We start from the raw sequence: 57671 nt of genomic DNA on the forward strand, positions 1-57671 counted from the left end.
GCCGGCCCCGGCCGGCACCGCGGCGCGCGCCGCAGTCCGGCGGACCGCGCGGCCAGTCCGGCCCGCACCGCCAGGGCCGCAGTGCGCCGCAGCCGTGGCGCAGATGAGACAGTGAGATGATCGACCGCGATGCGCACGCGGTCGAAGAACGGAGCAACACGGTGAACCCGGTCTCAGTGGTGGTGGCCGGCGGCGGTACGGCGGGGCACATCGAGCCGGCACTCGCGGTGGCCGACGCGGTCCGGGCACAGGTACCCGACGCCCGCGTCACGGCCCTCGGTACGCCCAAGGGCCTGGAGGGCCGCCTGGTGCCCGAACGCGGCTACCCGCTCGCGATGATCCCCCCGGTGCCGCTGCCGCGGAAGCCCGGCGGCGACCTCGCACGCCTGCCGTTCCGGCTCGCCTCCGCCGTCCGCCGCACGCGGGCCGTGCTCAAGGACGCCGGGGCCGATGTCGTGGTCGGCTTCGGCGGCTACGTGGCGCTGCCGGCCTATCTCGCGGCCCGCAGCCTGCGGATCCCCGTCGTGATCCACGAGGCGAACGCGAGCGCAGGCATCGCCAACAAGGTGGGCGCCAGGCTGGCCACCACGGTGTTCGCCGCCGTGCCCGGCTCGGGTGTGCAGGCCGAGGTCGTCGGGATCCCCGTGCGCGGCAGCATCACCGGTCTCGACCGGGCGGCGCTGCGCGCCGAGGCGCGGGCCCACTTCGGGCTGCCGGCCGACGGCCCCGTCGTGTTGGTGTTCGGCGGCAGCCAGGGCGCCGTCCGCCTCAACGACGGTGTCGTGGGCGCGGCCCGGGAGTTCGCCGCGGCCGGCATCGGCGTGCTGCACGCCTACGGGCCCAAGAACGAGGTGACCGTCGACGTGCCCGGCTACGTCGCCGTGCCGTACCTGACCCGGATGGACCTGGCCTACGCGGCGGCCGATCTCGCGGTGTGCCGGTCCGGGGCGATGACGGTGGCCGAGGTCGCCGCCGTCGGGCTGCCCGCGGTGTACGTGCCGCTGCCGCACGGCAACGGCGAGCAGGCGCTCAACGCGCAGCCGGTGGTGGCGGCCGACGGCGGCCTGCTGGTGGACGATGCGGCGTTCACGCCGGAGTTCGTGCGCGAGACCGTGATCCCGCTGGCGGGGGACGCAGACCGGCTGCGCCGGATGGGCGCGGCCGCGGCCGGTACGGGGCACCGCGACGCGGCGGGTACCGTCGCGGCGGCGGCGCTGGCGTTGGCGGAGAAGGGACGGAACCGGTGAGCGAGCTTCCCGAGCGGCTCGAACGGGTGCACATGGTGGGCATCGGCGGTGCCGGCATGTCCGGCATCGCGCGGATCCTCCTGGCCCGCGGCGGCCAGGTGTCCGGATCCGACGCCAAGGAGTCGCGCGGCGTGATCGCGCTCCGGGCGCGCGGCGCGCAGGTCCAGGTGGGGCACAGCCCCGAGGCGCTCGACCTGCTGCCCGGCGGCCCGACGGTGGTGGTCACGACGCACGCCGCCATCCCCAAGGACAATCCCGAGCTGGTCGAGGCGCAGCGCCGCGGCATCCCGGTGATCCTGCGCCCCGAGGTGCTCGCCGATCTCATGGACGGCTACCGCACCCTGCTGGTGAGCGGCACCCACGGCAAGACCTCGACCACGTCGATGGCGGTGGTGGGCCTGCAGCACTGCGGCGCGAACCCGTCGTTCGCGGTGGGCGGCGAGCTGAACGAGTCCGGCACCAACGCCTTCCACGGCACCGGCGACGTGTTCGTCGCCGAGGCCGACGAGTCCGACGGCTCGCTGCTGCAGTACACGCCCGACGTGGTGGTGGTCACCAACGTGGAGGCCGACCACCTCGACTTCTTCGGCTCGGAGGAGAAGTACGTCGCGGTCTTCGACGCGTTCGCCGAGCGGATCCGGCCCGGCGGCGCCCTCGTGGTGTGCCTCGACGATCCCGGGTCCGCGGCGCTGGCGCAGCGCACCCACGCGGCGCTGCGGGCGCGCGACGTGCGCGTGTTCGGCTACGGCGAGGGGACGCACCGGCACCTGGCGCCGGACGTGACGCTCATCGCGGAGATGCTCGAGTACCGGGCCCGCGCCGAGGGCGGCCTGCTCAAGGTGCGTTTCTCCGACGAGAACCGCGAGATCACCGAGCGCTCGCTGCTGCTCTCGGTGCCCGGGAAACACATGGCGCTCAACGCGATCGCCGCGACGATCGCGGTCGTCGGGCTCGGGTACCCGACTCGCACGGTGATCGAGGGGATCGAGGCCTTCGGCGGCGTCTCCCGGCGGTTCCAGTACCGCGGCACCGAGGACGGCGTCCGGGTGTTCGACGATTACGCGCACCACCCGACCGAGGTCCGGGCGGTGCTCACCGCGGCGTCCGAGATGGTGGCCAAGCAGGTCATCCCCGGCCGGGTGATCGTGGCGTTCCAGCCGCACCTGTACTCGCGCACCGAGCAGTTCGCGGCGGAGTTCGCGGAGGCGCTGAGCCTCGCGGACCAGGTCGTGGTGTTGGACGTGTACGGCGCCCGCGAGGCGCCGCTGCCCGGCGTCACTGGGGAGCGGATCGCGGAGAAGGTGACGGCCCCGGTGCGGTACGTGCCCCGGCAGGCCGATCTGGCCGGCGTCGTGACCGAGCTGTCCCGCCCCGGCGACGTGGTGATCACCATGGGCGCGGGCGATGTGACCATGCAGGGATCGGCGATCCTGTCGGCGCTCGCGCAGCGCGGCAGCAGGGCGGGCGCGTGACTTCGACGGCGACGCGCAGGCGGGTGCCGGGGTTGCGGCGGCTGCTGCTCATCGTGCTGGCGGTGTCGGTCGTGGTGGCGCTGGGCGCGGTGGCGTACTTCTCGCCGCTGCTCGCGGCGCGCGACGTGTCCGTCTCGGGCGCGGCGAACGCGCCGGCGGACAAGGTCACCGAGGTGGTGGAGCCGCTCAAGGGCCGGCCCCTGCTGCAGATCACTCCCGGGGAGCGCGGTCGGTACGCGTCGGCGGTCACGGCGGTGAGCCCGTGGATCGACAGCGCGACCGTCACCGTCAAGTATCCGTCGACACTCGTCGTGTCCGTCACCGAGCGCGAGGCGGTGGCGTTCGCGGACCGCGACGGGGTCACGCTGATCGACGCGAAGGGCGTCCCCTTCATCAAGGTGAAGGAGCCTCCGATCCTCACCCCGAAGCTCACCACCGACGATCCGACGGCCGACGATCCGAACACCCGGGCGGCGATCGCGGTGCTGAAGTCGCTGCCGCAGGACGTCCGCGGACAGGTCGTGGAGATCGGTGCGGATTCACCCGCGAACGTGCGATTCGTGTTGCGGGACAAGCGAGTCGTGTACTGGGGCGACGATTCGAAGGCCGAGGCGAAGGCCGCCGCGCTGCGGATGGTGATGACCCGGCCGGGCCGGGAGTTCACCGTGATCAACCCGGACATCCCCACCACCCGGTGACGCGCGGCCGGCGGCGTGCGCGCCGTCGCGGCGGTGCCCGTGCGGGGGTCTGCACGGACGCCGGGACGCGGCGCGCGAGCGTGCTGTGACGGGCGCGACGGTGCGATCGCGAGCTTTTTCCCCGACACGCCCACGCGGTTGCGCGGCGCGGACCGCACGGCCCTCTACCTTGGTTTCCAGACCCACTACTTGACATAACTTTAAGCCTGTTGTTGAGGTTGAGGGTTTTCCGCAAGTAGTAACCGAGAGCATCCCAGGAAGGCGAAACATGACCGCCGCGCATAACTACCTCGCCGTAATCAAGGTCGTCGGCATCGGCGGTGGCGGCGTGAACGCCGTGAACCGGATGATCGAGCAGGGCCTCAAGGGCGTCGAATTCATCGCGATCAACACCGACGCCCAGGCGCTCATCATGAGCGACGCCGACGTCAAGCTCGACGTGGGCCGCGACTCCACCCGGGGCCTCGGCGCCGGCGCCGATCCCGAGGTGGGCCGCAAGGCCGCCGAGGACGCGAAGGACGAGATCGAGGAGCTCCTCAAGGGAGCCGACATGGTCTTCGTCACCGCGGGCGAGGGCGGCGGCACCGGTACCGGCGGCGCGCCCGTCGTCGCGAGCATCGCCCGCAAGCTGGGCGCGCTCACCGTCGGTGTGGTGACCCGGCCGTTCACGTTCGAGGGCGCCCGCCGCGGCAAGCAGGCCGAGCAGGGCATCACGTCGCTCCGCGAGTCCTGCGACACGCTGATCGTGATCCCGAACGACCGGCTGCTGCAGCTGGGCGATGTGAGCGTCTCCGCGCTCGACGCCTTCAAGAGCGCCGACGAGGTGCTCCTCAACGGTGTCCAGGGCATCACGGACCTCATCACCACCCCGGGCCTGATCAACGTCGACTTCGCCGACGTCAAGAGCGTCATGTCCGGTGCGGGCAGCGCCCTCATGGGCATCGGCAGCTCGCGCGGCGAGGGGCGCGCGCTCAAGGCCGCCGAGGCGGCGGTGAACTCGCCGCTGCTGGAGACCTCCATGGAGGGGGCGCACGGCGTGCTGATGTCGATCGCCGGCGGCAGCGACCTCGGCCTGTTCGAGATCAACGAGGCCGCCTCGCTGGTGCAGGGCGCCTCGCACGAGGACGCGAACATCATCTTCGGCACCGTGATCGACGACAACCTCGGCGACGAGGTCCGGATCACCGTGATCGCCGCGGGCTTCGACGGTGGTTCGCCCGCGCGTCGCCCCGTCGCTGCACGGACCATCGGGCAGCACGCGCAGGAGCCGGAGCAGCCGGCCGAGCCCGCGCAGCGCAGCAACGTGTTCGCGCAGCCGCCGCGCACCGACGATCCGTTCCCGGCCCGCCCGTCGGTCCGCGAGCAGCCGCGTGGCGACGACGATTTCGACCTCGACGTCCCGTCGTTCCTGCAGAACCGTCGCTGACGTCCGCGGCCGGCGCGCGCCGGTAGGCTCGACGGTATGAGCGCAACCGCGAACGCGGCGCGCGTCCGGCGGGTCACCACGACCCGGGCCGGCGGCGCGTCGAAGGCCCCCTACGACACCTTCAACCTGGGCGACCACGTCGGCGACGATCCCGCCGCCGTCGCGGCCAACCGGTTGCGCCTGGAGCGCGAGATCGGCGTGGCCCCAGGACATGTGGTGTGGATGGAGCAGATCCACAGCCGGAACGTCACCGTGGTCGACGGTCCGCGGGCCGAGCCCGTGGAGGCGACCGACGCGCTGGTGACGAACGTCCCGGGGCTCGCGCTCGCCGTGCTCACCGCGGACTGCGTGCCGATCCTGCTCTCCGACGACGAGGCGGGCGTCCTCGCCGCGGTGCACGCCGGCCGCGTGGGCGCCCGGATCGGCATCGTGCCGAAGACGATCGAGGCGATGATCGGCCTGGGCGCGAAGCCGGAGCGGATCGGCGCCTTCCTCGGCCCCGCCGCGAGCGGCGCCAAGTACGAGGTGCCGGCCGCCATGGCGGCCGACGTCGAGGAGCACCTGCCGGGCAGCCGGTGCCGCACCGAGAAGGGCACCGACGGTGTGGACCTGCGCGCCGGGATCCGGCGTCAGCTCCAGGATCTCGGCGTCGCCGCGGTCGCGGAGGACCCGCGGTGCACCATCAGCGATCCCACCCTGTTCTCGCACCGCCGGGGCGCGCCCACCGGGCGGCTGGCGTCGGTGATCTGGATCGACGAGGGCGAGGAGCCGAGCGCGTCATGACCCGCAGCGACGAGCTGGCGGCGGGCCTCGCATCCACCCGCGCGAAGCTCGCCGCCGCGTGCGAGGCCGCGGGCCGCGACCCCGGCGAGGTCTCCCTGCTGCCCGTGACCAAGTTCTTCCCCGCCTCCGACGTGGCGCTGTTGCAGGCGTTGGGCTGCACCGAGTTCGGCGAGAACCGCGAACAGGAGGCGGCCGCCAAGGCGGCGGAACTGGCGGACGCCCGCTTCCACATGCTGGGGCACATCCAGCGCAACAAGGCGAAGTCCGTGGCCCGCTGGGCGGCGATGGTGCACTCGGTCGACAGCCCGCGCCTGGCCGACGCCCTGGAGCGCGGCGCGGCGGCCGCCCTCGACGGGGGACTGCGCGACGGTCCGCTGCCGGTCCTGGTGCAGATCAGCCTCGACGGCGATCCGGCGCGCGGGGGAGTGCCGCGCGCCGACCTCGACGAGCTGTGCGAAACCGTCGCGGAGGCACCGTCGCTCGCGCTGCGCGGCGTGATGGGGGTGCCCCCGCTGGAGGCCGATCCCGAGGCGGCGTTCGCCGAGCTCGCGGAGATCCGCGCGGGGGTGCTGGAGAGGCATCCGGGGGCGGGTGTCTTTTCTGCCGGAATGTCCGGCGACCTGGAGGTCGCGGTGAAATTCGGATCCACGTGCGTGCGTGTCGGAACCGGGATTCTGGGGCGGCGCCCACTAACCTCACTTCCATAACGACAGTCACAACCGTCACACCAGCCCATGCAGGCGCCAAGGAAGGGCAACGATGAGCACTCTGCACAAGGTCAAGGCGTACTTCGGCATGGTTCCGCTGGACGCGTACGACGATCGCTACATCGACGAGCAGACTCCGGAGCCCCGTGGCCGCCGCAGCCTGGACGACGAATTCGACGACTACCGCGCCGATTACCGCGGCGAGCGCGGCTACGCGTACGACGGGCGCCTCGCAGACGAGTACGACTACGAGCCCGGTTTCGCGGACGCCGGCTACGGCCGCCCGTCGTACGACGACGGTTACGGCTACCGCGAGCCGGCCCGCGCCGAGGCCGCCCGGCTGCCCCGCCTCGAGCCGCTGCGCGACGCCCCCCGCGGCGCCGCCCCGTCCACCCGCGGTGCGCTCGCGATGGACACCCGTGCCGACGTGCTGAGCCAGGAGAACCCGATGTCGCGCATCACCACCCTGCGTCCCACCTCGTACGAGGAGGCACGCACGATCGGTGAGCGGTTCCGCGAGGGCATCCCGGTGATCATGGACCTGACCGCGATGGACAACGCCGACGCCAAGCGTCTCGTCGACTTCGCGGCGGGCCTGACCTTCGCGCTGCACGGTTCGTTCGACCGGATCACCACCAAGGTGTTCATGCTGGCGACCGCCGACGTGGACGTCACGGCCGAGGACCGGGCGCGGATCGCGGAGACCGGTTTCTACAACCGCTAGCGGATTCGGGCAGACTGGTTCCGTGCAACTGATCTGGCAGACCGTCTACATACTCCTCTCGATCTTCTGGTTCCTGCTCCTGGTGCGGATCGTCATCGAGATGGTGAAGTCCTTCGCCCGGGAGTGGTTCCCGAAGGGGATCGTCGCGATCCTGCTCGAGGCGGTGTTCACCGTCACGGATCCGCCCATCAAGTTGCTCCGGCGACTGATTCCGCCGGTGACGCTCGGCCCTGTCCGATTGGACCTTGCAGTACTGGTGTTGTTCCTGATCATCATCGTCGCGCAGCAGATCGTCGTCCGGCTCGCGATGTAGGCGGAACGCCGTGAACGTCGATATTGAAACGGTCAAATCATCCCGTGATTCTCGGGGGATGAGGAACAAACGGGTCTGGTGTGACAGGATGTGCACCAGTTACAGTGTTGGCCCGAGTGACTTGGGATCTGTCGAGCAGCCGAAGTGAGGGGAAACGACCTATGAAGCTGACACCCGCCGACGTGCGCAACGTGGCGTTCAGTAAGCCGCCTATCGGAAAGCGCGGCTACAACGAGGACGAGGTGGATCAGTTCCTCGATCTGGTCGAGACCGAGCTCGCTCGGCTCATCGACGAGAACAACGATCTGCAGCAGCGCAACGCCGAGTTGGAGCGCGAGCTGGGCGACGCCCGCTCGGGTGCGGGCTCGGACTCGGGCTCGCAGCAGCCGTCCGCCGGTAACACGGTCGCGTTCGCGTCGCCGACGCCGAACGCGCCCGCGGTGTCCGAGCAGCCCGCCGCGGCAACGGCCGCCGCCACGACCGAGGAGGCCAACATGCGCGCCGCCCGTGTCCTGGCGCTCGCGCAGGACACGGCCGACCGGCTCACCAACAACTCGCGCTCCGAGGCCGAGAAGCTGGTCTCGGACGCCCGCGCCAAGTCGGAGGCCATGGTCACCGAGGCGCGCCAGCAGTCCGAGTCGATGCTCGCCGACGCCCGCCAGCGCTCCGACGCGCTGCTGGCCGACGCGCAGACCCGCTCGGAGAACCAGCTGCGCCAGTCGCAGGAGCGTTCGGACGCCATGCAGGCCGACGCCGAGCAGAAGCACACCGAGATCATGACCACCATCAACCAGCAGCGCACGGTGCTGGAGGGGCGGATCGAGCAGCTCAAGACGTACGAGCGCGAGTACCGCACCCGCCTGAAGACCTACCTCGAGGGACAGCTCGAGGAGCTGCAGTCGCTGCGCAGCGCCGCCCCGGTCGATCACGGCCAGGGACGCGGTGGCGATTTCAACGACCCCGGCAATGCGACCGGCGGCGGCAACCAGCAGTACAAGTAGGCCGCCGGGTCACCGGTAGAGGCGGATAACAGATGTTGCTGTTGGCCGCACTGGGGGCGACGGTCATCGGGTTCGTCCTGCTGATCGTCGCCCTGATGACGGCGAACCTCTGGCTCGCCATCGCCTGTGTCGTGGTGTCGGTGATCGGCGTCGCCCTGCTGCTCGGCGACGTGCTCACCTACCGCCGCGGGGATCGCGATTCCAAGCTCGCCGGCCGCGAGGCCAAGCGCGCGGCGGAGAAGCCCTGGACGCCCGGCGGAGCCACGGCGGACGGCGGGGAGGCCCCCGAGGACCGGCCCGCCGGGAAAACGGCGGACGAGCCCGATGAGGGCGGCGGGAAGCCGTCGGGGAACGCCTCCGCCGGACTCGCGGGACTCACGGGCGGAGCCGCCCTCGCGGGCGGCGCTGCCGCGGCGGGGAGCCGGCGCGGCGACGAGGGCGACGCGGACGCCGCGCGGGAGGCCGGCACCGTCGGTCACGAGGAGTTCGGCCACCACGGCGACGCGGACCGGGACCCCGGGCAGGCGCCCGGACAGGACTGGTCGCACGAGTCGGCCGCCGACACCGATCAGCCCGCGGGCGACGACCGCTCGACCGGACTCATCTTCCCGGGCCGCTACGACCCGGACATGACGGATCAGATCCCGCAGATCGAGATCGAGCGGGCGTGGGGCTCCGAGTGGGAGCCTCCGGAAGATCCGGATAAGAAATAGCGTTATCCTTATGCGAGCGATGATCCGGCCATCACCGGGGAGCATCCGGAAGAACGGGCGTCAGCCTCACTAGAACCGGACGGGCGGGCCCGTCACAGCCCTGTCAAGAGGCGCGGTTCCGCACGGAACCGCGCAAGCGGGGTGGTACCGCGGTGACCGGCCGACGGCCGGGCGTCGTCCCCGTGCTGGTAGTACACGGCACGAGGAGACTGCAGACGTGAGCGAGAACCGCCCGTATCCCCAGGTCGACATGACACGCGACGAGGGCGCCCCCGCCCGCGGCGGCGCACCGTCGTTCCCGGACCTGGAGGAGCGCGTGCTCGCCTACTGGGCCGAGAACGACACCTTCCGGAAGTCGATCGCGAACCGCGAACACAGCGACGAGTACGTCTTCTACGACGGCCCGCCGTTCGCCAACGGGCTCCCGCACTACGGCCACCTCCTGACCGGATACGTCAAGGACCTGGTGCCGCGCTACCAGACGATGCGCGGCAAGAAGGTGGACCGCCGGTTCGGCTGGGACACCCACGGCCTGCCCGCCGAGCTCGAGGCCGAGCGCCAGCTGGGGATCACGGACAAGTCCGAGATCGAGACCATGGGCGTGGAGAAGTTCAACGACTACTGCCGCACCTCGGTGCTCCGCTACACCGAGGAGTGGCGCCAGTACGTCACCCGCCAGGCCCGCTGGGTGGACTTCGACAACGACTACAAGACGCTCGACCTGGACTTCATGGAGTCCGTCATGTGGGCGTTCAAGACGCTCCACGACAAGGGCCTGGTGTACCAGGGCTACCGCGTGCTGCCGTACTCCTGGTACGAGCAGACGCCGCTGTCGAACCAGGAGTCCAAGCTCGACGACGCCTACAAGATGCGCCAGGACCCGGCGGTCACCGTCGGGATGCCGTTGCGCACCGAGGGCACCGCCCTGGAGGCGCTCGACGGGGTCGAGGCGCTGATCTGGACCACCACGCCGTGGACGCTGCCGTCCAACCTCGCGATCGCCGTGCACCCGGACCTGGATTACGTGCACGTGACCGGCCTGGACGGGAAGGACTACCTGCTCGCCGAGGCGCGATTGGGCCAGTACGCGCGCGAGCTGGGCGAGTCGCCGGAGGTCAAGGGGCGCTACACGGGTCGCGAGCTGGAGTTCGCCGCCTACGAGCCGCCGTTCGACTTCTTCGCCGGCCACCCCAAGGCCCACGTCACGCTCCTCGCGGACTACGTGACCACCGAATCCGGCACCGGCGTGGTGCACCTCGCGCCGGCCTTCGGTGAGGAGGACATGGAGCTGGCGACGGGGAAGTACGGCATCGAGGTGGTGCAGCCACTGGACCCGGGCGGCAGGTTCACCGCCGCCGTGCCGCCGTACGAGGGCATGCAGGTGTTCGACGCGAACCCGGTGATCTCCAAGGACCTCAAGGCCAAGGGGCGCCTGCTGCGGCACGAGACCATCGAGCACAGCTACCCGCACTCGTGGCGCTCGGGCCAGCCGCTGATCTACATGGCGGTGCCCTCGTGGTTCGTCGAGGTCACCAGGATCGTGCCGCGGATGCTGGAGCTCAACCGGAACATCACCTGGAGCCCCGCGCACATCAAGGACGGCCAGTTCGGCAAGTGGCTCGAGGGCGCCAAGGACTGGAACATCAGTCGCAACCGGTACTGGGGCGCGCCGATCCCGGTGTGGGTCTCCGACGACCCGCAGTACCCGCGTGTGGACGTGTACGGCTCGCTGGACGAGCTGGAGCGCGACTTCGGCGTGCGCCCGACCAACCTGCACCGTCCGTACATCGACGAGCTGACCCGGCCGAATCCGGACGACCCGACCGGGAACTCGACGATGCGCCGCGTGCCGGAAGTGCTCGACTGCTGGTTCGAGTCCGGCTCGATGCCGTTCGCGCAGGTGCACTACCCGTTCGAGAACCGGGACTGGTTCGACACGCACTTCCCGGGCGATTTCATCGTCGAGTACAACGGGCAGACCCGCGGCTGGTTCTACAACCTGCACGTGCTGGCCACCGCCCTGTTCGATTCGAACGCCTTCCGCACGGTGGCGGCGCACGGCATCGTGCTGGGCCACGACGGGCTGAAGATGTCGAAGTCGAAGCGGAACTACCCGGACGTCAACGAGGTCTTCAACCGCGACGGCTCCGACGCGATGCGCTGGTTCCTCATGGCCTCGCCGATCCTGCGCGGCGGCAACCTCGTGGTCACCGAGCAGGGCATCCGCGACGGCGTGCGGCAGACGCTGCTGCCGCTGTGGAACGCGTACTCGTTCCTGCAGCTGTACGCGGAGCAGCCGGCCACCTGGCGCACGGACTCCGAGGACGTGCTGGACCGGTACATCCTCGCCAAGCTCGCGCAGACGCGCGAGAAGATGACGGAGGCGCTGGACACCTGCGACATCGCCGACGCCTGCGAGGAGCTGCGGCTGTTCGTCGACGCGCTGACCAACTGGTACGTGCGCCGGTCGCGGTCGCGGTTCTGGGAGGGACAGGACGCCGCCGGGAACGGGGCCGCGTTCGACACCCTGTACACGGTGCTGGAGACCACCTGCCGGCTGGCGGCGCCGCTGCTGCCGATGGCCACCGAGGCCATGTGGCGGGGGCTCACGGGGGGCGAGTCGGTGCACCTCACCGATTGGCCCACCGAGACCGAGCTGCCCGCCGATCCCGCGCTGGTGGCGGCGATGGACGAGGTGCGCGACGCGTGCTCGGTGGCGTCCTCGGTGCGTAAGGCGAACAAGCTGCGGGTGCGGCTGCCGCTGCACTCGCTCACCGTGGCCGGCCCGGACGCGGAGAAGCTGGCGCCCTTCGCGTCGATCATCGCCGACGAGGTGAACGTGCGCGACGTGCGGCTCTCCTCCGATGCGGATCAGTACGGGAAGGTCGAGATCGCCGTCAACGCCCGCGCGGCGGGCCCGCGCCTGGGCAAGGACGTGCAGACCGTGATCAAGGCCGTGAAGGCCGGCGATTACACCGAGGCCGACGGGACCGTGGTCGCCGCCGGCATCGCGCTGGAGGAGGGCGAGTACACGCGCCGCCTGGTCGCGAAATCGCCGGAGTCCACCGCGGAGCTGTCCGACGGAGCCGGGCTCGTGGTGCTCGATCTGGCGGTCGACGCCGAGCTCGAGGCCGAGGGCTGGGCCAAGGACCGCATCCGCGAGCTGCAGGAGGCCCGACGGTCCGCGGGGCTCGACGTGAGCGACCGGATCGCGCTGGTCCTCGACGTGCCGGGCGAGCACCGGGCGGCCGCCGAGGCGCACAGGGACCTAATCGCGGGCGAGGTGCTGGCCACGTCGCTGGAGTTCGCCGCCGTTCCCGACGGGGTGGAGCTGGGCGATGGTGTTCGAGGCCGGCTCACCCGGGTCTGACGGCCGGCCGGACGCCGGCGCCCGCTGGGTCCTGCACTTCGACATGGACGCGTTCTTCGCGTCCTGCGAGCAGCTGACCCGCCCCACCCTCCGCGGGCGTCCCGTGCTGGTGGGCGGGCTCGGCGGCCGCGGCGTGGTGGCCGGGTGCTCGTACGAGGCCCGGGTGTACGGTGCCCGGTCCGCGATGCCGATGCACCAGGCGCGCCGGTTGGTCGGCGCGCCCGCGGTGGTGCTGCCGCCGCGCGGCGCCCTGTACGGCACCGTCAGCCGGCGCGTGTTCGCGACGGTGCGGGAGCTGATCCCCGTCGTCGAGACCCTGTCGTTCGACGAGGCATTCGGCGAACCCGCGGAGCTGGCCGGTGCGCCGGCGGCGGAAGTCGTGGCGTTCGCCGAGGAGCTGCGGGCGCGGATCAGGGCGGCCACCGGGTTGGTGGCGTCCGTCGGGGCCGGGGCGGGGAAGCAGGCCGCCAAGATCGCGTCGGGGCTCGCGAAGCCCGACGGGGTGTCCGTGATCCCGCCCGCCGAGCAGGAGGCGCTGCTGTACCCCCTGCCGGTGCGGAAACTGTGGGGGATCGGTCCGGTGGCGGGGGAGCGGCTGTCCCGCTTGGGGATCGAGACGATCGGCCAGTTCGCCGCGATGAGCGAGGTGGAGGTGGTGTCGGTGCTCGGCGTCACGCTGGGGCCGGCGCTGCACCGGCTCGCGCGCGGCGAGGACGACCGGCCGGTGGCGGTGAACGGCGAGGCGAAGTCGATCAGCGCGGAGCACACCCTGGAGACCGACGTGACCACGATGAACGCGCTGCGCCGCGAGATCGACCGCAGTGCCGAGCACGCGGTGCGGCGGCTGCGGAAGGACGGGCGCGGTGCGCGCACCGTCGTGCTCAAGCTCAAGCGATCCGACATGTCGATCCTGACCCGGTCCGCGACGCTGCCGTCGGCCACCACGGACGCCGCCGTGCTCACCGCCACGGCGCAGCGGCTCGCCCTGGACCCGGTGGAGATCGGCGGACTGCGCCTGGTGGGCGTCGGATTCTCCGGGCTGAGCAGCGTGGAGCAGTTCACGCTCTTCGGCGACGAGGAGCCGGCCGCGCCGGTCGTCGCCGACGCCGTCACCGCGGGCGCCGACGCCGACCGGGTTGCGGATGCGGCGCCCGCGTCCGCGGTGGGCTGGCGCACCGGTATGGACGTGCGGCACCCGGAGTTCGGGCACGGCTGGGTGCAGGGCGCGGGGCACGGGGTGCTCAGCGTGCGGTTCGAGACCCGCGCGTCCGGGCCCGGCCGGATGCGCAGCTTCCGGTTCGACGATCCCGACCTCCGCGAGGCGGACCCGCTCGACTCCCTCGACTGGCCCACCGAGCACCTGCGATCGGACGAGGACGACGACGACTGAGCCCGCGTCTCGCTCACGCCGCGAGCCCGGCCGACTCGTCGCCACGCCACGCGTCGTCCGCATCGTGCTCGGCGAGATGGGATTCGAGGATCGGCGGGCCGTTGGGCCCGTCGAGGATCGAGCGGATGTCGTCGTCGATCGGGCCGACGAACTGTTCGTACTGGACGCGGAGTGCTTCTGCGCGCCAGAGGTTCCGGAAATCTCGTTGGCGGAGGCGCCATCGTTCGAGCGCCCGCCGGTACAGCTCGTCCGTGTGGTGCGTGTGATTCACGTGGTACTCACCGGACGGATCCGCCGTGCGGCGCCACCCGGTGCGGCCCGCGTACTCGCCGTCCCGGACGGTGATGGTCTCCCAACCCCTCGGGAAGTCACTGGTATCGGGCGTGACCCTGCCGTGGTGGGCGTCGCACGCCAGCGTGAGGCAGGCGATGTCGGTCGGCCCGCCGTCGGCCCACTCCGTGATGTGGTGCACCTGGCACCGGGTGGCCGGCGCATCGCAACCCGGTGCGGTGCAACCTTGTTCGGCGCCGTAGAGGGCGATCCGCTGGTCAGCGCTCGCGAGCCGCTTCTCGCGTCCGAGGAACAGCGGCCGCGACGCGAGGTCGAGCACGAGGACGTACTTCGGGTTCGCGCCCATCATCCGCAGGGCGTCCGCGACGGGCATCCGCCCGCCCGTGGCGGTGGTGGCGATGCCGGTCTCGGATTCGAGCTGGTCGATCCCGAGGGTGATGATCGGCACGCAGGGAAGCCCGCGGTGCTGCCCGAGTCCGCCTGAGGCGACCGCCATCCGCAGCGCGGTCACGAGCGCGTCGTGGTTGCGCTGCGCCGTGGTCCGCGTATCGCGTTTCGCGGCGGCGCGCACCGCCTCCGGATCGGCGAGGTCCACGGGAGCATCGGAATCGTCGGGATTGTTGACGCCGGGCCGTGCGAGCTTCTCCAGCACCACGTCGAGCAGCGCGCGCCCTTCGGGGGAGAGGGCACCGTCGAACTCCGTCATGAGGTCGTCGTCCTGGTGGCCCACGTCGAGCGCCCGGGCCTGCGCGATCACGTCCGGCTTCGGCTCGGTGCCGTCGGGATCGATGTGCTCGATCGCCTTCTTCCCGATGAGCGTGATGTCCTCGGGTGTCACGGATCTCGCAGCTGTGACCAGGATGTCCTCGAGCACCTCGGCGTCATCGGGGGTGATCTTCTTGCGGCAGCCGGCGAACCCCCGCTCGATCGCGGCGGCGTGCCGTTCCGAGATCGCCCCCTCGCGCTGCGCGGCGGCCACGAGTGCGTAGCGCGGGTCGGGAGGCCACCCGTGCGTGTGCTGGGGAACCCGGTCACGCGCGCCGTGCACGCGATCGCGAGCCTCCGCACCGGACAGCCGCAGCCGCTGCACCAGTAGTTCCTTGATGCCGGTATAGCCGAGCTGCGCCGGCACGCCCTGCTCCACCGCCACCTGCGTCAGGAAGTGTTGCGTGTACGGCACCCTCCGTGCCGCGGCCTCGAGCCGGTCGAGGGAGTCGAGGACCGTCGCGGAATCCAGCATCACGGGGTCGGCCTGAGCAAGCCGTTCCGCTGCGTGTTCGAAGGACGTGAGTGCGTCGAGATAATCCCTTGCTGTGCAAGTGCTCTCGTACATCCGGACCCCATCTCGACACCCCCATTCTACGAGCCTCTCGATGCGATCGCAATACGAAAATCAAATATATGTTCGAATGCGCGCGGGGCGTCTGAGGGCGCGTCGCGTCGGTTCGGGTGGACTACGTCAGCAGGTCGCGGAGCCGCTCCAGGTCGGATCGCACTGCGGCGCAGTCCCGGTCGAAGTCCTCTTCGCTCGCCCCGAGGCGGCGGACGGTGAACAGCACCTCCGCGCCGTCGGGGTGCGCGAGCACGCGGAACGGGTTGTTCACGACGGTCCCGTCGGGCAGCCGCACATCGTGGTCGAGCACGCCGAACGCGTTGTCGGGCGCGAACCGGACCCGCACCTCGCCCATGGGCGAGTCGGTGATGAGATCGTCGCCGTCCTCGCGCACACCGGTGGCGAGGCCCGCGGCCCAGCGCACCAGGTTCTGCGGATCGCGGGCGAAGGCGTACACCTCCGCGGGGCTGCGGGGGACGACGGTGCTGATGTGGCGCGATTCCTCGGGCATGCCTCAACGCTAACGCCGGCGCCGGGGTGGGCGCCGCGGGCGCGGGCGTCCATCGCCGCACTGCGGGCGATCGGATCCGGCGGTCAGCGACCGAGGTACGCCGCGATCCACCGCGGGCCGACGCCGGCGGCGAGCAGGGTGAGCAGCACGATCCGCGCCTGGCCGGGTCGCAGCCGCCGGGACACGACGGCGCCCGCGGCCACCAGGTCCGCCGCGCCGCCCCCGCCACCGTAGGTCGCGTCCACCTCGCCGGCCGCGATGCGGGTGGACACCACCACGGTGACCCCCGCCTCGATGGCGCGGCGCAGCGCGGTGGCGAGCGCCACCGTCGTGTTGCCCCCGCCCGTGCCGGCGAGCACGATGCCGCGGGCCCCGGCCGCGACGGCGGCGTCGACGAGGGCACCGTCGGCCCCCGGGTAGGAGGCGACGATGTCGACCCGCACGTCCGCCACGGGCACGTTCTTGGTGAGCAACCGGTGCGGCGCGGTTCCGCCGAGCTCGGCCACGGGGATCCCGCCGGCGAACGGCTGGGGCGCCACGGTGGAGACCTTGGCCAGGCCGCGGACCGTCTGCAGCGTTCCGGAGAACGAGAGCAGGACGCCCAGCCCGCGGTGGGCGGGTGAGGCGGCCGCGGTGATCGCCGCGGCGAGGTTGGCCGGGCCGTCGGCGCGGGGCGAGTCCGCGGCGTGCTGCGCCCCGGTGAACACGACGGGGCGCGGGTCGCCGTGCGACAGGTCGACGAGGAGCGCGGTCTCCTCCATCGTGTCCGTGCCGTGCGTCACGACGACGCCCGCGACGCCGGGCGACTGCAGCGCGGAGTCGACCGCCGCCCGGATCGCGTCGAGCTGCTCGAGGGTGAGCGCGGACGAGTCCGAGGACACCACGTCGTGGACCGTCACGGTCACGTCGGACGGGATGTCGGGCAGCGAGGCGACCAGGTCGGCGCCGGTGTCCGAGGCGACCGCCGCGCCGGACGGGTCCTGGCGGCTGGCGATGGTGCCACCGGTCGCGAGCACGATCACTTCAGGCATGTGAGCAGCATCGCCTCCGATGTGTCGCACGTCAAACCCCGCGTTCACGAGAGAGGCGACACGATTTGGCATAGTGGGGGCCGCGATGGAACGGCCCCGGGGAAGGTGAAGGAAACGATGGTCGGGAGGACCTGGGCGGCGACGCTCGTCGTGCTCGCGGGCCTCACTGTCGGCGCGTGCGGGCAGGACGAGTCGAAGGCCCCGCCGAGTTCGCCGGGTGCGGCCTCGGCCGCGCAGGCCACGGAGGCGCCGTCGACCACCCCGGACCGCGCGCCGTCCGCGGCCCAGCTGGAGGCGATGCTGGCGCGCGCCGTGGATCCCGGTGTCCCCGCGGGCGACAAGATCGTCCTGGTGCAGGGCGCCACCGAGGCGGACGCGCCGCTGTTCGACGAACTGGTCCGGGTGCGCGCCGACAACCCCAACGTCACGTGGCGGCTCGGCAAGCCCGTGCTGGAGCAGCCGGGCCTGGCCAAGGCGCCGGTCTCGGCGTTGCTGGGCGAGACGAATCAGACCGCGTACGCGACGGTCGTGTTCGACGGCACGTGGAAGCTGCAGCGCGAGTACGCGTGCGACATTCTGCGCCAGGTGGGGCGCGACGCCGCGGCCTGCCACTGACGGCCCGCGCCCTGCTCCCGGGGCCTATTTCGGGTCGAACCGGTAGATGCTGCCGGTCTTCTGGGTGAGCTTGCGCGCCGCGTCGTCGCCCGCCAGGGTCCGGCCGCCCTCGAGCTGGACGCCCCCGTCCACGGGAAACGCCCGCGCGGGATCGATCGTCGCGGTGCCCTTGCCCGCCGAAGTGAAGCTCTCGATGGTCAGGGTGCGATCGCTGCCGGGCACGCGGAACAGCGAATCGTCCGGCTCCTCGTCGACGGTGGCGGACAGCTCCGGTCGTTCCGGGGTGCCGGCGAGCGTCACCTTCATGGTCTGCGTCAGGTTGCTGTCCGCGCGGATCTTGCGCGTCGCCGTCCAGGTCGCGCCCGTGCCCACGGGCTCGGCGGGGACGGGCACCAGCCGCAGGAACGTCTGCAGCAGAGCCTGTTCGAACGCGCCCTGCGCCTCGGCGGAGACGCCGGCGGGCGCGGCGATGGTGAACGAGCGGACCTCGCCGGTCGGGGCCAGGCGCACGCGGCCCACCTGCCCGGCCTCGGGCTCGAGCGCCGTGGTCAGCGCGGTGTCGGTCGACGACGGCGCGTCGAAGAAGAGGTAGACGTCCAGCGGGTCGGCGCACGAGGGCTGCGATGTGAGCGGCAGCGTCACGTCGCGGTTGCCGCCCGACGGCTGCTCGCCCGCCACCTGCGACACCTGGAGCGTGTTGGTGAACAGCTTCGCCTGCCCCACCGCGGTGGGGCGCATGGCCGGTGCCCGCCGCTCCCCGGTACCGGGATCGTCGACGGTGATGCTCGCCTGCGGCACGTCGATGGTCACGGCGTGGCCCGGGAGTACGGGCGGGTTCCGGACGCATCCGGCCGACGGTGCGGGGGCCGCCGCCGACATCCGGGGCGCCGCCGAGGACGAGGCCGCTCCGCCGCCCGAATCGCCGTCGCCGCACGCCGCGACGGCGACGCCGAGCGCCGCGAGGACCGGGACCAGCCGTAACCGCCTGCCATGCACCCTGCCACCGTAGTGGATGATGGATGTCATGGATTCGAGCCCGACCGCGACGACGCGCTGGTATCGGAACCCGCGGATCGTTCTCGCCGTCGTGGCGGTCGCGGTGTTCCTCATCGACCTCGGGGCGAAGACCCTCGCGGTGAACGAGCTCGAGTACGGGGTCCGGGTGCCGGTGCTGGGGCCGTTCAGCCTCATCCTGATCCGCAACCCGGGTGCGGCGTTCTCGATGGCCACGGGCATGACGTGGATCCTCACGCTGATCGCCGTCGGCGTGGTGATCTGGATCGTCCGGATGGGCTCGCGGCTCACGTCGCTGCCCTGGGGCATCGGCCTGGGGATGGTGCTGGGCGGGGCGCTCGGCAACCTGGCCGACCGCATGTTCCGCTCGCCGGGCGTGTTCCGCGGCCACGTCGTGGATTTCCTCTCGGTAGGCGAGTGGTTCCCGGTGTTCAACACCGCCGATTCCGCGATCTCGTGCGCCGCGGTGCTCCTGGTGGGCCTCACGCTGCTCGGCAGGGATCCGTACGAGGGCTTCGGCCAGAAGAAGGTCCGAGAGGAGGCCGCCGATGCGTGAGGTGCGCACCATGCCCGTCCCCGACGGGCTCGACGGGCTCCGCGTGGACGCCGGGGTGGCGCGGGTCCTGGGCCTGTCCCGCACGGTCGTCTCCGATCTCGTGGCGGAGGGCGCCGTCACCCTCGACGGGGTCGCCGTCGGCAAGTCCGACAAGCTCCGCGCCGGCGCCCTGCTCGACGTGACGCTGCCCGAGCCGGCGCGCCCGCTGGAGATCGTGGCGGAGCCGGTGCCGGGCATGGACATCCTCTACTCGGACGACGACATCGTGGTGGTGGACAAGCCCGTCGGGGTGGCGGCGCACGCGTCCGTCGGCTGGACGGGGCCCACGGTGATCGGCGGCCTCGCCGCGGCCGGGTACCGGATCAGCACCTCGGGGGCGCCGGAGCGGCAGGGCATCGTGCACCGCCTCGACGTGGGTACGTCGGGCGCGATGGCGGTCGCGGTGTCCGAGCGCGCGTACACGGTGCTCAAGCGCGCGTTCAAGCAGCGGACCGTCGACAAGCGGTACCACGCCCTGGTGCAGGGGCACCCGGACCCGTCGTCGGGTACGATCGACGCGCCCATCGGCCGGCACCGCAGCTCCGACTGGAAGTTCGCGGTCACCCGTGACGGCAAGCCGTCGATCACGCACTACGACACGCTCGAGGCCTTCCAGGCGGCGTCCCTGCTGGACGTGCACCTGGAAACCGGTCGCACGCACCAGATCCGGGTGCATTTCGCGGCGCTGCACCATCCGTGCTGCGGCGATCAGACCTACGGCAGCGATCCCGTGCTCGCGAAGCGGCTGGGCCTGGAACGGCAGTGGCTGCACGCCCGCACGCTGGGCTTCACCCACCCCACGAAGGGGGAGTACGTGGAGTTCACCTCGCCCTATCCGGAGGATCTGCAGCACGCCCTGGACGTGCTGCGCGAGGCGTGAGGGTGCGCTCCTGGGCGCCGTGGGTCGCGCTGCTGGTCGTGGCACTCGGGCTGGCGTACTGGCTCGGCGCCACGACGCCGGGGGCCGCGGTGCGCACGCCCGGCGCCCGGCTCGGCCCGGAGGCGGGCCAGTCGGTGCGGGTCTACCGCGACGCCGCGGCGAAGTCCCTCGCCGCCGCGCCCGCCGGCGAACGGCGGTGGGCACTGATCTCGCCGGTCGCGGAGTGGCGCGCCGACGAGGTGTGGCCGCGGCTCGGCGGCGTCGACGGGCTCGACCGCGTCGGGCGGGTGCTGCTGCGGGTGCCGATCCCCGGGGTGCAGACGCCGACGGTGACCGTCCCCACCGGCCAGAGCGCCGAGGGCGTGGCCGCGGCGGGGGAACTCGCCGCGCTCGCCGTCCCGGACCTCGTGGCGCCCGGCGCCCGCGGCGAGGCGATCGCGCGGGTGTCGGCGTCGCGGCTGCGGGCCGGCCGGCCCGCCGTGGTCGGGGTCGTGGTGCGGGGCACGGGCGAGGCCCTGCGCGCCGTCGCGGGCGGGCCGGGTGTGCGGTCGGTGCAGGTCCTGCCGGGCGACACCGGCCGCTACGCCCTCGCCCCGCTGCTCCCGTCGTTCACCGACCGCGCCGCCCCCGGCCCCGACGACCGCCCCGTTCCGCGCACCTGAGTGTGCCGCGCATTCTGAAACCGGGCCTCATCGCGGTCACGAGCGATATGCGTCGCCGTCCTGCCGCGGCGGCCCGGTTCCGGAACCGGCGTCCGCGGAAAACCAGTTGTGAGTGCCCGCTCATTTCGCTACCCTCGCTCTCGTGCCCCGTGGCGACGAAGTCCGTACCCGCGCGCCGCACCTGCCTCCCGAGGAGCGCCGTGCGGCGCTGATCGACGCCACCCGCGACGCGCTGCTCGAACACGGCACGATCCCCACGACCCGGCAGATCGCGCAGCAGGCGGGCGTCGCGGAGGGCACCATCTTCCGCGTCTTCGACTCCAAGGAGGAGCTGCTCGACGCGGTCATGAACAAGTCCTTCTCGCCGGACGACCTGCTCGCCCGGATCGACGCCATCGATCCGGGACTTCCCCTGCGCGAACGGCTCTACCGGTTCACCGAGATCGTGCAGGCCCGGTTCCAGCAGGTGTTCGCGCTGATGGCGGCGCTCGGCCTCGTGGCCCCGCCGCACATGCGCGAGGACGCCCGGCGCCGCGCCGAGAAGGGCGCACCGGCCATCGCCGCCCGGCTCCGCCGCGTCATCGGGGAGGACGCCGATCAGCTCTCGGTCCCGCCCGACGAGGCGATCCACCTGATCCGCCTCCTCACCTTCTCGGGCAGCCACCCGCACATCAGCGAGGGCGCGATCCTCGCGCCGCACCGCATCGTCGACGTCCTGCTCGACGGGATCGCCGCCCGCCCCGCTCGCTCAGCCCACCAGGACAGGACCAGCCCGTGAACCTCCTCCGACTCGTCGCCGCCACCCTGCGGCCGTACCGGACGTGGCTGTGGATCATCGCCGCCGTCCAACTCGTCAGCGTCATCGCGAATCTCGCGCTGCCCAGCATCAACGCGAAGATCATCGACCTGGGCGTCACCCCGGGCGACACCGGCTACATCTGGCGGATGGGCGGGGTCATGCTCGCGGTCACGCTGGCGCAGGCCGTCGCGGCCGGCGGCGCAACCTACTTCGGCGCCCGGGCGTCCATGGCGTTCGGCCGCGACACCCGCGCCGCCCTGTTCGACACGGTCGGCGGGTTCTCCGGTCGCGAGGTGGCGAGATTCGGTGCGGCGTCGCTCATCACGCGCACCACCAACGACGTGCAGCAGATCCAGTTGCTCGTGATGATGACCCTGGCGATGATGCTGCAGGCGCCGATCATGGCCGTCGGCGGCGTGGTCATGGCGCTCCGCGAGAACGCCCGCCTGTCCTGGCTCATGGTCGTGGCGGTGCCCCTCCTCGGCGTGGTGCTGGGCATCGTCATCTCGCAGATGATCCCCGGCTTCCGTGTGGTGCAGGCCCGGCTCGACGGTGTCAATCGGGTTCTGCGTGAGCAGCTCTCGGGCGTGCGGGTGATCCGGGCCTTCGTCCGCGAGCCGGTGGAGCGGGACCGCTTCGAGGACGCCAACGCGTCGCTCACCGCGGCGTCGGTGCGCGTGATGCGCCTGATGGCGGTGATGTTCCCGTGGGTCATGCTGGTGCTCAACCTGTCCACGGTCGCCGTGTGGTGGTTCGGCTCGCACCTCGTCGCCGACGGCTCCGCGCAGATCGGCTCCGTCACCGCCTACATGCAGTACATGATGCAGATCCTCATGTCGGTAATGATGGCCACGTTCATGGTGATGATGGTTCCGCGCGCCTCGGTGGCCGCCGACCGCATCACCGAGGTGCTCGGCACCGAGACCACCGTCGCGCCGCCGGCGGATCCGGATCCGTTGCGCGCCATCACCGGCGTCGTGGACCTCGACCGCGTCGAGCTCACCTATCCCGGTGCCGAGAAGCCCGTGCTCCGTGACGTCACCTTCTCCGCCCGGCCGGGGGAGACCGTGGCGATCATCGGTTCCACGGGCGCGGGCAAGACCACGCTGATCAACCTGCTGGCCCGGCTCTTCGACACCACGGGCGGCGCGCTCCGCTACGACGGGGTGCGGATCGAGGACCTGCGGCCCGAGGCGCTGTGGGGTCACATCGGCCTGGTGCCGCAGCGGCCGTACCTGTTCACCGGCACCGTCGCCGACAACCTCCGCTACGGCGACCCCGACGCCACGGAGGAGCAGTTGCGGCAGGCCCTCGAGATCGCGCAGGCCGCCGATTTCGTGGCCGAGATGGGCGGCCTCGACGCCCCCGTCGCGCAGGGCGGCACGAACGTCTCCGGCGGCCAGCGGCAACGGCTCGCGATCGCGCGGGCCCTGGTCGCGCGCCCCGCGATCTACCTCTTCGACGACAGCTTCTCCGCGCTCGACCTCGCGACCGACGCGCGGCTGCGGGCCGCGCTCGCGCCGCACACCGTGGACGCCACCGTGTTCGTGGTGGCGCAGCGCATCTCGACGATCTCCGGCGCCGATCGCATCGTCGTCCTGGACGGCGGCGAGGTCGTCGGGCTGGGCACGCACGACGAGCTCCTCGCCGCCTGTCCCACGTATCAGGAGATCGCCAACAGCCAGGCGACGGAATCGAGTGCGGCATGACGGGCCCCGGAGCGCGCGCGGCGATGGCGGGATCGCCGCAGCAGAAGCCCATGACCTTCTGGCCGTCCCTCAAGCGGCTCATCGGGATGCTGCGCACCCAGCGCTCGACGGTCGTGGCCGCGGTGCTCCTCGCCGTCGGCTCGGTGGTCGCGGCGGTCGTGGCGCCCAAGGTGATCGGCACCGCCGTCGACGCCGTCTACGACGGCTTCCTCGGCTCGCTGCGCGGCGGGCCCGGCATCGACTTCGACCGGGTCGGCACGATCCTGCTGTGGGTGGTCGGGCTCTACGCCGGCAGTTCGCTGCTGCAGTTCGCCCAGGGCTACCTGCTCAACGGCGCGGTGCAGAAGGTGATGTACGAGCTGCGCCGGCAGGTCGAGGAGAAGCTGAACCGGCTGCCGCTGAGCTACTTCGACCGGCAGCCCCGGGGTGAGCTGCTCTCCCGCGTCACCAACGACATCGACAACCTCGGCCAGTCGCTCACCCAGGCCCTGGGGCAGCTCATCGTGTCCGCGTTCACGGTGATCGGCGTGCTGGTGATGATGCTCGTCGTCTCGCCAGTGCTCACCCTGGTCGCGATCATCGTGATCCCGCTCATCGTCGTCCTCACCGGGCAGATCATGAAGCGCAGCCAGAAGCAGTTCGTGGGCCAGTGGAAGCACACGGGCGCGCTCAACGCCCAGGTCGAGGAGGCCTTCTCGGGGCACGACCTGGTCACCGTCTTCGGTCGACGGGACGCCGTCCGCGCCCGGTTCGCCGCGGAGAACGAGGCGCTCATGGAGTCCGCCTACAAGGCGCAGTTCCTCTCCGGCCTCGTCATGCCGATCTCGATGTTCGTGGGCAACCTGCAGTACGTCGCCATCTGCGTGGTAGGCGGGCTCCGCGTGGCCTCGGGCTCGATGAGCCTGGGCGACGTGATCGCGTTCATCCAGTACTCGCGGCAGTTCACCCAGCCCCTCACCCAGATGGCGTCGATGGTGAACCTGCTCCAGTCGGGCGTGGCGTCCGCGGAGCGCGTGTTCGCGGTCCTCGACGCCGAGGACGAGGTGCGGGACCTGCCCGGCGCGCTGCCCACCCCCACCCGGGGGCGCGTCGCGTTCGAGGGCGTGCGCTTCGGGTACAAGCCCGAGGAGCCGCTCATCGAGGATCTGGACCTCGTGGCGGAGCCGGGCCGCACCGTCGCCGTCGTCGGTCACACCGGGGCGGGAAAGACCACGCTGGTCAACCTCATCATGCGGTTCTACGAGCTCAGTGGTGGCCGGATCACCATCGACGGCACCGACATCGCGGAGGTCTCCCGCGCGGACCTGCGCCGGCGGATCGGCATGGTGCTGCAGGACACCTGGCTGTTCGAGGGGACGATCGCCGAGAACATCCGGTACGGGCGCCTGGACGCGACCGACGAGGAGGTGGTCGCCGCCGCGACGGCGACGTACGTCGACCGGTTCGTCCGGTCCCTGCCCGACGGTTACGACACGGTCCTCGACGACGAGTCCGGCAGCGTGTCGGCCGGCGAGCGGCAGCTGATCACCATCGCCCGCGCGTTCCTCGCCGAACCGGCCATCCTCATCCTCGACGAGGCGACCAGTTCGGTGGACACCCGCACCGAGGTGCTGCTGCAGCGCGCCATGCACGCCCTGCGCGCGGATCGCACGAGTTTCGTGATCGCCCACCGGCTCTCGACGATCCGCGATGCGGACGTCATCGTCGTGATGGACCACGGGCGGATCGTCGAACAGGGCTCGCACGAGGAGCTGCTGGCGGCGGGCGGCCACTACGCGTCGCTGTACCGTGCGCAGTTCGAGGGCGTCGAGATCTGACGGGCGGATCCGACGGGCCGCAGGTCGTTGCCAAGGAGCGGCCAAGTGTGCACGCTAGGCTGAGGGCCGGATGAATCGGACGATGAACGGGCAGATGCGACGCTGATGAAGGACGAACTCGCGCCGGGCACGGTGATCGGCGGCTACCGGATCGAGCGGCGGCTCGGCACCGGCGGCATGGGCTCGGTCTACCTGGCCAAGCACCCCGAGCTGCCGCGGTACGACGCGCTCAAGGTGCTCGGCGCGAGCTACTCGGGCGACGACGGCTTCCGCAAGCGGTTCCTGCGCGAGGCCGAGCTCGCGGCGCGGCTGGATCACCCCAACATCGTCACCATCTACAACCGCGGCAGCGAGGGCCCGCTGCTGTGGATCGCCATGCAGTACGTCGAGGGCGACGATTGCGCCGTGCTGCTCAAGCGCGCCCAGGGCGGCCTGGACCCGGCGACGGCGGTGCAGATCATCGGGCAGATCGGCCGCGGCCTCGACCGCGCGCACAAGGCGGGGCTGTTGCACCGCGACATCAAGCCCGCGAACATCCTGGTCACCGCCGACGACGACGGCGACGACGACCGTCGCGCCCTGCTCACCGACTTCGGCGTCGCCAAGGGCGGCGACGACGCCTCGCAGCTCACGGCCGTGGGCACGGTCCTCGCGACGCTCGCGTACGCCTCGCCCGAGCAACTCTGCGGCGAGGACCTCGACCCGCGGTCGGACCAGTACTCGCTCGCGGCCACGTTCTTCCACCTGGTCACCGGCAAGGTCCCGTACTCCGGCGCCAGCACCGACGCCGTGATCGACGCGCACTTCAACGCCGCGCCGCCCCGCATCTCGCAGATCCGCGCCGGCGTGCCGCCCGCGGTCGACGCCGTCGTGGCCCGGGGCCTGGCCAAGACGCCCGGCGAGCGGTTCGCGACCTGCAAGGAGTTCAGCAACGCACTGCGGTCCGCGATGACGGCGCCCGCGGGCAGGCCGGTGCCCAGGCAGGTCCCGCCCCCCGGCCCCGGCGTACCGCCGCCGGCCCAGGCCCGGCCCGGATACGTCCCGGGCCCGGGACACCCGTCGGGCCCGCAGCCGCCCGCCGGCGCCGGGCGTCCCGGAGTTCCCGGGCAGCGCACCGTCGCGCCCGGGATCCGCGGGCAGGCGTACCGCCCCGGTTACCCCGTGGCGCGGCAGGCCCCGCCCTCGGGTGCGATGCCCCAGCCGCAGTACGGTGCGGGTGTGCCGTCGGGCGCCACGCCGCGCGCCCCGCAGGCCCCGCACCAGCAGAGACGTCCCGCTCCGGCGGGCGGGATATCGCCGACGGTGCTCGGGCTGGTCGGCGTGGCGGTGCTGGCTCTGGTCCTGTTGGTCCTGGTCATCGCGTTCGGATAGCGATCGCCACGGACCTGTCGGCGGAGGGGCCTACACTGCTTAATGACAGCGATGAGATTCCCTATCGGAAGTGATTGACGTGGCCGGATCGTTCGTGCATCTGCACAACCACACGGAGTACTCGATGCTGGACGGGGCGGCGAAGGTCGACCCGTTGTTCGCGGAGGCGAAGCGGTTGGGGATGACCGCGGTGGGCATGTCCGACCACGGCAACATGTTCGGCGCGTCGGACTTCTACAACACCGCGGTGAAGTACGAGATCAAGCCGATCATCGGGATCGAGGCGTACATCGCGCCGGAGTCCCGGTTCAACACCAAGCGCGTCAAATGGGGCGATCCGTCGCAGAAGTCGGACGATGTGTCCGGTTCGGGTGCGTACACGCACATGACGATGGTGGCGGAGAACGCGACGGGCCTGCGGAACCTGTTCACCCTGTCGTCGCTGGCATCGATCGAGGGCCAGCTGGGCAAGTGGTCGCGGATGGACGCGGAGATCATCGCCGAGCACGCCGAGGGCATCATCGCGACCACCGGCTGCCCGTCGGGCGAGGTGCAGACCCGGCTGCGGCTGGGCCAGTTCGACGAGGCTGTGGCCGCGGCGGCGAAGTGGCAGGAGATCTTCGGTAAGGACAACTTCTACCTGGAGTTGATGGACCACGGCATCGACATCGAGCGCCGGGTCCGCGAGGGCCTGTTGGACATCGGCCGCAAGCTGGGGATCACGCCGCTGGCCACCAACGACTGTCATTACGTCACGAAGGACAAGGCGGATTCGCACGGCGCGCTGCTGTGCATCCAGACCGGTAAGACCCTCTCGGATCCGACGCGGTTCCAGTTCGACGGCGACGGGTACTACCTGAAGTCGGCCGACGAGATGCGGGCGCTGTGGGATTCGCAGGTGCCGGGTGCGTGCGATGCGACGGTGGAGATCGGCGAGCGGGTGCAGTCCTACGCCGAGGTGTGGGAGCACAAGGACCGGATGCCGCGGTTCCCGGTGCCGGCCGAGCACAGCCAGGAGTCCTTCCTGGAGTCCGAGGTGATGGCGGGCCTGGAGCGCCGCTTCCCGGAGGGGGCGCCGCAGGAGTACGTGGAGCGCGCGAAGTACGAGCTGTCGGTGATCAACGAGATGGGCTTCCCGGCCTACTTCCTGGTGGTCGGCGACCTCATCGCGCACGCGCACGAGGTGGGGATCCGGGTGGGGCCCGGCCGTGGTTCTGCCGCCGGCTCGCTGGTGGCGTACGCGCTGGGCATCACCAACATCGACCCGATCCCGCACGGGCTGCTGTTCGAGCGGTTCCTCAACCCCGAGCGCGTGTCGATGCCCGATATCGATATCGACTTCGATGATCGCCGGCGCGGGGAGATGATCACCTACGCGTCGGAGAAGTGGGGCAGCGACAAGGTCGCTCAGGTCATCACCTTCGGCACCATCAAGACCAAGGCGGCCATCAAGGACGCCGCCCGCGTCATCTACGGCCAGCCCGGCTACTCGATCGCGGACCGGATCACCAAGGCGCTGCCGCCGCCGATCATGGCCAAGGACATCTCGGTCAAGGGCATCACCGATCCGGAGCACGAGCGGTACAAGGAGGCCGTCGAGGTCCGGCAGCTGATCGACACCGATCCCGACGTCAAGAAGATCTACGACATGGCGCTCGGACTCGAGGGCCTGATCCGCAACGCCGGCGTGCACGCCTGCGCGGTGATCATGTCGTGTGATCCGCTGACCGATGCGATCCCGGTGTGGAAGCGCGCGCAGGACGGCGCGATCATCACCGGGTGGGACTACCCGTCGTGTGAGGCCATCGGCCTGCTGAAGATGGACTTCCTGGGCCTGCGCAACCTCACGGTGATCGGTGACGCGCTGGAGAACATCAAGCACAACCGGGGCATCGACCTGGACATGGACGAGGTCCCGCTCGACGACGAGACCACGTACAAGCTGCTCCAGAAGGGCAACACGCTGGGCGTGTTCCAGCTCGACGGCGGCCCCATGCGGGACCTCCTGCGCCGCATGCAGCCCACCGCGTTCGAGGACATCGTCGCCGTTGGCGCCCTGTACCGCCCCGGCCCGATGGGCATGAACGCGCACAACGACTACGCCGATCGCAAGAACAACCGGCAGCAGGTCAAGCCGATCCACCCGCAGCTCGAGGAGCCGCTCAAGGAGATCCTGGCGGACACGTTCGGACTGATCGTGTACCAGGAGCAGATCATGCAGATCGCGCAGAAGGTGGCCGGGTACAGCCTCGGCCGCGCAGACATCCTGCGCCGCGCGATGGGTAAGAAGAAGGCCGAGGTCCTGGCGAAGGAGTTCGAGGGCTTCGAGAAGGGCATGCTGGACAACGGTTTCGAGAAGGCCGCGATCGATGCGCTGTGGGAGACGATCCTCCCGTTCGCCGGTTACGCGTTCAACAAGTCGCACGCCGCCGCGTACGGCCTGGTGTCGTACTGGACGGCGTACCTCAAGGCGAACTACCCGGCCGAATACATGGCCGCGCTGCTCACGTCGGTCGGTGACGACAAGGACAAGGCCGCCATCTACCTCGGCGACTGCCGCCGCCTCGGCATCACGGTGCTCCCGCCGGATGTCAATGAGTCCTTCCACGCCTTCACCTCGGTGGGGGAGGACATCCGGTTCGGTATGGGTTCGGTGCGCAACGTCGGTGAGGGCGTGGTCAATTCGATCGTCGCCACCCGGAACGAGAAGGGCAACTTCGCGTCCTTCTCGGACTACCTCGCCAAGATCGAGGTGGCGGCCTGCTCCAAGAAGGTCACCGAATCCCTCATCAAGGCGGGCGGTTTCGACTCGCTGGAGCACCCGCGCAAGGGCCTGTTCCTGGTGCACAGCGACGCCATCGAATCGGTGCTGTCCACCAAGAAGGCCGAGGCCGTCGGCCAGTTCGACCTGTTCGGCTCCATGGGCGAGGAGGACGGCGGCGCCGAGCCCATCGACGACGTCTTCACCATCAAGGTCCCCGACGAGGAGTGGGACGGCAAGCACAAGCTCGCGCTCGAACGCGAGATGCTTGGCCTGTACGTCTCTGCGCACCCGTTGGACGGCATCGAGCACGTCATCGCCGCGCAGACCGACACGGCCATCCCCGCGATCGTGGAGGGTGACGTCAAGGACGGCACCCAGGTGACCGTCGGCGGCATCCTGCAGTCGGTGAACCGGCGCGTGAACAAGAACGGCGCCCCGTTCGCGTCCGCGCAGATCGAGGACCTCTCCGGTGGTATCGAGGTGTTCTTCTTCCCGCAGGCCTACGCGGCGTACGGCGCGGAGGTCGTCGAGGACGCGGTGGTGCTCATCAAGGCGCGGGTGAACTTCCGCGACGACAAGGTGACACTGATCGCGAACGACATCGCGCAGATCGACCTGTCGCAGATCGGCGTGGCCAAGCCGCTCGCGCTCACGATGCCCACCCGGATCTGCACGCAGGACAAGGTGACCGCGCTCAAGCAGGTCCTGCAGCGCCACCCCGGGGTGTCCGACGTGCACGTCAAGCTGGTGACCGGCGACGGGGAGGGGCAGAGCACCACGCTCAAGCTCGCCGACGAGCTCCGGGTGAACCCGTCGTCGTCGCTGATGGGCGACCTCAAGGCGCTCCTCGGTCCGCACTGCTTGACCTGACGGACGCCGAGGCGGTGCCCGTCAGACGCCGGCGGCGGTCCCGAAGATCCGCTGATACAGGTCCTCGCCGTGGCTGGTGGGGAGCGGCGCGCCCGGCAGCACCCGGAACGTGCGGTCGCCGGTGGCGAGCCGCTCCGCGCGGAGGAAGGCGTGGCGCGGATCGCCGGCCTCCGCGAGGCCTCGCGACAGCTCGTACATGTGGGTCACGTAGATCACGGTGACGCCGGCGTCCCGCATCGTCTCGACGATCCGCCGCGCGAGCGCCGCCCCCTCGCGCTCGTTGGTCGAGGCGAGGGATTCGTTGCAGAGCAGCAACGCGCCGGGGCGGATCACGTCGGCGATCGCGCTCATCCTGATCAGTTCCTCCTCGAGGCGGCCCGCGGTGTCGCCGCCGCCCCTCTCCTCGCCCCCGAAGTGGGTGAGCACCTGGGGGTGGACGGGCCCGCGGTACTCACGGGCGGCCACGGGCATCCCGCAGCGCAGCATCAACTGCGCCACGCCCACGCTGCGGAGCAGCGTGGTCTTCCCGCCGTGGTTGGCGCCGGTGATCATCGTGACCGATGTGCCCTCGCCGTCGATGTCGTTCCCCACGACGGGGTCTCGAGACTGCAGGGCGAGGACGGGGTGATACGCGCCGCGGCACACCAGGCCCCGCGACGACGGCTCCGGCAGGCACCAGGGCGCCCCGCGGGCGTCGAGGGCGGCTAGGAGGTTCATGACGCCCGTGTAGAAGCCCAACTCGTCGGCGATCGTGCGGAAGTAGCCGGCCACGTGTTCCGCCGCCTGCGCGACGGCGTCCGCGGCGGTGCGGATGCCGCGGCCCGCGAGCATCGTCAGGGCCTCCGCGGACGCGGGATCGCCGGTGTCCACGTCGATCCCGCCGTCCCTGGCGCGCAGCTTCCGCCACCCGGCGTGCTCGGGATGGCGGAGCACGTGGCCCGTTCCGTGCGCCCCGGGGCCGAGCCGCACACTGATCAGCTCGCCCTTGGCGAACCGGAGCTCCTTGAGGTGGGTGCGCACCGACGTGAGATAGTCGTCGCCGAGTTCCTCTGCGACGCAGGAGAAGAACGCGTCGAAACCCTCGGAGGAGAACCTGCCGCGGGAGCGGTCGCACGCCGCACGCAGGTCGATGAAGGCCTCGAGGAACATGTCCAGGACGTCGAGGGACCGGTACAGCACCTTGTCCGGCGTCGCCCGGGTGAACAGACCGAAGTAGTTGTGGCGCTCGCGTTCCACGGCGCGGGACGCGATCGCGCGCAACTCGGCGACCCGGTCCGGATTGGCGAGGCAGTCCCGCAGTACCGCGTGCCGGTACCGGATGTCGTCGTCGGAGGCGACGTCGCCGAGCAGCATCGACTCCGCGACCCGGTACACCGTGTCGTCGCCGCCGGCCATCACCGGAAGCAGCCGGTCCAGCCCCAGATTGCGCCGCAGCTCCTCGGAGCGGGCGGGTGCGGGCGGGTGTTCGCGCAGGTCCGCGTCGCGGTACAGCAGCCGGGTCCTCACGATGCGATCCTCCGGCTCAGCGTGGCGGGATCGAGGCCGTGCCTGCGCGCGAGCGCGTCCGCGTGGGCGAGGCCGCGGGGCGGCCCGCGACGCACCCGGTAGGTGCGCTCGGACGGGTCGTCCGGCACGTCGGCGGTCATGCTCACCACGCCGGGGCCGATCGTCGCGATCTCGTCGACGAACGTGACGTACACGCATCTCGATCCCGTCTCCAGCAACCGGCGGACGACCGCGGTGCCCAGCCGGATGCCGTCCTCGAGCGAGGTGGAGGAGAACGTCTCGTTCATCACCACCACGCTCCGGTCCGTGGCCGTTGTGAGGATCCCGCGCATCCCCTCGATGTCCTCCTCGAGCCGTCCGAGCCGATCGTCGGCCGACTCGGGACGCTCGAACCGGGTGTACAGCGCGTCGAAGAGCCCGATCTCTGCGTCGGTGCCCGGGATCGGCAGGCCGAGCGCCGCGAGGTGGTGGACCTGCCCGAAGGCGCGGGCCAGTGCGGTCTTCCCTCCGTGGTTGGGCCCGGTGAGGACGAGCACGCGTTCGTCGTCGCCCAGCAGCAGGTCGTTGCCCACCACGCGTTCTCCCCGCCGGGCCAGGTCCATCGCCATCGCGACGTCGAACGTGTTCTGGACGTGGAGAATCGGCCGCTCGGCGATGGTGGGGAGTGTGAACGGCAGGCCGGCCGCCTCCATCGCGGCCACGAAGTCCAGGTAGGCAAGGTACCAGCGGATCTCCAGATCGACCTGCGCGGGCACCGGATCGCGGTCCTCGGCGTGCTCGGTGCGGAACCGGGCGAGGGCGCGGAAGGCCTCCGGGAACAGCGCCGTGACGTGGTCGAGGATCGCGGCGTCGATGCCGTCGAGACCGGGGCGCACCGGCGGTTCCTCCGCGCGGCGGCCGCCCTCGTCCACCCGGAACCGGTCGAACACCGCGGCCACCTCGGCGCCGTAGTCCGGCTCGCCGTGGTAGCGGCCCACGCGGACGTCGGAGTTCTTGATGCGGACCGTGTACTCGACGCGGTCCAGCAGTTCGGCCGCCGCGGCCGCGTCGCCCTCCAGCGCCCGGTGCCCGGGCGACCCGGCCAGCCGGTCGAGGTGCTCGCGCAGGTCCCGCAGGGCGGTGGCGGGCGCAACGGTTTCGGCGAGGGCCGAACGGAGCCCGGCGATGGCGGCAAGGTAGCGCCGCGCCGCGTGCAGGGCCCACGCGTCGCTCTCGGGGCGGAGCGTGAGCCGTGCCGCGTTGGCCCGGGCCTCGCGCATCTCGGCCATCGTCGCGCAGAACCGCCGCAGCCGGCCCGTGAGCCGGGGGTCGCCGCGGAGTGCGCGGCAGAGGTCCTGCCGGTAGCGCGCGGCCGCCGGCGAGGACGCCGGTGCGTGGAAGAGCGGGACGATCTCGGGATCCTCGCGGCTGACCGCTGCTACCAGCCGGTCGAGTCCGAGATCGGCGAAGGGGGCCGGAAACCGCCCCGCGCCGTCGGTGGGGACGGGGGAGGTGGACGGCTCGCCGAGGAGGGATGAGAAGCCCATCGCGCACCTCCGCTCTCGTCCGTGTCGCCACGGGCGGACCGGCGGGAGCGTCGGCGGCGCTCACGAGGACCGCCGGGTTCTTCGACGGTACTGCCGCGGGGAACGGGCGGGCAACCGCCGGGCCGTGCTACACGCGGGAGTGCAGGGCGCGCGCCGCCCACCAGACCACGACGCCGGAGCCGGCGGCGGCGAGGATCGCGGGCGCGAAGGACGCGCCGCCCACGGCGCCGGTCAGCAGCACGCCGAGCACCAGGACGACGAGCGCGGCGACCAGGGCCTCGGCCTTGTACAGGGGCCAGCCGATGCCGAACACGTCGACGGTGCGCCGGTCCGCGGGGGAGCGGTCGGCGGAAGTCGAAGATGAGGCCATCACGGTCATGGGGTTCACCATACCCGGCGACTGAAGTTTCGGCTACCCGAACTCACGGTCGGGAGGGTCGATCTGGGATGATGAAACGCGTGTTGCGCTGGATCACCGCAGGAGAATCGCACGGCCCCGCCCTGGTGGCCCTCATCGAGGGCATGGTGGCGGGTGTCGAGGTCACGTCGTCGGACATCGCCGCCCAGTTGGCGCGGCGTCGCCTCGGCTACGGCCGCGGTGCCCGCATGAAGTTCGAGGCCGACAAGGTCACCATCCTCGGCGGCGTGCGGCACGGGCGCACCCTCGCCGGACCGGTGGCCGTCGAGATCGGGAACACCGAGTGGCCGAAGTGGGAGCAGGTCATGTCGGCCGACCCCGTTGACCCCGCGGAGCTCGAGGGCGCGGCCCGCAACGCCCCGCTCACCCGCCCCCGGCCCGGCCACGCCGACTACGCGGGCATGCTCAAGTACGGCTTCGAGGACGCCCGCCCCGTCCTGGAGCGCGCCAGCGCCCGGGAGACGGCCGCCCGCGTGGCCTGCGGCACCGTCGCCCGCAACTTCCTCCGCCAGGCCTTCGGCGCCGAGGTGATCAGTCATGTCATCTCCATCGGCGCGTCCGAGCCCTATTCGGGCCCGACCCCGTCGGGCGACGATCTCGCGCGGATCGACGAGTCCCCGGTCCGGGCCTTCGGGGAGGCCGCCGAGGAGTCGATGATCGCCGAGATCGAGGCCGCCAAGAAGGACGGCGACACGCTGGGCGGCGTGGTCGAGGTCGTGGTCACGGGGCTGCCCGTGGGCATCGGCTCCGTCACCTCCGGGGACAGCCGCCTCGATGCGCGCCTCGCGGGTGCGCTCATGGGTATCCAGGCGATCAAGGGCGTCGAGGTGGGCGACGGTTTCGAGACCGCGCGCCGCCGTGGCAGCCAGGCCCACGACGAGATGCTGCCCGATCGCGGCGGCGTGCTGCGATCGACGAACCGCGCGGGCGGCGTCGAGGGCGGCATGACGAACGGCGAGGAGCTGCGGGTGCGCGTGGCGATGAAGCCGATCTCCACCGTGCCCCGCGCGCTCCGCACGATCGACATGCAGACCGGCACCGAGGCTGTCGCGATCCACCAGCGCAGCGACGTCTGCGCGGTGCCCGCGGCGGGCGTGGTCGCCGAGGCGATGGTGGCGCTCGTCGTCGCGCAGGCCGCGCTGGAGAAGTTCGGCGGCGACAGCCTGGCCGAGACGCGCAGCAACATCGAGCGGTACTCCGAGCAGGTGTCGGCGCGGTTGCAGCGGGTGACACCCGAGGCGATCTGATGACGCCCCGGCCCGCGGAGGTGGCGGCGCAGGGGCCGGCCGCCATCTTGATCGGGCCGCCGGGTGCGGGCAAGACCACCATCGGTCGTCGGCTCGCGAAGGCGCTGCGGGTGGAGTTCCTCGACGTCGACGAGGAGATCGAGCGCCGCGAGGCGCGCTCGATCCCGGAGATCTTCGCCGGGGACGGCGAGCCCGCGTTCCGCGCGATCGAGGAGCGGGTGATCGAGGACGTGGTCACGCACCACGCCGGCATCGTCTCCCTGGGCGGCGGCGCGGTGCTGTCCGAGTCGACGCGCTCGCTGCTGCGCCGGTACCAGGTCGTGTACCTGGAACTCACCGAGGACGAGGGCATCCGGCGCACCGTCGGTTCGTCGCGCCCGCTCCTCAAGGGCGACGATCCCGAGGCGGCGTACCGGGCCCTGATGGCCCGCCGCACCCCGATCTATCGTGAACTCGCGACGATCCGCGTCTCCACCGTGGGACGCGCACCGTCGTCCGTGGTCCGTCAGGTGCAGCGGCGCCTGAAGGACACCGCCCCGGGCCGGGAGCGGCGCGGCCCCTGGCCGAAGCTGCCCGCCGTCCTCCGCAATTCCGCCAAGAACCGATCGGAGTAGCCCATGAGCCACGACACCCCCGAGGCGACGGAGCCCGTCAAGGTCGCCGTGAACGCCGGCAGCCCGTACGAGGTGCTGATCGGGCGCGGCCTGCTCGACGACGTGGTCGCCCAGGCGGGCGACGCCACCCGGGCTGCGATCTTCTACCAGCCGACGCTGGGGGAGACGGCCGAGGTGTTGCGGCAGGCGCTGGCGGACAAGGGGATCGACGCGCACCGCATCGAGATCCCGGACGCCGAGAAGGGCAAGGACCTCGCCGTGGCGGGATTCTGCTGGGAGGTGCTCGGCCGGATCGGCCTGAGCCGCCAGGACGTGATCTACAGCCTGGGCGGCGGCGCCGCGACCGATGTCACCGGTTTCGTCGCCGCGACCTGGATGCGCGGTGTGCCCGTGGTGCACGTCCCCACCACGCTGCTCGCGATGGTGGACGCCGCGGTCGGCGGCAAGACCGGCATCAACACCGATGCGGGCAAGAACCTGGTGGGCTCGTTCCACGAGCCGCGCGCCGTGGTGGTCGACCTCGCGACGCTGGAGACGGTGCCGCCCAACGAGATCGTCGCCGGAATGGCCGAGGTCATCAAGACCGGATTCATCGCCGATCCGGTGATCCTGGACCTGATCGAGAAGGATCCGCGGGCCGCGCTCGATCCCACGGGCGACGTGCTGCCCGAACTGGTGCGCCGTTCCATCGAGGTGAAGGCACAGGTGGTGTCCGCGGACCTCAAGGAATCGTCGCTGCGGGAGATCCTCAACTACGGGCACACACTGGCCCACGCCCTGGAGCGGCGCGAGCGGTACCGCTGGCGCCACGGCGCCGCCGTCTCCGTCGGCCTCGTCTACGCCGCCGAACTCGGCCGCCTCGCCGGGCGGCTCGACGACGAGACCGCGGACCGGCACCGTCGCGTGCTCGAATCCGTCGGGCTGCCCACCAGCTACGACGCCGACGCCTTCAGCCAGCTCATGGAGTACATGGGCAAGGACAAGAAGAACCGCGCCGGGATGCTGCGGTTCGTGGTGCTCGACGGCCTCGCTCGCCCCGGCCGCCTCGAGGCGCCGGACCCGTCGCTGCTCGTGGCCGCGTACTCCGCCGTCGCGAAGGACGGCACCCCGCCCGACGGAGCCGTCCTCCTGTAGGCCTCGCCCGGATAGGGTTGTTCCCGTGTCGCTGATCGGCCGGGACGACGAGCGCGCGCGGATCGAAGGTCTCCTCGCCGATGCGCGCGCCGAACACGGTGGTGCCCTCGTGCTGCGCGGCGAGCCCGGAATAGGCAAGTCCGCGTTGCTCGATCACGCCGCCGCGGTCGCGGCCCGGGACGGCATGCGGGTGATCCGTGCGGCGGGAGTCGAATCCGATTCGGACTTGCTCTACGGCGGCCTGCATCAGTTGCTGCTCCCGCACGTGGGTCGCCTGGACTCGATTCCGGGCCCGCAGGCGGCGGCCCTGCGCGGCGCCTTCGGCATGGCCGAGGGCGGCGCGGCGAACCGGTTCCTGATCGCCGCGTGCACGCTGGCGCTGCTGGCGGACCTGGCCGAGGACGCGCCGCTGCTATGCGTCGTGGACGATCTGCAGTGGGTGGACCGCGGTTCGGTGGAGGCGCTCCTGTTCGCGGCGCGCCGGTTCGGCGACGACCCCATCGCCGTGCTCTTCGCAGTGCGGGAGACGTCGATGCCGTTCGAGACACCGGGCCTCGACACCGTGCCGGTGGCGCCGCTCGGCGCGCGGGACGCGGCGCGGGTGCTCGCGCTGCACGCCCCGGGGATCGACGCGGGACTCCGAGCCCGGGTGCTGCACGAGTCGGCGGGAAATCCGTTGGCACTCAAAGAACTCGGATCGCTGTCGGCGGAGTCGGACGATCCCTCGCATGCCGATCCGGTGGGGCCGGTGGGTACCCTGCCCGTCCCGCTGCGGGTGCAGGAGGTGTTCCGCAGGCAGATCGCGGCCCTGCCCGAACCCGCGCGCCGCGCGCTGCTCGTGGCCGCCGCGGATTCGGCGGCGCCGCTGTCCCTGATACTGCGGGTCATGGCGGACCTGGGCGGCACCGTGGCGGACCTGGCGCCCGCGGAGAGCGCGGGCCTGGTGCACGTCGGCGACCGCATCGACTTCCGGCACCCCCTCGTGCGGGCCGCCGCGTACCGGGGCGAACCGCTGCCGCACCGCCTCGACGTGCACCGCGCCTACGCCCGGGTGGGCGCCGCCGGCACCGACCGCCGGGTGTGGCACCTCGTCGCCGCGACGCCGACTCCGGACGAGTCCGTCGCCGCCGAGCTCGACGCCGTCGCGGAGCGCGCGCGGCACCGCGGCGGAGCGATGGCCGTCTCGGTCGCGTACGAGAGGGCGGCTCGGCTCAGCGAGGAGACGGAGCCCAGGGCCGCACGGATCGCCCGCGCCGCGCAGGCGGCGTTCGACGCGGGCCGGCCGGATCGGGCCCAGCGCCTCGCGGCCGAGGCCCTCTCCCTCAGCGCGGATCCCGGGATCCGCGCCGATGCGATCTACGCGCGCGGCGCGGTGGCGTACGAACGGGTCTCCCCGCGCGCCGACGCCGAGCTCACCGTCGAGGTGGCGGAGTCCGTGTTGCGCAGCGATCCCGACCGGGCCGCGCTGGCGCTGTACGAGGCGGCGCACGCAGCCCGGCACGGCGCGGCGCGGGACCTGTTCGGCCGGGCGGGGGCGTTGCTCCGGGAGTTCGGCCCGCCGGCCCCGTGGGCGGAGGTGGTCCGCGCACTCATCGGGTGGGACGACATGTTCGAGGGCCGCCCCGGAGTCGCGGTCGGGCCGGTGCGCGCGATCCAGGGGTCGGCCCGCGGCGGCGACGCCGAGCTGACGCACGCCATCACGGCCGGGATCGGCGGCCTCCTCATCGCCGACGAGGACGACGTCGTCGGCACGGTGGGGGAGATGCTGGTCGGGGTGCGGGAGGAGGGCGCGCTCGGATGGATCCCGTACTGCCTCAACGTGCTCGCGGTGGCCAGGCTGTTGCGCGGTGAGTTCGCGGACGCCCGCGCGTGCGTCGCCGAGGGCGTGGCCGTCAGCGAGGAGTTCGGTAACCGCACCGAGAGTCTGGCCCTCCGGTCGATCGAGGTGTGGTTGCTCGCCGTCGCGGGCGACGAGGACCGGTGCCGGGAACTCGCGGAGAGAGTGCTCCCCGACGCGCGGGACCGGCACCGCGTCAACGCCGACATCGGGGCGTGGGGGCTCGGGATGCTCGACCTCGCCGCAGGGCGGTACGACGACGCCCTCGCGGCCCTCGAGGCGGTGTGCACCGGTCCGGCCGGCCGCGACGTCGTGATGCGCGCGGTGCCCGATCTGGTCGAGGCCGCGGCGCGAAGCAGTGCGCAGCAACGGGTATCGGGCCTCGCGGCCGAGTTCGAGACGTGGGCGGACGCGGTCTGCCGCCCCGTCGCGCGGGGGCTCGCCCTCCGCTGTCGCGCACTGCTCGCCGGCGACGACGCGGCGGGCGCCGGCGCCGCGGAGGCGGCCTACGGCGAGGCGCTCCGCCTGCACGAGCGGGCGGCCGGTCGCTACGATCTCGCCCGTACCCGGCTGGTGTACGGGCAGTGGCTGCGCCGCCGGCGCCGCCGCACCGAGGCGACCGCGCTGCTCGGCGCCGCGCTCGCGGGGTTCGAGGACCTCGGCGCCGCACTCTGGGCCGAACGGGCCCGCGGTGAGCTGGCGGCCCTCGGCGGATCCGGTGCCGAACGGCGGCCGGTGGGGCCGCTCAACCTGCTCACCCCGCAGGAGCTGCAGGTGGTGCGCCTGGCCGCGGCCGGCCGCACCAACAAGGAGATCGCCGCCCAGCTCTACCTCAGCCCCCGCACCGTGGGGTACCACCTCTACAACGCGTACCCCAAGCTGGGCGTCGCCGGGCGATCCGAGCTCGCCACGGTCGTCGCGGGAGCCGAGTAGCAGGGCGCTCTCGGCGCGGGTGACCCCGGACGCCACCGATCCGGAACCAGGTAACGATGACGGATGCGCCCCGGTCGCGCCCTCCGTAGCGTTCTGATCAGGGCGAACGTCCCCACCAGGAGCACGAACCAAGGAGCCGTCATGACGCAGTACTTCCTCAGCCTTCCTCACGATTCCGCCGAGGAGATCAGCATGGAGGACATCGATCCCGCGGAGCTGGAGGCTCTCATGGCCGATGTCGAGGCCTTCAACACCGAACTGCAGTCCACCGGCTCGTTCGTGTTCGCGGGCGGCCTGCAGCCGCCGTCGACCGCGACCACGGTGGACGCCTCGGGGGACACCCCGGAGTTCACGCCCGGGCCGTTCGTCAAGGCGTCCGAGTACCTCGGCGGGTTCTGGGTGATCGAGGCCGACAACGACGACGACGCGATCGAATGGACTCGGAAGGCGTCGCGCGCGCTGCGCAGCCGCGTCGAGGTCCGCGCGCTGCAGGAGGCGCCCGCCTGATCCGGCGGGACGCCGCGGGGGAGCAGTCATGCCGGGTAGCGTTCTCAGGCTGAGTGATTCGCAGTCGGTCGAGATACGTGCGTGCACCGCCGAGGCCCTGGAGCTGTGTTCGGCGTGGGCGCCGTCGGGAAGCCCGCCGCCGCGGCACTGGCACCCGCGACAGAGCGAGCGGTTCCGGGTGACCGGTGGCGAACTGACCGTCGAGCTCGACGGTGCGCGGCGCGTCCTCACCGAGGGCGAGGAGATCGACGTGCCCGCGTGCACCGTTCACCGGATGTGGAACGCGGGCGCGGTGCCCGCCACCGCCGCCTGGACCGTGCGCCCGCCGCTGCGAACCACGGAGATGTTCCGCGCCGTTGACGCCGGGCTCGGCCCGCTCCGCGCGGTCCTTCTCCTCGCCCGCTTCCGCGCCGAGTACCGGATCGGACCGGTTCCGCGCCGCCGCCGAACCCGCTAGAGCCCCAACAGGTCCGCGGTGCGGTCCAGGGTGTAGGCGAACAGCTCGTCGGCGGGCTCGAGGGTGTTCGCGAACTGCCCGAACAGCTCGAAGGTCACGGCGCCGAACACCTGCGTCCACGCCAGCACTCCCAGTGCGAGCTGGGCGTGGCCGGCCTCGGGCGCCACCGCCTCGGCGACCGCGCGCAGTTGGTCGTCGAGGACGCCGGAGGGTGCGGGCGCGCCCCCGTCCCCGGCGGCGGCGATGCGGGCGAAGGTCCCCGATATCCGGATCGCGGCCGCGGTGGTCTCCGGTGGCGCGTGGTAGCCGGGAACGGGGGAGCCGTAGAGAAGCGTGTACTCGTGCGGGTGCGTGCGGGCCCAGTCGCGGACGGCGTGGCCGACCGCGATCCACCTCTCGCGCGGGGCCGCGCCCGAGGCGTCCGCGCCCTCGACCGCGTCGCCGAGTGCGGTGTACGCCTCGGTGATGAGCGCGGTCAGCAAGGCGTCCCGGCTGGGGAAGTAGCGGTAGACGGCGGACGACGCCATCCCCAGGTCGCGGGCGACGGCGCGAAGGGACAGTGCCGCGGCGCCCACGTCGCGAAGCTGTGTGCGGGCGCTCGCGGTGATCTCCGCGGTGATCTCGGCGCGGGCGCGTTCGCGGGCGGACTGCGAGGCGTTCATGCCATCGAGTATGGCACCGATCCGAAACGAGAGCGCTGCTCTTGACAATGGCCGTCGATCGGCGGAGCATGGATTCGAAACGAGAGCACTGCTCACAATGGAGGAATCATGACCGCTCAGACCGCCGGCCCCGCCGACCGCACCCGCCCCGGCCGGGTCGCGACGCTCGTCAACGGCGCCGTCGCCCGGCTCGCCCGTCGCGGCGTCTCCCTCTACGGCGCCCGCGAACTCGCGGTCCGCGGCCGCCGCTCGGGGGAGTGGCGCACGGTCCCCGTCAACGTCCTGACCGTCGACGGTGTCGACCACCTCGTCGCGGCCCGCGGCGTGACCCAGTGGGTCAGGAACATGCGCGCCGCCGGCGGCGGCGAACTGCGCCTGGGGCGCACCGTCGAGCCCTTCTCCGCGACCGAGCTGACGGACCCGGCCGCCAAGGTCCCCGTACTCCGGGCGTACCTCCGGAAATGGGCGTGGGAGGTCGGCGCGTTCTTCCCGGGCCTCTCCGCCGACAGCACGGACGCCGATCTCGTCGCCGCGGCCGGCGGCTACCCGGTCTTCGTCGTCGACCGCTCCTGACGCGCGCTGCCGCCGGGCTGCTCCGGCGGTACCGTCGACCGTGTGAACGAGACCCGGACCTACGACCAGGATTCCGCGACCCTGCGGGTGCGTACGGGTGTGGCGGGCCGCTCCGCGCGGCTGGGGCACCGCCTGATCCTCGAGGCGAAGGCGTGGCGCGCCGAGGCCGTCGTCGAGGACGGCGTGCCCACGGCCCTCACCGTCGTCGTCGAGGCCGCGTCACTCGACGTCGTGGCGAGCGACGGCGGGCTCACATCGCTCAGCGCGCCCGAACGGGCCGTCGCCCGCACCAACGCGCACAAGTCCCTCAAGGTGAAGGCGTTCCCGGAGATCGAGTACCGCTCCACCTCGATCGAGCAGACCGCGAACGGCTTCCACGTGCAGGGCGGTGTGACGCTGTGCGGCCAGACCCGCCCGTGCGGGTTCGCGCTCGACTACGAGGACGCGGTTCCGGCGCCCGCACTCGTCGCGGTGGTGCCGGTGAGGCAGACGGACTTCGGCATCAAGCCGTTCTCCTTGATGATGGGCACGCTGTCCGTCGCGGACGAGGTCACCGTCGAGGCCCGCGCGATCCCGTGACCCGGTGGCGGGCCGCGATACGGTGAAGGACATGCCCGGAACCGTGACGCCCTCGCCCATCGACCACGCAGCCCGCCGGGACGCGCTCCGCGCCGGCCTCGAGCAGTCCGCGTTCCTGGTCACCGATCTCGACAACGTCCGGTACCTGTCGGGGTTCACCGGCTCCAACGGCGCCCTCCTGATCGCCGCGGACCCCGCCGACGACGCCGTCGCGACCGACGGGCGGTACCTCACCCAGGTCGCGGAGCAGGCGGGCGATCTCACCGCCGTGATCGAGCGCGACGTGGCGAGCGCCCTGCTGGCGCGGGCCACGGGCACCGTCGGTTTCGAGGCCGCCGCCATGAGCTTCGCCGACCACGCCCGGCTACGCGACGCCGGTCCCGAGCTGGTGCCGACCACCCGCATCGTGGAGTCGCTCCGCGAGGTCAAGGACGCCCACGAGATCGAGCTCCTGGCCCGCGCCTGCGCGATCAGCGACGACGCGCTGGCCGCGCTGCTCCAGGAGGGCGGCGTCCGGCCCGGTGTGACGGAGGCCCAGGTCGCGCGCCGGCTCGAGAACCTCATGTACGAGCTCGGCGCCGAGGCCGTCGCCTTCGACACCATCGTGGCCGCCGGCGCGAACTCGGCGGTGCCGCACCACCGCGCCGCGGGCGCCGTCCTCGCCCCTGGTGACTTCGTGAAGATCGATTTCGGCGCCCGGTACGAGGGCTACCACGCGGACATGACCCGGACCTTCGTGCTCGGCGAGCCCGCGCCGTGGCAGCGCGAGGTCTACGGCGTCGTCGCCGCCGCCCAGCGGGCCGGCCGGGAGGCGCTCGCACCCGGGGCGGAGGTCCGCGCCGTCGACGGTGCGGCCCGCGCCGTCATCGAGGCCGCCGGGTACGGCGAGCAGTTCCTGCACGGCCTCGGTCACGGGGTCGGGTTGCAGATCCACGAAGCCCCGACGCTGGGGAAACTCGGCAGCGGTACACTGTCCGACGGTGCTGTGGTCACCGTCGAGCCGGGTGTGTACCTCCCGGGTCGCGGTGGAGTCCGGATCGAGGACACCCTCGTGGTCCGCGGCGACGGGCCGGAACTGCTGACCCGCACCACCAAAGACTTGATCGCACTCTAGGAGAATTGACACCCGTGGCATCGACTGCTGACTTCAAGAACGGACTGGTCCTCAACCAGGAGGGCCAGCTCTGGCAGATCATCGAGTTCCAGCACGTCAAGCCGGGCAAGGGGCCCGCCTTCGTGCGGACCAAGCTGAAGAACGTCGTCTCCGGTAAGACGGTCGACAAGACCTTCAACGCCGGCGTCAAGGTGGAGGTCGCCACCGTCGACCGCCGCGACTTCAGCTACCTGTACCACGACGGTTCGGACTACGTCTTCATGGACGCCGAGACCTTCGACCAGATCGGCCTGCCCGAGGAGAAGGTGGGCGACGGCGCCCGCTTCCTGCTGGAGAACATGCAGGTCCAGATCTCGATGCACGAGGGCGAAGCCCTGTTCGTCGAGCTCCCCGTCTCGGCCGAGTTCGAGGTCCAGCACACCGATCCGGGCCTGCAGGGCGACCGCTCCACCGGCGGCACCAAGCCCGCGACGCTGGAGACCGGCGCCGAGATCAACGTCCCGCTGTTCATCAACACCGGCGACAAGCTCAAGGTCGACACCCGCGACGGCAACTACCTGGGGCGTGTGAACTCCTAAGTGCCCGAGCAGTCTGAGAACAAGCGGCCGAAGAAGTCGGGCGCCCGGCACAAGGCGCGCAAGCGCGCCGTCGACCTCCTCTTCGAGGCCGAGGCCCGCGACGTCACCGATCTCGACGGCCTCCTGAACGAGCGGCGCGCGCTCGCGGCCGAGGACGCCGCGGTGCCGCCCGTGTCCGAGTACACCGCGGAACTGGTCACCGGCGTCGGCGTGGACGGCGAGCAGCTGGACTCCGTCATCACGTCGCACCTGACCGGCTGGACCCTGGCGCGCCTGCCCGCGGTCGACCGCGCCATCCTGCGGATCGCCGTGTGGGAGCTGTTCAACGCCGCCGACGTGCCGCCGGCGGTCGTGGTCGACGAGGCGGTGGAGCTCGCCAAGGAGCTGTCCACCGACGATTCGCCGACCTACCTCAACGGGGTCCTCGGCAAGGTGGCCACGCTGGCCCCGCAGGTCCGGGCCGCCGCGGCCGCGCAGCCGTCGAGCGGGGAGTAGCTCAGCCCAGGCGGGCGATCAGCGCGCGCGCGTTGCGCAGCGCCAGTGCCTGCACCGTGCCGATCGGGTGCACCCCGGCGGCCGACGGCAGCATCGACGCGTCCGCGATCACCACGTTGGGCGCGTCGAACAGGGCTCCCTCGGGGTCGGCCACCCCGCGCTTGGCGGAGGATGCCATCCGCGCGGTACTCATCCCCTCGAGGGAGCCGGTGGCGATCTCGCCGACGCCGTATCCCGCGGAGTGCGATTCCGAGAGGAAACGCTGCAGCGTCTGATCACCCGGCACGTAGTCGCCGCCGCGCTGCTGGCCCGTGAAGATCCGCCGCGCGCCCGCGGCTTCGAGGATCCGCACCGCGGTGTCGACCCCCGTGCGCAGGTGGTTGCGGTCCGCCTCCGCGAGGTCGTACCGGACCGACGGTTCGCCCGAGGCGTCCATCACGACCTCGCCGGCACCGCGGTCGCGGACCGCGACCCGCAGCACGGAGACGTGGGGCAGCTGCCGCATCACGTTGAGGTGCTCCGCGGCGTTGCGCCACGGCACTGCGCTGGCAGCCAGCGCGGGCGTCAGCGGCGCCGTCTCGTAGTGCACCCCGAAGCCGTTTCCGTCGAGGTTCGCGTGCGCGTCGCTGTACCGCGCCGAGGTGGTCCCGTGCCACGGCATCACGGTCTCGCCGAACACGCCGAGCGCCGTCGCGACGGGGTGCAGGTGCAGATGCTTACCCACGTGCGCTCCGCCGATCCCCGAGCGGGACAGTAGCGCCGGCGTCTCGAAGGCGCCGGCGGCGACCACCACGGCGCTGCACCGGATGGTGAGCCAGGACCCGCCCGCGGTCCGCGCGATCACGCCGCGGGCCCGGCCGGACTGCACGTCGATCGACCGCGCCTCGGCGCCGGTCACGATCCGGGCGCCGCGCTTCTCGGCGTCCCGCAGCCACGTGCGTCCCGCCGTGTGCTTGGCGCCGATCCGGCAGCCCAGCGCGCAGCGCCCGCATTCGACCCCTTGATCACAGTTGTCCACGGCGCGTTCCACGGTGCGCACCGCCATCCCGAGCTCGGCGCACCCCTTGGCCAGCAGCTGATCCCGGGCCGACGGTGCGCTGTACGCGTCCGTGACGCCCACCCGCTGCCACACGGTGTCGAGCGCGGCGTCGAAATCGGGCCCGGTGTCGATACCCCGCTCGGCCCAGTCGGCGCGTACCTCCTCGGACGGGCGGAAGTAGCCGCCGTAGCTGGTCACCGTGCCGCCGCCCAGGCAGCTCGCGGACAGCACGTACGACTGCGCGTTCTCGGACCAGAACGGGCTGCTGGAGTACAGGTGGGTGAGCCCGTCCAGATCGGTGCCGCCCATGTCGTTGAGCTGGGCGTACTCGCCCTTCTCCAGCACCACCACGTCGAGGCCCGCCTCGGCCAGCTGCGCCGCGGCGACGGCGCCGCCCGCGCCCGACCCGACCACCACCACGTCGCACGCCGTGGCCGCGTCGATCTCGTACCGGGTGGGGGACAGGGGACGCAGTGCCCGCATCGCCCGGCCGCGCGGCTTCTTCAGCGGCTGCTGTCGCGGATAGCCGATGGCGTCCATCAGTTCGGCACCGGGGCCGTGCATTCCGTCCGCGCCGGCGGCCGTGTAGTAGGCGAGCAGTGCGATGTTCCGCAGCCGCTTGAACAGCATCCGCTTCTGCGGGAACCGCGACCGCGACAGGTCGATCAGGATGCGCTCGCGATCGGCGAACGGGAGGTCCGCGAAGCGTTGCCCGCGGGTGCCCAGCACCGTGGTGCAGAACACCCGGCTGTCGAACAACGAGAGCGACTGCGAGAGCGTGCCACCGTCGCTGTCGCGGGGGCTGCGCGCGGCGTACGAGACGGCCAGGTCACCGGCGCGGACGTCGCTCGCCGACGGGATCGCCACACCGTCACCCGGGGCGAACGTGTCCACGATCGCCGAGAGCGTCCGCCGCTGCCTGGTGGACAATTCCATGCCCCGAACGTACTGGTATGCTTCCTGTTGCATCAAGGCATCCTTTAAGTCCGTCCCGAGAGGCGGAGCGAGCCGTCCGGAGAGGCGGAGAAGGAGGTCACGTGGCTCGGGAACTCATGTCCGCGGCGGATGTCACCCGCACGGTGGCACGTATCGCGCATCAGATCATCGAGAAGACGGCCTTAGACGCCGAGCGGTCGGGAGACGCGGATTCGCCCCCACCCCGGGTCGTCATATTCGGCATTCCTACTCGCGGAGCGGTTCTCGCGGACCGGTTGGCCGCGAACATCGAGGAGTTCTCCGGTGTGGAGGTCCCCGTCGGGCGCCTCGACATCACCCTCTACCGCGACGATCTGCGGCACAAGCCGCACCGCCCCCTCGAGCGCACCACGGTGCCGCCGCAGGGTGTCGACGGTGCGCTCGTCATCCTCGTCGACGACGTGCTCTACTCCGGCCGCACGGTGCGCGCCGCCCTGGACTCGCTCCGCGACCTCGGCCGCCCCGAGGCCGTGCAGCTCGCGGTCCTCGTGGACCGCGGCCACCGGCAGTTGCCCATCCGCGCCGACTACGTGGGCAAAAACATCCCCACCTCGCGCCAGGAGGACGTGCAGGTGCGCCTCAAGGAGAAGGACGGTGAGGACGCCGTGGTGATCTCCGAACTGCCCGACACCGCCGCCGACGAAGGGGAGGCCCCGTGACCCGCCACCTGCTGTCCGCGGGAGATCTCACCCGCGCGGAGGCCGAGGAGATCCTCGACGAGGCCGACCGGTTGCAGCAGGCGCTGCTGGGCCGTGAGGTCAAGAAGCTGCCGACGCTACGCGGTCGCACCGTGATGACGGTCTTCTACGAGAACTCCACCCGCACCCGGGTCTCCTTCGAGGTGGCCGGGAAGTGGATGAGCGCCGACGTGATCAACGTCTCGGCCTCGGGGAGCTCCGTCGCCAAGGGCGAGTCGCTCCGCGACACCGCCCTCACCCTGCACGCCGCCGGCGCCGACGCGCTGATCGTGCGGCACCCGGCTTCCGGTGCGGCGCAGCAGATCGCGGCCTGGACGAACCCCTCCGGTGCGCCCGGCCCCGTGGTCATCAACGCGGGCGACGGGATGCACGAGCACCCCACCCAGGCGCTGCTCGACGCGCTCACGCTGCGCCAGCGCCTCGGCGGCATCGAGGGGCGGCGCGTGGTGATCGTCGGCGACGTCCTGCACAGCAGGGTGGCCCGGTCGAACGCGCTGCTGCTCGCGACCCTGGGTGCCGAGGTGGTGCTCGTCGCGCCCCGCACACTGCTCCCGGTGGGAGTGGAGACCTGGCCCGTGACCGTCGCCGATTCGCTCGAGGCCGAACTCCCGGGCGCCGACGCGGTGATGATGCTGCGGGTGCAGGCCGAGCGGATGAACGGCGGCTTCTTCCCGAGCGAACGCGAGTACTCCGTGCGTTACGGGCTCAACGCCCGCCGCGTCGCGCTGCTGCCCGACCACGCGGTCGTGCTGCACCCGGGACCGATGCTGCGCGGGATGGAGATCGGCTTCTCCGTGGCGGATTCGGACCGCGCCGCCATCCTGCAACAGGTGAACAACGGCGTGCACGTTCGCATGGCCGTGCTCTTTCATCTGCTGGCCAAGGACGGGGAGGCCGGATGACCAGCGGTACCCGCTCCACGAACCCGTTCCAGCCCTCTCCGCGAAAGGACGGCGCCGCCGCATGACCCTCCTGCTCAAGAACGTCCGCCCGTACGGCGAGGGTGACCCGGTGGACGTCGCGATCGCCGGCGGCGAGATCACCGGGATCGGCCCGGGCCTGGACGCCGCCGACGGCACCGAGATCATCGACGGCGGCGGCGCCGTGCTGCTCCCCGGCTTCGTCGACCTGCACACCCACCTGCGCGAACCGGGCCGCGAGGACACCGAGACCATCGAATCCGGTTCCGCCGCAGCCGCGCTCGGCGGATTCACCGCCGTGTTCGCCATGGCCAACACCAGTCCGGTCGCCGATTCCGCGGTGATCACCGACCACGTGTACCGGCGCGGCCAGGAGGCCGGCCTGGTCGACGTCCACCCGGTCGGCGCCGTCACAGTGGGCCTGCAGGGCGAGAAGCTCGCCGAGATGGGCATGATGGCTGCGGGTCCCGGCCGGGTGCGCGTCTTCTCGGACGACGGTGTGTGCGTGGCGGATCCGCTGATCATGCGCCGCGCGCTGGAATACGCCGCCTCGCTCGGCGCCGTCATCGCGCAGCACGCGGAGGAGCCGCGGCTCACGCGGGGCGCCGTCGCGCACGAGGGCGCCGAGGCCGCGCGCCTGGGCCTCGCGGGCTGGCCCCGCGCCGCCGAGGAGTCGATCGTCGCCCGCGACGCGCTGCTCGCCCGTGACGCCGGTGCCCGCGTGCACATCTGCCACGCCTCGACCGCCGGCACCGTCGAACTGCTGAAATGGGCCAAGGGCCAGGGGATCGACATCACCGCCGAGGTGACGCCGCACCACCTGCTGCTCGACGACACCCGCCTCCGCACGTACGACGCGGTGAACCGCGTGAACCCGCCGCTGCGCGAGGCCTCCGACGTGGCGGCGCTGCGCGAGGCGCTCGCCTCCGGGGTGATCGACTGCATCGCCACCGATCACGCGCCGCACGCGGATCAGGACAAGTGCTGCGAGTTCGCCGCCGCCCGGCCGGGCATGCTCGGGCTGGAGACGGCGCTGGCCATCGTGGCGCAGGTGGCGGTCGAACCGGGTGCGATGACGTGGCGCGACGTGGCGCGGGTGATGAGCGAGAACCCCGCCCGGATCGCGCGGCTCGACGATCAGGGCCGGCCGATCGGCGTGGGCGAGCCCGCGAACCTGACGCTGGTCGACCCCGACCTGGGGTGGACTGTGCGGCCCGACGGCCTCGCCAGCCTGTCCCGCAACACGCCCTTCGCGGACCTGAGCTTCCGCGCCAAGCCGGTGCTCACCGTGCTGCGCGGTGCCGTCACCGCCCGCGACGGGGTCGCGGCCGAACCCGGGGCGGGGCACCGGTGAGCGTCAGCGATCTCGCCACGCTGCTGCTGGTGATCCTGGTGCTGTGCCTGCTGTTCGGGCTCATGGTGCTGGGCTGGCGCCGCCGCGGCCGCCGGCAGGCGGCCTCCGTCGGCGAGATCCCCACCACCCCGGAGAAGCTGGCGGAGCTCGAATTCGGCCCGGTGTCCGGCGTGTACGTGGGCTCGACGATCGCGCCGCACTGGCAGGACCGGGTCGCGGTGGGGGACTGGGGCTACCGCGCCACGGTGAACCTGAGCCGCTACGCCGACGGCTACCTGATGGAACGCGGCCGCGGTAACCCGATGTGGATCGCCGACGAGCGCATCGTGGAGGTCCGCCGCGCCGACAAGCTCGCCGGGAAGGTGATGCCCGGCAACGGCCTGCTGGTGATCCGCTGGGAACTGCCCACCGGCACGGTGCTCGACTCCGGATTCCGCGCCGACGACAAGACGACGTATCGAAAACTGATGGACGTGAGGGAAAGCTAGATGGCTGCACACGCATTCGGAAACAGCACGGCGCTGCTGGTCCTCGAGGACGGGACCGTCCACCGCGGGGTCGAATTCGGCGCCACCGGCCAGACCCTCGGCGAGGCCGTCTTCTGCACCGCGATGACCGGCTACCAGGAGACGCTCACCGACCCGTCCTACGACCGCCAGATCGTGGTCGCCACGGCGCCGCAGATCGGCAACACCGGGTGGAACGACGAGGACGACGAGTCCCGGGGCGACAAGATCTGGGTCGCGGGGTACGCCGTGCGCAATCCCACCCGCCGCGTGAGCAACTGGCGCGCGAACGGCTCGCTGGACGGCGAGCTGGTGGAGCAGGGGATCGTGGGCATCGGCGGGATCGACACCCGCGCGGTGGTCCGCCGCCTGCGCGACCACGGCTCCATGCGCGCCGGCGTCTTCTCCGGCGACGCGCTGGCCCCCGAGGCGGAGCTCCTGGACCGGGTGCGCTCGCAGCCGGAGATGAAGGGACTCAACCTGATCGGCGAGGTCTCCACGAAGGAGGCGTACACCGTGGAGCCCGAAGGCGAGGCCCGCTTCACGGTGGTCGCCGTGGACCTGGGCATCAAGACGAACACGCCGCGGATGTTCGCCGAGCGCGGGATGCGCGTGCACGTGGTGCCCTCGACCGTCACCCTGGACGAGGTGAAGTCGCTCAACCCGGACGGCTTCTTCCTCTCCAACGGCCCGGGCGACCCGTCGACCGCGCAGCACGAGGTCGACCTGACCCGCGAGGTGCTCGACTCCGGCCTGCCACTGTTCGGCATCTGCCTGGGCAATCAGCTGTTGGGCCGCGCCTTCGGCCTGGACACCTACAAGATGAAGTTCGGCCACCGGGGGATCAACATCCCCGTCGTCGAGCACACCACGGGCCGGATCTCCATCACGGCCCAGAACCACGGCTTCGCCCTGGAGGGGGAGCGCGGCCAGGAGTTCGACACCCCGTTCGGCCGGGCGCGCGTCAGCCACGTCTGCGCCAACGACGAGACCGTGGAGGGCGTCGAGCTGCTCGACGGCCGCGCCTTCTCGGTCCAGTACCACCCCGAGGCCGCGGCCGGCCCGCACGACGCCGCGTACCTCTTCGACAAGTTCGCCAGCATCATGAGCAGCACAGGAGACAAGTAATGCCACGCCGCACCGACATCCAGCACGTCCTGGTGATCGGCTCGGGGCCGATCGTCATCGGCCAGGCCTGCGAGTTCGACTACTCCGGCACCCAGGCGTGCCGCGTGCTGCGCGCCGAGGGCCTGCGCGTGTCGCTGGTCAACTCGAACCCGGCCACGATCATGACCGACCCGGAGTTCGCGGACGCGACGTACATCGAGCCCATCACGCCCGAGTACATCGAGAAGGTCATCGTCGCCGAGCGCGACAAGGGCTTCCCGATCGACGCGGTGCTCGCCACGCTCGGCGGCCAGACGGCGCTCAACGCCGCGGTGGGCCTGCACGAGCAGGGCATCCTCGACAAGTACGGGATCCGCCTGATCGGCGCCGATTTCGACGCCATCCAGCGCGGCGAGGACCGGCAGATGTTCAAGGACATCGTCGCCAGGATCGGCGGTGAGTCGGCCCGCTCCAAGGTCTGCTACACCCTCGAGGAGTGCCACGAGACCGTCGCCGAGCTCGGCTACCCGGTGGTCGTGCGTCCGTCCTTCACCATGGGCGGCCTCGGCTCCGGCATGGCCTACGACGAGAACGACCTGATCCGCATCGCCGGCTCCGGCCTCGCCGCCTCGCCCACCGCGAACGTGCTCATCGAGGAGTCGATCCTGGGCTGGAAGGAGTACGAGCTCGAGCTCATGCGCGACGGCCGCGACAACGTGGTGGTCGTCTGCTCCATCGAGAACGTCGACCCCGTCGGCGTGCACACCGGCGATTCGGTGACCGTCGCCCCGGCGATGACACTCACCGACCGCGAGTACCAGGTGATGCGCGATCAGTCGATCGCGATCCTCCGCGAGGTGGGCGTCGACACCGGCGGCTGCAACATCCAGTTCGCGCAGAACCCGCGCGACGGCCGCCTGGTGACCATCGAGATGAACCCGCGCGTGTCCCGCTCGTCGGCCCTGGCGTCCAAGGCCACCGGCTTCCCGATCGCCAAGATCGCCGCGAAGCTGGCGGTCGGCTACACCCTCGACGAGATCCTCAACGACATCACGGGTGAGACCCCCGCCTGCTTCGAGCCGACCCTCGACTACGTCGTGGTCAAGGCCCCGCGGTTCGCGTTCGAGAAGTTCCCGGGCGCCGACGACACCCTCACCACCACCATGAAGTCGGTGGGCGAGGCGATGAGCCTCGGCCGCAGCTTCGCCGAGGCCTTCGGCAAGGTGATGCGCTCGCTGGAGACCAAGCGCCACGGGTTCTGGACCGGGGCCCCGGTCGAGGGAACCGTCGACGAGCTGCTCGAGGAGATCAAGGTCCCCAAGGACGGCCGCTACTACCTCATCGGCCGGGCCTTCGAGCTGGGCGCCACCGTGGAGCAGGTCTTCGACGCCACGGCGATCGACCCCTGGTTCCTGGAGGAGATCAAGGCCGTCGTCGAGCTCGGCGCGCAGGTCCGCGACGCCGACCTGACCCCGGAGCTGGTGCGGTACGCCAAGACCCACGGCCTGTCGGACCTGCAGATCGCGGAGCTGCGCGGCATCGGCGAGGACGAGGTGCGCGCCTACCGGCACGAGCACGGCATCCGGCCCGTCTACAAGACGGTGGACACCTGCGCCGCCGAGTTCGAGGCCAGGACCCCGTACCACTACAGCAGCTACGAGCTGGACCCCTCCGCGACCACCGAGGTGGCCCCGCAGGCCGAGCGTCCCAAGGTGCTCATCCTGGGCTCGGGTCCGAACCGCATCGGGCAGGGCATCGAGTTCGACTACTCCTGCGTGCACGCCGCGCTCACGTTGAGCGAGGCGGGGTACGAGACGGTCATGGTCAACTGCAACCCGGAGACCGTGTCCACCGACTACGACACCGCCGACCGCCTCTACTTCGAGCCGCTGACCTTCGAGGACGTTCTCGAGGTCTACCACTCGGAGGAGGCCTCGGGCGAGGGCGGCCCCGGCGTGGTCGGCGTCATCGTGCAGCTCGGCGGTCAGACCCCCCTGGGCCTCGCGGCGCGGCTCAAGCAGGCGGGCCTGCCGATCGTGGGCACCTCGCCGGAGGCGATCGACCTGGCCGAGGACCGCGGCGAGTTCGGCCGCGTGCTCACCGAGGCGGGGCTCCCGGCCCCCAAGTTCGGCACGGCCACCACGGCCGACGGTGCGCGCGATGTCGCGGCCGGCATCGGCTACCCCGTGCTGGTGCGGCCCTCGTACGTGCTGGGCGGCCGCGGCATGGAGATCGTCTACGACGAGGCGGCGCTGCTGGATTACATCGGGCGCGCCACCGAGCTGACCCCGGACCGGCCCGTGCTGGTCGACCGGTTCCTCGAGGACGCCGTGGAGATCGACGTGGACGCCCTGTGCGACGCCACGGGCGAGGTGTTCATCGGCGGGATCATGGAGCACATCGAGGAGGCCGGCATCCACTCCGGCGACTCGGCGTGCACTCTGCCGCCCACCACGCTGGGCCGGGCCGACATCGACGCCGTACGCTCCGCGACCGAGGCGCTCGCGCGGGGCATCGGCGTGCACGGCCTGATGAACGTGCAGTACGCGCTCAAGGACGACGTCCTCTACGTGCTCGAGGCCAACCCCCGCGCGTCGCGCACGGTGCCGTTCGTCTCCAAGGCGTCCGCCGTGCAGCTGGCCAAGGCGTGCGCGCGAGTCATGATGGGGCAGACCATCGCCGAGCTCCGCGGGCAGGAGATCCTGCCGCGCGAGGGCGACGGTTCGCGGATGCCCGTCGAGGCCCCGGTGTCGGTGAAGGAAGCGGTGCTGCCGTTCAACCGGTTCCGCCGCGCCGACGGCACCGGCGTGGATTCGCTGCTCTCGCCGGAGATGAAGTCCACCGGCGAGGTGATGGGCGTGGACCGCGATTTCGGCACCGCGTTCGCCAAATCGCAGACCGCGATCAGCGGCTCGCTGCCGGCCACCGGCAACGTGTTCGTCTCCGTGGCCAACAAGGACAAGCGCTCGCTGATCTTCCCGGTGAAGCGCCTCGCGGACCTCGGATTCACCATCCTCGCGACGGAGGGCACCGCGGACGTGTTGCGCCGCAACGGTGTCCAGGCCGAGCGGGTGCACAAGCACTCCGACCGGATCCCCGAGGGCGAGCAGTCGATCGTGGACCGGATCAAGGCCGGGGACGTGGGCCTGATCATCAACACGCCGTACGGCAACGCCGGGCCGCGCGTGGACGGCTACGAGATCCGCACCGCCGCGGTGCAGGCCTCCGTGCCGTGTGTGACCACGGTCCAGGGCGCCTCCGCGGCCGTGCAGGGCATCGAGGCCGCGCTGCGCGGCGGGATCGGCGTCCAGAGCCTGCAGGACATGCACGCCGACCTGGTGAACCGGTGACCTTCGCCGAGCGCGTCGCGCGGGCGGTCGCCGAGCGGGGCCGACTCGTGGTGGGCATCGACCCGCACCCGCCGCTGTTGGCCGCGTGGGGGCTGGGCGACGACGCCGCGGGCGTCCGGGCGTTCGGCCTGCGCTGCGCCGAGGCTTTCGCCGGCGAGGTCGGCTTCGTCAAGCCGCAGGTGGCGTTCTTCGAGCAATTCGGCGCCGCGGGGCTCGCGGCGCTCGAGGAGGTCGTGGCGGCGTGCCGGGAGGCCGGCACCGTCGTCATCGCCGACGCCAAGCGCGGCGACATCGGCTCCACCATGGCCGGGTACGCCCGCGCCTGGCTGGGCGACTCCCCGTTGTCCGCCGATGCGGTGACCCTGTCGCCCTACCTCGGCTACGGCTCGCTGGAACCCGCGATCACCGCGGCCCGGGGCGCCGGCAGGGGAGTGTTCGTGCTGGCCCGCACCTCGAACCCCGAGGGCGGGCAGGTGCAGGCGGACGGAGTCGCGCAGCACATCGTCGACGACGCCCGAGCGGACAACGCCGACGGTGCCGGCACCGTCGGGCTCGTCGTGGGCGCCACCCGGGAGCACGGACTGGACCTGGACGGGCTCGGCGGCCCGATCCTGGCGCCCGGTCTGGGTGCGCAGGGCGCCACCCCGGCCGATCTGCGTGCGATCTTCGACACGGACGCCGTCGTGCTGCCCAGTTCCTCGCGCCAGGTGCTCGCGGCGGGCCCCGGTGCCGCCGACCTCCGGGACGCGGCCCTGACGGTCCGTGACGAGGTGGAACGCGCCCTCGGCGGCGCCTGACCACCGCTTCGGGGGCGCGCGACACGCCCGACACGCGCGGAGCCGGATGTGAATTGCGACTATTGCCGCAGGTCACTTGAGTTTCACCTGTCACACGCAGCGGTCGCCTGCGAATGCCTGTCGATTGCTTGGAATCGTTGTGTGACAACGTTTTCCGATTGCAACACGGCTGTAGGACCCGTGATCCCGCCCGCGCCGCCTCCGACCTCCTACAACACCGCCAAACCGCAGGTGAGAGGGGGGTGGGGTTCCCACGGGCGACGAAACCTCGGTACCGTCGCAGGAGTCGCAGGACGCGGCAAGACGTAAGTACATCGAGACGGAGGAATCGTGGCCCTTCCCCAGTTGACCGACGAGCAGCGCGCCGCTGCTCTGGAGAAGGCAGCTGCCGCTCGTCGCGCACGCGCCGAGCTGAAGAATCGGCTGAAGAGCGGCGGCACCACCCTGCAGCAGGTGCTGAAGGACGCGGAGACCGACGAGGTGCTCGGCAAGATGAAGGTCTCCGCTCTGCTCGAGGCCCTGCCCAAGGTGGGCAAGGTCAAGGCGCAGGAGCTCATGACCGAGCTGGAGATCGCCCCCACTCGCCGCGTGCGCGGCCTGGGCGAGCGGCAGCGCAAGGCGCTGCTCGAGAAGTTCTCCGCCTGACACATCTGTGTCCGGAGTAACGACTGCGGGCCGGAGGGGCCGACTGGTAGTACTGGTCGGCCCCTCCGCCGTTGGTAAGTCATCGGTGGTCGGCAGGCTCCGCCAGGAGGTGCCCGACCTGTTCTTCTCGGTGTCCGCCACCACGCGCGATCCTCGCCCCGGTGAGGTGGACGGCCGGGACTACCACTTCGTCGGCGATCGCGGCTTCGATGCGCTCATCGCCGACGGTGACCTGCTGGAATGGGCGGAGATCCACGGCGGGCTGCAGCGGTCCGGGACGCCTGCGCGCCCCGTCTTCGAGGCGCTCGACGCGGGTCGGCCCGTGCTGGTGGAGGTCGACCTCGCCGGCGCGGCCAGCGTGAAGGCCGCCCTGCCCGAGGCGGTCACGGTGTTCCTCAGCCCGCCCACGTGGGAGGAGCTGGAGCGCCGTCTGCGCGGCCGGGGAACCGAGAGCGCCGAGGTGATCGCCCGCAGGCTGGAGACCGCGCGGGCCGAGATGGCCACCCGCGACGACTACGATGCGGTGGTCGTCAACGACGACTTGGACCGCGCGGTGGCGGACTTGGTATCCTTACTGGTCGGCCCCGGCGCGTAGACTGGGTTCGATCAACGAACTTTCTGAAGACTTGTGACGTAGGAGACGCGTGAGCACCACCACCACCGAGGCCGTGTACGACCAGCCGCTCGGCATCACCAACCCGCCGATCGACGAGCTGCTCGCGCGCACCTCGTCGAAGTACGCGCTCGTGATCTACGCGGCCAAGCGGGCCCGCCAGATCAACGACTACTACAACAGCCTGTCCGACGGCATCCTGGAGTACGTCGGCCCGCTGGTCGAGCCCGGTATGCACGAGAAGCCGCTGTCCATCGCGATGCGCGAGATCCACGAGGATCTCCTGGAGCACACCGAGGGCGAGTGAGCTGACCGCGTGATCATCGTCGGCGTCGGCGGGGGCATCGCCGCGTACAAGGCCTGTTCGCTGGTCCGGCACTTCACCGAGGCGGGGCACGACGTGCGGGTGATCCCCACGGAGTCCGCGCTCAAGTTCGTGGGCGCCGCCACCTTCGAGGCACTGTCCGGCAACCCGGTGCAGACGGGCGTCTTCGAGTCGGTCCCCGAGGTGCCGCACGTGCGGCTCGGCCAGGAGGCCGACCTCGTGGTGATCGCGCCGGCCACCGCGGACCTCATGGCCCGCGCGGCGCAGGGCCGGGCGGACGATCTGCTCACCGGCACGCTGCTGACCGCGCGATGCCCCGTCGTGTTCGCCCCCGCGATGCACACGGAGATGTGGGAGCACCCCGCGACCCGCGCCAACGTGGCCACCCTGCGCGAGCGGGGCGCCACCGTCATCGAGCCCGCGTCGGGCCGCCTCACGGGCAAGGACACTGGCGCCGGCAGGCTCCCCGAGCCCGAGGAGATCGGCCTCCTCGCGGACCTGCTCCTGGAGAACCCCGCCGCCCTCCCGCGTGATCTGGAGGGCCGCCGCGTCGTGATCTCCGCCGGTGGCACCAAGGAGGCGCTCGACCCCGTCCGGTACCTCACCAACCGGAGCTCCGGGAAGCAGGGCTACGCGCTGGCCCGTCTCGCCGCGCAGCGCGGTGCGGACGTCACCCTGGTGGCCGGCAACACCGTCGGCCTCGCGGCGCCGTCCGGCGTCCACGTGGTCCGGATCGCGTCCGCGCTCGACCTGCGCTCCGCGATGACCGAACACGCCGCCGACGCCGACCTGGTGATCATGGCGGCCGCGGTCGCGGACTACCGGCCCGCCGAGGTGGCCACCACCAAACTGAAGAAGGGCTCCGACGGCCGCAGCGAGCAGCTGGAGTCGATCACCATGATCGAAAACCCCGACGTGCTCGCCGGCCTCGTCGACGCCCGCGCCCGCGGCGACCTGCGCCCCGAGACCGTGATCGTCGGATTCGCCGCGGAGACGGGCGACGACGGCGGCAGCGTCCTGGACTACGGCCGCGCCAAACTCCGCCGCAAGGGCTGT

Annotated in this window: 52 protein-coding genes (1 of these 52 cut by a window edge); 43 read left to right on the forward strand and 9 right to left on the reverse strand. The window is 71.6% G+C overall.

Features of this window, described 5'->3' with window-relative positions; all coding sequences use genetic code 11:
• Positions 1-116: 116 nt before the first annotated feature.
• The 12 genes from murG (at position 117) to BN39_RS20230 (ending at position 13844) form a co-directional block, all read left to right on the forward strand.
• Complete coding sequence (gene murG / locus BN39_RS20175) at positions 117-1247, forward strand: undecaprenyldiphospho-muramoylpentapeptide beta-N-acetylglucosaminyltransferase (protein WP_019204260.1); 1131 nt, start codon at positions 117-119, stop codon at positions 1245-1247.
• A 32-nt stretch (positions 1248-1279) separates the two neighbouring features.
• Positions 1280-2719 carry a UDP-N-acetylmuramate--L-alanine ligase gene (gene murC / locus BN39_RS20180; protein WP_237741750.1) on the forward strand — a complete coding sequence of 480 codons (1440 nt, stop codon included), beginning with the start codon at positions 1280-1282 and terminating at the stop codon, positions 2717-2719.
• Positions 2716-3417, forward strand: coding sequence for a cell division protein FtsQ/DivIB (locus tag BN39_RS20185; protein ID WP_159103266.1), 702 nt, complete (start codon positions 2716-2718; stop codon positions 3415-3417). The genes murC and BN39_RS20185 overlap by 4 nt, the downstream gene beginning before the upstream one ends.
• 268 nt (positions 3418-3685) lie before the next feature.
• On the forward strand, positions 3686-4843 hold the full coding sequence (gene ftsZ, locus BN39_RS20190; RefSeq protein WP_019204263.1) for a cell division protein FtsZ: 1158 nt from the start codon (positions 3686-3688) through the stop codon (positions 4841-4843).
• 36 nt (positions 4844-4879) lie between these two features.
• Positions 4880-5626: a peptidoglycan editing factor PgeF gene (pgeF, locus tag BN39_RS20195; protein ID WP_019204264.1), complete on the forward strand. Its 747-nt coding sequence runs from the start codon at positions 4880-4882 to the stop codon at positions 5624-5626.
• Entirely contained in the window at positions 5623-6333 is a 711-nt protein-coding gene (locus BN39_RS20200; protein ID WP_019204265.1) for a YggS family pyridoxal phosphate-dependent enzyme, read from the forward strand. Before pgeF ends, BN39_RS20200 begins: the two co-directional genes overlap by 4 nt.
• Before the next feature lie 52 nt (positions 6334-6385).
• Positions 6386-7057, forward strand: coding sequence for a cell division protein SepF (locus BN39_RS20205; RefSeq protein WP_019204266.1), 672 nt, complete (start codon positions 6386-6388; stop codon positions 7055-7057).
• A 22-nt stretch (positions 7058-7079) separates the two neighbouring features.
• The gene (locus tag BN39_RS20210) at positions 7080-7370 is read left to right on the forward strand and encodes a YggT family protein (RefSeq protein WP_019204267.1); all 291 of its coding nucleotides are present in this window, start codon (positions 7080-7082) and stop codon (positions 7368-7370) included.
• A gap of 161 nt (positions 7371-7531) precedes the next feature.
• Entirely contained in the window at positions 7532-8371 is an 840-nt protein-coding gene (locus BN39_RS20215) for a DivIVA domain-containing protein (protein WP_019204268.1), read from the forward strand.
• A gap of 32 nt (positions 8372-8403) precedes the next feature.
• The gene (locus tag BN39_RS20220) at positions 8404-9084 is read left to right on the forward strand and encodes a hypothetical protein (RefSeq protein WP_040768758.1); all 681 of its coding nucleotides are present in this window, start codon (positions 8404-8406) and stop codon (positions 9082-9084) included.
• A gap of 250 nt (positions 9085-9334) precedes the next feature.
• Positions 9335-12454, forward strand: coding sequence for an isoleucine--tRNA ligase (gene ileS, locus BN39_RS20225; protein ID WP_086010342.1), 3120 nt, complete (start codon positions 9335-9337; stop codon positions 12452-12454).
• Positions 12423-13844 (forward strand): DNA polymerase IV, encoded by a 1422-nt coding sequence (locus BN39_RS20230; protein WP_019204270.1) that lies wholly within the window; start codon positions 12423-12425, stop codon positions 13842-13844. Before ileS ends, BN39_RS20230 begins: the two co-directional genes overlap by 32 nt.
• A gap of 13 nt (positions 13845-13857) precedes the next feature.
• Here BN39_RS20230 and BN39_RS20235 read toward each other — a convergent pair whose 3' ends face one another.
• From BN39_RS20235 to BN39_RS20245, 3 genes are all read right to left on the reverse strand, one after another.
• Positions 13858-15375, reverse strand: a complete 1518-nt coding sequence (locus BN39_RS20235) for an HNH endonuclease signature motif containing protein (protein ID WP_237741751.1) — start codon at positions 15373-15375, stop codon at positions 13858-13860.
• A gap of 214 nt (positions 15376-15589) precedes the next feature.
• Positions 15590-15979, reverse strand: coding sequence for a polyketide cyclase (locus BN39_RS20240; RefSeq protein WP_019204272.1), 390 nt, complete (start codon positions 15977-15979; stop codon positions 15590-15592).
• 83 nt (positions 15980-16062) lie between these two features.
• Complete coding sequence (locus BN39_RS20245; RefSeq protein WP_040768760.1) at positions 16063-17010, reverse strand: asparaginase; 948 nt, start codon at positions 17008-17010, stop codon at positions 16063-16065.
• A 117-nt stretch (positions 17011-17127) separates the two neighbouring features.
• Between BN39_RS20245 and BN39_RS20250 the strand changes: the two genes are divergently transcribed.
• Positions 17128-17625: a hypothetical protein gene (locus tag BN39_RS20250; protein WP_019204274.1), complete on the forward strand. Its 498-nt coding sequence runs from the start codon at positions 17128-17130 to the stop codon at positions 17623-17625.
• A gap of 24 nt (positions 17626-17649) precedes the next feature.
• On the opposite strand, the gene BN39_RS20255 is transcribed toward BN39_RS20250, so the two are convergent.
• Positions 17650-18621: a hypothetical protein gene (locus tag BN39_RS20255; RefSeq protein ID WP_148281545.1), complete on the reverse strand. Its 972-nt coding sequence runs from the start codon at positions 18619-18621 to the stop codon at positions 17650-17652.
• A gap of 28 nt (positions 18622-18649) precedes the next feature.
• Between BN39_RS20255 and lspA the strand changes: the two genes are divergently transcribed.
• From lspA to dnaE, 8 genes are all read left to right on the forward strand, one after another.
• Complete coding sequence (gene lspA / locus BN39_RS20260; RefSeq protein WP_019204276.1) at positions 18650-19195, forward strand: signal peptidase II; 546 nt, start codon at positions 18650-18652, stop codon at positions 19193-19195.
• A complete protein-coding gene (locus BN39_RS20265) occupies positions 19188-20114 on the forward strand; it encodes an RluA family pseudouridine synthase (RefSeq protein ID WP_019204277.1) in 927 nt (308 codons plus the stop codon). The genes lspA and BN39_RS20265 overlap by 8 nt, the downstream gene beginning before the upstream one ends.
• Entirely contained in the window at positions 20111-20776 is a 666-nt protein-coding gene (locus tag BN39_RS20270; RefSeq protein WP_019204278.1) for a hypothetical protein, read from the forward strand. Before BN39_RS20265 ends, BN39_RS20270 begins: the two co-directional genes overlap by 4 nt.
• A gap of 142 nt (positions 20777-20918) precedes the next feature.
• Positions 20919-21554 carry a TetR/AcrR family transcriptional regulator gene (locus tag BN39_RS22475; RefSeq protein WP_019204279.1) on the forward strand — a complete coding sequence of 212 codons (636 nt, stop codon included), beginning with the start codon at positions 20919-20921 and terminating at the stop codon, positions 21552-21554.
• A complete protein-coding gene (locus BN39_RS20280) occupies positions 21551-23284 on the forward strand; it encodes an ABC transporter ATP-binding protein (protein ID WP_019204280.1) in 1734 nt (577 codons plus the stop codon). Before BN39_RS22475 ends, BN39_RS20280 begins: the two co-directional genes overlap by 4 nt.
• A complete protein-coding gene (locus tag BN39_RS20285; RefSeq protein WP_019204281.1) occupies positions 23281-25101 on the forward strand; it encodes an ABC transporter ATP-binding protein in 1821 nt (606 codons plus the stop codon). The genes BN39_RS20280 and BN39_RS20285 overlap by 4 nt, the downstream gene beginning before the upstream one ends.
• A 105-nt stretch (positions 25102-25206) precedes the next feature.
• On the forward strand, positions 25207-26472 hold the full coding sequence (locus tag BN39_RS20290) for a serine/threonine-protein kinase (protein ID WP_019204282.1): 1266 nt from the start codon (positions 25207-25209) through the stop codon (positions 26470-26472).
• Between the two features lie 79 nt (positions 26473-26551).
• Complete coding sequence (gene dnaE, locus BN39_RS20295) at positions 26552-30106, forward strand: DNA polymerase III subunit alpha (RefSeq protein WP_019204283.1); 3555 nt, start codon at positions 26552-26554, stop codon at positions 30104-30106.
• A gap of 21 nt (positions 30107-30127) precedes the next feature.
• On the opposite strand, the gene BN39_RS20300 is transcribed toward dnaE, so the two are convergent.
• The 3 genes from BN39_RS20300 to BN39_RS20310 all read right to left on the reverse strand — a co-directional run bounded on the left by BN39_RS20300 (position 30128) and on the right by BN39_RS20310 (position 33517).
• Positions 30128-31612, reverse strand: a complete 1485-nt coding sequence (locus BN39_RS20300) for a hypothetical protein (RefSeq protein ID WP_019204284.1) — start codon at positions 31610-31612, stop codon at positions 30128-30130.
• On the reverse strand, positions 31609-33138 hold the full coding sequence (locus BN39_RS20305; protein WP_019204285.1) for a hypothetical protein: 1530 nt from the start codon (positions 33136-33138) through the stop codon (positions 31609-31611). Before BN39_RS20305 ends, BN39_RS20300 begins: the two co-directional genes overlap by 4 nt.
• 127 nt (positions 33139-33265) lie before the next feature.
• Entirely contained in the window at positions 33266-33517 is a 252-nt protein-coding gene (locus tag BN39_RS20310) for a hypothetical protein (RefSeq protein ID WP_081586238.1), read from the reverse strand.
• 80 nt (positions 33518-33597) lie between these two features.
• On the opposite strand from BN39_RS20310, the gene aroC reads away from it, so the two are divergent.
• The 6 genes from aroC to BN39_RS22480 all read left to right on the forward strand — a co-directional run bounded on the left by aroC (position 33598) and on the right by BN39_RS22480 (position 40285).
• Positions 33598-34803, forward strand: a complete 1206-nt coding sequence (aroC, locus tag BN39_RS20315) for a chorismate synthase (protein ID WP_040768979.1) — start codon at positions 33598-33600, stop codon at positions 34801-34803.
• On the forward strand, positions 34803-35417 hold the full coding sequence (locus BN39_RS20320) for a shikimate kinase (RefSeq protein WP_019204288.1): 615 nt from the start codon (positions 34803-34805) through the stop codon (positions 35415-35417). The genes aroC and BN39_RS20320 overlap by 1 nt, the downstream gene beginning before the upstream one ends.
• Positions 35418-35420: 3 nt before the next feature.
• The gene (gene aroB / locus BN39_RS20325) at positions 35421-36551 is read left to right on the forward strand and encodes a 3-dehydroquinate synthase (protein WP_019204289.1); all 1131 of its coding nucleotides are present in this window, start codon (positions 35421-35423) and stop codon (positions 36549-36551) included.
• A 25-nt stretch (positions 36552-36576) separates the two neighbouring features.
• Positions 36577-39321 (forward strand): LuxR family transcriptional regulator, encoded by a 2745-nt coding sequence (locus tag BN39_RS20330; protein ID WP_019204290.1) that lies wholly within the window; start codon positions 36577-36579, stop codon positions 39319-39321.
• 141 nt (positions 39322-39462) lie between these two features.
• Entirely contained in the window at positions 39463-39828 is a 366-nt protein-coding gene (locus BN39_RS20335; protein WP_019204291.1) for a YciI family protein, read from the forward strand.
• Between the two features lie 28 nt (positions 39829-39856).
• A complete protein-coding gene (locus BN39_RS22480; RefSeq protein WP_081586213.1) occupies positions 39857-40285 on the forward strand; it encodes a cupin domain-containing protein in 429 nt (142 codons plus the stop codon).
• On the opposite strand, the gene BN39_RS20345 is transcribed toward BN39_RS22480, so the two are convergent.
• Positions 40282-40947 carry a TetR/AcrR family transcriptional regulator gene (locus tag BN39_RS20345; protein WP_019204293.1) on the reverse strand — a complete coding sequence of 222 codons (666 nt, stop codon included), beginning with the start codon at positions 40945-40947 and terminating at the stop codon, positions 40282-40284. The two genes, BN39_RS22480 and BN39_RS20345, sit on opposite strands and share 4 nt — an antisense overlap.
• A 108-nt stretch (positions 40948-41055) precedes the next feature.
• On the opposite strand from BN39_RS20345, the gene BN39_RS20350 reads away from it, so the two are divergent.
• Genes BN39_RS20350 through nusB form a run of 5 tightly spaced genes read left to right on the forward strand, consistent with a single transcriptional unit; the run spans position 41056 to position 44286 of the window.
• The gene (locus BN39_RS20350) at positions 41056-41520 is read left to right on the forward strand and encodes a nitroreductase/quinone reductase family protein (protein ID WP_019204294.1); all 465 of its coding nucleotides are present in this window, start codon (positions 41056-41058) and stop codon (positions 41518-41520) included.
• Positions 41521-41562: 42 nt separating this feature from the next.
• Positions 41563-42099, forward strand: coding sequence for a YceI family protein (locus tag BN39_RS20355; RefSeq protein ID WP_019204295.1), 537 nt, complete (start codon positions 41563-41565; stop codon positions 42097-42099).
• A gap of 31 nt (positions 42100-42130) precedes the next feature.
• A complete protein-coding gene (locus BN39_RS20360) occupies positions 42131-43213 on the forward strand; it encodes a Xaa-Pro peptidase family protein (protein WP_051159096.1) in 1083 nt (360 codons plus the stop codon).
• 14 nt (positions 43214-43227) lie between these two features.
• The gene (gene efp, locus BN39_RS20365) at positions 43228-43791 is read left to right on the forward strand and encodes an elongation factor P (RefSeq protein ID WP_019204297.1); all 564 of its coding nucleotides are present in this window, start codon (positions 43228-43230) and stop codon (positions 43789-43791) included.
• A complete protein-coding gene (gene nusB, locus BN39_RS20370; RefSeq protein ID WP_019204298.1) occupies positions 43792-44286 on the forward strand; it encodes a transcription antitermination factor NusB in 495 nt (164 codons plus the stop codon).
• A gap of 1 nt (position 44287) precedes the next feature.
• Here nusB and BN39_RS20375 read toward each other — a convergent pair whose 3' ends face one another.
• On the reverse strand, positions 44288-46294 hold the full coding sequence (locus tag BN39_RS20375; RefSeq protein WP_081586215.1) for an FAD-dependent oxidoreductase: 2007 nt from the start codon (positions 46292-46294) through the stop codon (positions 44288-44290).
• A gap of 68 nt (positions 46295-46362) precedes the next feature.
• Here BN39_RS20375 and pyrR point away from each other — a divergent pair, with 68 nt between their 5' ends.
• From pyrR to coaBC, 11 genes are all read left to right on the forward strand, one after another.
• The gene (pyrR, locus tag BN39_RS20380) at positions 46363-46959 is read left to right on the forward strand and encodes a bifunctional pyr operon transcriptional regulator/uracil phosphoribosyltransferase PyrR (protein ID WP_081586216.1); all 597 of its coding nucleotides are present in this window, start codon (positions 46363-46365) and stop codon (positions 46957-46959) included.
• The gene (locus tag BN39_RS20385; protein ID WP_019204301.1) at positions 46956-47900 is read left to right on the forward strand and encodes an aspartate carbamoyltransferase catalytic subunit; all 945 of its coding nucleotides are present in this window, start codon (positions 46956-46958) and stop codon (positions 47898-47900) included. The genes pyrR and BN39_RS20385 overlap by 4 nt, the downstream gene beginning before the upstream one ends.
• A 61-nt stretch (positions 47901-47961) precedes the next feature.
• Positions 47962-49272 (forward strand): dihydroorotase, encoded by a 1311-nt coding sequence (locus tag BN39_RS20390; protein ID WP_019204302.1) that lies wholly within the window; start codon positions 47962-47964, stop codon positions 49270-49272.
• Positions 49269-49760, forward strand: a complete 492-nt coding sequence (locus BN39_RS20395) for a hypothetical protein (protein ID WP_019204303.1) — start codon at positions 49269-49271, stop codon at positions 49758-49760. Before BN39_RS20390 ends, BN39_RS20395 begins: the two co-directional genes overlap by 4 nt.
• Positions 49761-50906, forward strand: coding sequence for a glutamine-hydrolyzing carbamoyl-phosphate synthase small subunit (carA, locus tag BN39_RS20400; protein WP_019204304.1), 1146 nt, complete (start codon positions 49761-49763; stop codon positions 50904-50906).
• A complete protein-coding gene (gene carB, locus BN39_RS20405; RefSeq protein WP_019204305.1) occupies positions 50906-54235 on the forward strand; it encodes a carbamoyl-phosphate synthase large subunit in 3330 nt (1109 codons plus the stop codon). The genes carA and carB overlap by 1 nt, the downstream gene beginning before the upstream one ends.
• On the forward strand, positions 54232-55032 hold the full coding sequence (gene pyrF / locus BN39_RS20410) for an orotidine-5'-phosphate decarboxylase (protein ID WP_019204306.1): 801 nt from the start codon (positions 54232-54234) through the stop codon (positions 55030-55032). Before carB ends, pyrF begins: the two co-directional genes overlap by 4 nt.
• Positions 55033-55362: 330 nt before the next feature.
• A complete protein-coding gene (gene mihF, locus BN39_RS20415) occupies positions 55363-55677 on the forward strand; it encodes an integration host factor, actinobacterial type (protein WP_040768764.1) in 315 nt (104 codons plus the stop codon).
• A 7-nt stretch (positions 55678-55684) separates the two neighbouring features.
• Entirely contained in the window at positions 55685-56272 is a 588-nt protein-coding gene (gene gmk, locus BN39_RS20420) for a guanylate kinase (RefSeq protein ID WP_081586217.1), read from the forward strand.
• Between the two features lie 49 nt (positions 56273-56321).
• On the forward strand, positions 56322-56597 hold the full coding sequence (gene rpoZ, locus BN39_RS20425; protein ID WP_019204309.1) for a DNA-directed RNA polymerase subunit omega: 276 nt from the start codon (positions 56322-56324) through the stop codon (positions 56595-56597).
• A gap of 9 nt (positions 56598-56606) precedes the next feature.
• Positions 56607-57671: the 5' portion of a bifunctional phosphopantothenoylcysteine decarboxylase/phosphopantothenate--cysteine ligase CoaBC gene (coaBC, locus tag BN39_RS20430; RefSeq protein WP_019204310.1), read on the forward strand. Its footprint extends 189 nt past the window's final position; only the first 1065 of its 1254 coding nucleotides appear in the window; its start codon is at positions 56607-56609; its stop codon lies off the right edge, out of view.

The sequence above is a fragment of the Tsukamurella sp. 1534 genome (assembly GCF_000312385.1).
Taxonomy (GTDB): domain Bacteria; phylum Actinomycetota; class Actinomycetes; order Mycobacteriales; family Mycobacteriaceae; genus Tsukamurella.

Bases quoted from the DNA above. Each gene is read 5' to 3' on its own strand.
- BN39_RS20310 (WP_081586238.1), bottom strand. From the start codon at position 33,517: ATGACCGTGATGGCCTCATCTTCGACTTCCGCCGACCGCTCCCCCGCG.
- BN39_RS20335 (WP_019204291.1), top strand. From the start codon at position 39,463: ATGACGCAGTACTTCCTCAGCCTTCCTCACGATTCCGCCGAGGAGATC.
- carB (WP_019204305.1), top strand. From the start codon at position 50,906: ATGCCACGCCGCACCGACATCCAGCACGTCCTGGTGATCGGCTCGGGG.
- BN39_RS20350 (WP_019204294.1), top strand. From the start codon at position 41,056: ATGACCGCTCAGACCGCCGGCCCCGCCGACCGCACCCGCCCCGGCCGG.
- BN39_RS20360 (WP_051159096.1), top strand. From the start codon at position 42,131: ATGCCCGGAACCGTGACGCCCTCGCCCATCGACCACGCAGCCCGCCGG.
- ftsZ (WP_019204263.1), top strand. From the start codon at position 3,686: ATGACCGCCGCGCATAACTACCTCGCCGTAATCAAGGTCGTCGGCATC.
- murG (WP_019204260.1), top strand. From the start codon at position 117: ATGATCGACCGCGATGCGCACGCGGTCGAAGAACGGAGCAACACGGTG.
- aroB (WP_019204289.1), top strand. From the start codon at position 35,421: ATGAGCCACGACACCCCCGAGGCGACGGAGCCCGTCAAGGTCGCCGTG.
- BN39_RS20290 (WP_019204282.1), top strand. From the start codon at position 25,207: ATGAAGGACGAACTCGCGCCGGGCACGGTGATCGGCGGCTACCGGATC.
- pgeF (WP_019204264.1), top strand. From the start codon at position 4,880: ATGAGCGCAACCGCGAACGCGGCGCGCGTCCGGCGGGTCACCACGACC.
- BN39_RS20375 (WP_081586215.1), bottom strand. From the start codon at position 46,294: ATGCAACAGGAAGCATACCAGTACGTTCGGGGCATGGAATTGTCCACC.
- murC (WP_237741750.1), top strand. From the start codon at position 1,280: ATGGTGGGCATCGGCGGTGCCGGCATGTCCGGCATCGCGCGGATCCTC.
- BN39_RS20240 (WP_019204272.1), bottom strand. From the start codon at position 15,979: ATGCCCGAGGAATCGCGCCACATCAGCACCGTCGTCCCCCGCAGCCCC.
- carA (WP_019204304.1), top strand. From the start codon at position 49,761: ATGGCTGCACACGCATTCGGAAACAGCACGGCGCTGCTGGTCCTCGAG.
- BN39_RS20320 (WP_019204288.1), top strand. From the start codon at position 34,803: ATGACGCCCCGGCCCGCGGAGGTGGCGGCGCAGGGGCCGGCCGCCATC.
- BN39_RS20285 (WP_019204281.1), top strand. From the start codon at position 23,281: ATGACGGGCCCCGGAGCGCGCGCGGCGATGGCGGGATCGCCGCAGCAG.
- ileS (WP_086010342.1), top strand. From the start codon at position 9,335: ATGACACGCGACGAGGGCGCCCCCGCCCGCGGCGGCGCACCGTCGTTC.
- BN39_RS22480 (WP_081586213.1), top strand. From the start codon at position 39,857: ATGCCGGGTAGCGTTCTCAGGCTGAGTGATTCGCAGTCGGTCGAGATA.
- BN39_RS20250 (WP_019204274.1), top strand. From the start codon at position 17,128: ATGGTCGGGAGGACCTGGGCGGCGACGCTCGTCGTGCTCGCGGGCCTC.
- BN39_RS20265 (WP_019204277.1), top strand. From the start codon at position 19,188: ATGCGTGAGGTGCGCACCATGCCCGTCCCCGACGGGCTCGACGGGCTC.
- BN39_RS20220 (WP_040768758.1), top strand. From the start codon at position 8,404: ATGTTGCTGTTGGCCGCACTGGGGGCGACGGTCATCGGGTTCGTCCTG.
- BN39_RS20390 (WP_019204302.1), top strand. From the start codon at position 47,962: ATGACCCTCCTGCTCAAGAACGTCCGCCCGTACGGCGAGGGTGACCCG.
- BN39_RS20235 (WP_237741751.1), bottom strand. From the start codon at position 15,375: ATGCTGGATTCCGCGACGGTCCTCGACTCCCTCGACCGGCTCGAGGCC.
- BN39_RS20205 (WP_019204266.1), top strand. From the start codon at position 6,386: ATGAGCACTCTGCACAAGGTCAAGGCGTACTTCGGCATGGTTCCGCTG.
- BN39_RS20215 (WP_019204268.1), top strand. From the start codon at position 7,532: ATGAAGCTGACACCCGCCGACGTGCGCAACGTGGCGTTCAGTAAGCCG.
- BN39_RS20230 (WP_019204270.1), top strand. From the start codon at position 12,423: ATGGTGTTCGAGGCCGGCTCACCCGGGTCTGACGGCCGGCCGGACGCC.
- BN39_RS20245 (WP_040768760.1), bottom strand. From the start codon at position 17,010: ATGCCTGAAGTGATCGTGCTCGCGACCGGTGGCACCATCGCCAGCCGC.
- BN39_RS20345 (WP_019204293.1), bottom strand. From the start codon at position 40,947: ATGAACGCCTCGCAGTCCGCCCGCGAACGCGCCCGCGCCGAGATCACC.
- BN39_RS20200 (WP_019204265.1), top strand. From the start codon at position 5,623: ATGACCCGCAGCGACGAGCTGGCGGCGGGCCTCGCATCCACCCGCGCG.
- BN39_RS20305 (WP_019204285.1), bottom strand. From the start codon at position 33,138: ATGGGCTTCTCATCCCTCCTCGGCGAGCCGTCCACCTCCCCCGTCCCC.
- lspA (WP_019204276.1), top strand. From the start codon at position 18,650: ATGGATTCGAGCCCGACCGCGACGACGCGCTGGTATCGGAACCCGCGG.